Annotated in this window: 55 protein-coding genes (1 of these 55 running past the window's edge); 44 read left to right on the top strand and 11 right to left on the bottom strand. The window is 60.4% G+C overall.

Going from position 1 to position 56,573, the window contains the following annotated elements; genetic code table 11:
• Nucleotides 1-1,337: the 3' portion of a glycosyltransferase family 39 protein gene (locus ACR1XV_RS19570; protein ID WP_480534452.1), read on the top strand. Its footprint begins 172 nt before the window's first position; 1,337 of the gene's 1,509 nt are visible here — the last part of the coding sequence; its start codon lies beyond the left edge, outside the window; its stop codon occupies nt 1,335-1,337.
• 66 nt (nt 1,338-1,403) lie between these two features.
• Here the strand turns inward: ACR1XV_RS19570 and ACR1XV_RS19565 are convergent, their stop codons facing one another.
• Both ACR1XV_RS19565 and ACR1XV_RS19560 read right to left on the bottom strand, forming a co-directional pair.
• Entirely contained in the window at nt 1,404-2,642 is a 1,239-nt protein-coding gene (locus ACR1XV_RS19565) for an acetate/propionate family kinase (RefSeq protein WP_480534450.1), read from the bottom strand.
• A gap of 102 nt (nt 2,643-2,744) precedes the next feature.
• Nucleotides 2,745-3,656 (bottom strand): DUF7973 family transport facilitator, encoded by a 912-nt coding sequence (locus ACR1XV_RS19560; protein ID WP_480534448.1) that lies wholly within the window; start codon nt 3,654-3,656, stop codon nt 2,745-2,747.
• A gap of 839 nt (nt 3,657-4,495) precedes the next feature.
• Between ACR1XV_RS19560 and ACR1XV_RS19555 the strand changes: the two genes are divergently transcribed.
• From ACR1XV_RS19555 to ACR1XV_RS19450, 22 genes are all read left to right on the top strand, one after another.
• Entirely contained in the window at nt 4,496-7,033 is a 2,538-nt protein-coding gene (locus ACR1XV_RS19555) for a glycyl radical protein (protein WP_480534446.1), read from the top strand.
• A gap of 99 nt (nt 7,034-7,132) precedes the next feature.
• Nucleotides 7,133-8,257 (top strand): 1-propanol dehydrogenase PduQ, encoded by a 1,125-nt coding sequence (locus tag ACR1XV_RS19550; protein WP_480534444.1) that lies wholly within the window; start codon nt 7,133-7,135, stop codon nt 8,255-8,257.
• 82 nt (nt 8,258-8,339) lie between these two features.
• Nucleotides 8,340-8,633 (top strand): propanediol utilization microcompartment protein PduA, encoded by a 294-nt coding sequence (gene pduA, locus ACR1XV_RS19545; RefSeq protein ID WP_480534442.1) that lies wholly within the window; start codon nt 8,340-8,342, stop codon nt 8,631-8,633.
• 28 nt (nt 8,634-8,661) lie between these two features.
• Nucleotides 8,662-9,486, top strand: a complete 825-nt coding sequence (pduB, locus tag ACR1XV_RS19540; RefSeq protein WP_480534440.1) for a propanediol utilization microcompartment protein PduB — start codon at nt 8,662-8,664, stop codon at nt 9,484-9,486.
• A 23-nt stretch (nt 9,487-9,509) separates the two neighbouring features.
• Complete coding sequence (locus ACR1XV_RS19535; protein ID WP_480534438.1) at nt 9,510-10,112, top strand: BMC domain-containing protein; 603 nt, start codon at nt 9,510-9,512, stop codon at nt 10,110-10,112.
• A 129-nt stretch (nt 10,113-10,241) separates the two neighbouring features.
• Complete coding sequence (locus ACR1XV_RS19530) at nt 10,242-10,919, top strand: phosphate propanoyltransferase (RefSeq protein ID WP_480534436.1); 678 nt, start codon at nt 10,242-10,244, stop codon at nt 10,917-10,919.
• 20 nt (nt 10,920-10,939) lie between these two features.
• Nucleotides 10,940-11,782, top strand: a complete 843-nt coding sequence (eutJ, locus tag ACR1XV_RS19525) for an ethanolamine utilization protein EutJ (protein ID WP_480534434.1) — start codon at nt 10,940-10,942, stop codon at nt 11,780-11,782.
• Nucleotides 11,779-12,573, top strand: coding sequence for a hypothetical protein (locus ACR1XV_RS19520; RefSeq protein WP_480534432.1), 795 nt, complete (start codon nt 11,779-11,781; stop codon nt 12,571-12,573). Before eutJ ends, ACR1XV_RS19520 begins: the two co-directional genes overlap by 4 nt.
• A gap of 10 nt (nt 12,574-12,583) precedes the next feature.
• The gene (locus tag ACR1XV_RS19515) at nt 12,584-12,850 is read left to right on the top strand and encodes a EutN/CcmL family microcompartment protein (protein ID WP_480534430.1); all 267 of its coding nucleotides are present in this window, start codon (nt 12,584-12,586) and stop codon (nt 12,848-12,850) included.
• A 17-nt stretch (nt 12,851-12,867) separates the two neighbouring features.
• Nucleotides 12,868-13,365 carry a GlcG/HbpS family heme-binding protein gene (locus ACR1XV_RS19510; protein WP_480534428.1) on the top strand — a complete coding sequence of 166 codons (498 nt, stop codon included), beginning with the start codon at nt 12,868-12,870 and terminating at the stop codon, nt 13,363-13,365.
• Nucleotides 13,366-13,370: 5 nt separating this feature from the next.
• Nucleotides 13,371-15,023, top strand: a complete 1,653-nt coding sequence (locus ACR1XV_RS19505; RefSeq protein ID WP_480534426.1) for an aldehyde dehydrogenase family protein — start codon at nt 13,371-13,373, stop codon at nt 15,021-15,023.
• Nucleotides 15,024-15,054: 31 nt separating this feature from the next.
• A complete protein-coding gene (locus ACR1XV_RS19500; protein WP_480534424.1) occupies nt 15,055-15,357 on the top strand; it encodes a BMC domain-containing protein in 303 nt (100 codons plus the stop codon).
• A gap of 31 nt (nt 15,358-15,388) precedes the next feature.
• Nucleotides 15,389-16,306, top strand: a complete 918-nt coding sequence (locus ACR1XV_RS19495; RefSeq protein ID WP_480534422.1) for a glycyl-radical enzyme activating protein — start codon at nt 15,389-15,391, stop codon at nt 16,304-16,306.
• 27 nt (nt 16,307-16,333) lie between these two features.
• The gene (gene metK, locus ACR1XV_RS19490) at nt 16,334-17,479 is read left to right on the top strand and encodes a methionine adenosyltransferase (RefSeq protein ID WP_480534420.1); all 1,146 of its coding nucleotides are present in this window, start codon (nt 16,334-16,336) and stop codon (nt 17,477-17,479) included.
• Nucleotides 17,431-18,810 (top strand): sensor histidine kinase, encoded by a 1,380-nt coding sequence (locus ACR1XV_RS19485; protein ID WP_480534418.1) that lies wholly within the window; start codon nt 17,431-17,433, stop codon nt 18,808-18,810. The genes metK and ACR1XV_RS19485 overlap by 49 nt, the downstream gene beginning before the upstream one ends.
• A 42-nt stretch (nt 18,811-18,852) precedes the next feature.
• Entirely contained in the window at nt 18,853-19,923 is a 1,071-nt protein-coding gene (locus tag ACR1XV_RS19480) for a helix-turn-helix domain-containing protein (RefSeq protein ID WP_480534416.1), read from the top strand.
• A gap of 148 nt (nt 19,924-20,071) precedes the next feature.
• The gene (locus ACR1XV_RS19475; protein ID WP_480534414.1) at nt 20,072-20,821 is read left to right on the top strand and encodes a FadR/GntR family transcriptional regulator; all 750 of its coding nucleotides are present in this window, start codon (nt 20,072-20,074) and stop codon (nt 20,819-20,821) included.
• Nucleotides 20,814-21,965, top strand: a complete 1,152-nt coding sequence (locus ACR1XV_RS19470; protein WP_480534412.1) for an aminotransferase class I/II-fold pyridoxal phosphate-dependent enzyme — start codon at nt 20,814-20,816, stop codon at nt 21,963-21,965. Before ACR1XV_RS19475 ends, ACR1XV_RS19470 begins: the two co-directional genes overlap by 8 nt.
• A 40-nt stretch (nt 21,966-22,005) precedes the next feature.
• Nucleotides 22,006-23,265, top strand: coding sequence for an ABC transporter substrate-binding protein (locus ACR1XV_RS19465; protein ID WP_480534410.1), 1,260 nt, complete (start codon nt 22,006-22,008; stop codon nt 23,263-23,265).
• The gene (locus tag ACR1XV_RS19460; protein ID WP_480534408.1) at nt 23,262-24,197 is read left to right on the top strand and encodes a carbohydrate ABC transporter permease; all 936 of its coding nucleotides are present in this window, start codon (nt 23,262-23,264) and stop codon (nt 24,195-24,197) included. Before ACR1XV_RS19465 ends, ACR1XV_RS19460 begins: the two co-directional genes overlap by 4 nt.
• Nucleotides 24,197-25,036, top strand: a complete 840-nt coding sequence (locus ACR1XV_RS19455; RefSeq protein ID WP_480534405.1) for a carbohydrate ABC transporter permease — start codon at nt 24,197-24,199, stop codon at nt 25,034-25,036. The genes ACR1XV_RS19460 and ACR1XV_RS19455 overlap by 1 nt, the downstream gene beginning before the upstream one ends.
• Before the next feature lie 9 nt (nt 25,037-25,045).
• Nucleotides 25,046-26,110 (top strand): ABC transporter ATP-binding protein, encoded by a 1,065-nt coding sequence (locus ACR1XV_RS19450; protein ID WP_480534403.1) that lies wholly within the window; start codon nt 25,046-25,048, stop codon nt 26,108-26,110.
• A 72-nt stretch (nt 26,111-26,182) separates the two neighbouring features.
• Here the strand turns inward: ACR1XV_RS19450 and ACR1XV_RS19445 are convergent, their stop codons facing one another.
• The 7 genes from ACR1XV_RS19445 to ACR1XV_RS19415 form a co-directional block, all read right to left on the bottom strand.
• Complete coding sequence (locus ACR1XV_RS19445; RefSeq protein WP_480534401.1) at nt 26,183-26,611, bottom strand: RbsD/FucU family protein; 429 nt, start codon at nt 26,609-26,611, stop codon at nt 26,183-26,185.
• Between the two features lie 33 nt (nt 26,612-26,644).
• Nucleotides 26,645-27,457 carry an IclR family transcriptional regulator gene (locus ACR1XV_RS19440; protein ID WP_480534399.1) on the bottom strand — a complete coding sequence of 271 codons (813 nt, stop codon included), beginning with the start codon at nt 27,455-27,457 and terminating at the stop codon, nt 26,645-26,647.
• Nucleotides 27,458-27,569: 112 nt separating this feature from the next.
• Complete coding sequence (locus ACR1XV_RS19435; RefSeq protein ID WP_480534397.1) at nt 27,570-28,526, bottom strand: substrate-binding domain-containing protein; 957 nt, start codon at nt 28,524-28,526, stop codon at nt 27,570-27,572.
• 84 nt (nt 28,527-28,610) lie between these two features.
• Entirely contained in the window at nt 28,611-29,897 is a 1,287-nt protein-coding gene (locus ACR1XV_RS19430) for an ABC transporter permease (protein WP_480534395.1), read from the bottom strand.
• A gap of 28 nt (nt 29,898-29,925) precedes the next feature.
• Complete coding sequence (locus ACR1XV_RS19425) at nt 29,926-31,476, bottom strand: sugar ABC transporter ATP-binding protein (RefSeq protein ID WP_480534393.1); 1,551 nt, start codon at nt 31,474-31,476, stop codon at nt 29,926-29,928.
• Between the two features lie 154 nt (nt 31,477-31,630).
• Nucleotides 31,631-33,355, bottom strand: a complete 1,725-nt coding sequence (locus ACR1XV_RS19420; RefSeq protein WP_480534391.1) for a phosphoenolpyruvate hydrolase family protein — start codon at nt 33,353-33,355, stop codon at nt 31,631-31,633.
• Nucleotides 33,352-33,993, bottom strand: coding sequence for a phosphoenolpyruvate hydrolase family protein (locus tag ACR1XV_RS19415; RefSeq protein ID WP_170717542.1), 642 nt, complete (start codon nt 33,991-33,993; stop codon nt 33,352-33,354). The genes ACR1XV_RS19420 and ACR1XV_RS19415 overlap by 4 nt, the downstream gene beginning before the upstream one ends.
• Nucleotides 33,994-34,182: 189 nt before the next feature.
• Here ACR1XV_RS19415 and ACR1XV_RS19410 point away from each other — a divergent pair, with 189 nt between their 5' ends.
• From ACR1XV_RS19410 to ACR1XV_RS19375, 8 genes are read left to right on the top strand one after another with little or no spacing between them, the layout of a single operon-like run.
• Nucleotides 34,183-35,049 carry a branched-chain amino acid ABC transporter permease gene (locus ACR1XV_RS19410; protein WP_480534389.1) on the top strand — a complete coding sequence of 289 codons (867 nt, stop codon included), beginning with the start codon at nt 34,183-34,185 and terminating at the stop codon, nt 35,047-35,049.
• Nucleotides 35,046-36,014 carry a branched-chain amino acid ABC transporter permease gene (locus ACR1XV_RS19405; protein WP_480534387.1) on the top strand — a complete coding sequence of 323 codons (969 nt, stop codon included), beginning with the start codon at nt 35,046-35,048 and terminating at the stop codon, nt 36,012-36,014. Before ACR1XV_RS19410 ends, ACR1XV_RS19405 begins: the two co-directional genes overlap by 4 nt.
• A 27-nt stretch (nt 36,015-36,041) precedes the next feature.
• Nucleotides 36,042-37,280, top strand: a complete 1,239-nt coding sequence (locus tag ACR1XV_RS19400) for an ABC transporter substrate-binding protein (RefSeq protein WP_480534385.1) — start codon at nt 36,042-36,044, stop codon at nt 37,278-37,280.
• Complete coding sequence (locus tag ACR1XV_RS19395) at nt 37,271-38,044, top strand: ABC transporter ATP-binding protein (RefSeq protein ID WP_480534383.1); 774 nt, start codon at nt 37,271-37,273, stop codon at nt 38,042-38,044. The genes ACR1XV_RS19400 and ACR1XV_RS19395 overlap by 10 nt, the downstream gene beginning before the upstream one ends.
• A complete protein-coding gene (locus ACR1XV_RS19390; protein ID WP_480534381.1) occupies nt 38,034-38,750 on the top strand; it encodes an ABC transporter ATP-binding protein in 717 nt (238 codons plus the stop codon). Before ACR1XV_RS19395 ends, ACR1XV_RS19390 begins: the two co-directional genes overlap by 11 nt.
• Before the next feature lie 15 nt (nt 38,751-38,765).
• Nucleotides 38,766-39,974 (top strand): Tm-1-like ATP-binding domain-containing protein, encoded by a 1,209-nt coding sequence (locus ACR1XV_RS19385; protein ID WP_480534379.1) that lies wholly within the window; start codon nt 38,766-38,768, stop codon nt 39,972-39,974.
• A 1-nt stretch (nt 39,975) separates the two neighbouring features.
• Nucleotides 39,976-40,839 (top strand): phosphoenolpyruvate hydrolase family protein, encoded by an 864-nt coding sequence (locus tag ACR1XV_RS19380; RefSeq protein ID WP_480534377.1) that lies wholly within the window; start codon nt 39,976-39,978, stop codon nt 40,837-40,839.
• Nucleotides 40,836-41,282 (top strand): SRPBCC family protein, encoded by a 447-nt coding sequence (locus tag ACR1XV_RS19375; RefSeq protein WP_480534375.1) that lies wholly within the window; start codon nt 40,836-40,838, stop codon nt 41,280-41,282. The genes ACR1XV_RS19380 and ACR1XV_RS19375 overlap by 4 nt, the downstream gene beginning before the upstream one ends.
• Nucleotides 41,283-41,413: 131 nt before the next feature.
• Here ACR1XV_RS19375 and ACR1XV_RS19370 read toward each other — a convergent pair whose 3' ends face one another.
• Complete coding sequence (locus ACR1XV_RS19370; protein ID WP_480534373.1) at nt 41,414-42,271, bottom strand: amidohydrolase family protein; 858 nt, start codon at nt 42,269-42,271, stop codon at nt 41,414-41,416.
• 40 nt (nt 42,272-42,311) lie between these two features.
• Entirely contained in the window at nt 42,312-43,094 is a 783-nt protein-coding gene (locus ACR1XV_RS19365; protein WP_480534371.1) for an IclR family transcriptional regulator, read from the bottom strand.
• A gap of 158 nt (nt 43,095-43,252) precedes the next feature.
• On the opposite strand from ACR1XV_RS19365, the gene ACR1XV_RS19360 reads away from it, so the two are divergent.
• The 13 genes from ACR1XV_RS19360 to ACR1XV_RS19300 all read left to right on the top strand — a co-directional run bounded on the left by ACR1XV_RS19360 (nt 43,253) and on the right by ACR1XV_RS19300 (nt 55,761).
• Nucleotides 43,253-44,575: an extracellular solute-binding protein gene (locus tag ACR1XV_RS19360; protein WP_480534369.1), complete on the top strand. Its 1,323-nt coding sequence runs from the start codon at nt 43,253-43,255 to the stop codon at nt 44,573-44,575.
• 70 nt (nt 44,576-44,645) lie between these two features.
• A complete protein-coding gene (locus ACR1XV_RS19355) occupies nt 44,646-45,539 on the top strand; it encodes a carbohydrate ABC transporter permease (RefSeq protein ID WP_480534367.1) in 894 nt (297 codons plus the stop codon).
• 4 nt (nt 45,540-45,543) lie between these two features.
• Nucleotides 45,544-46,407 carry a carbohydrate ABC transporter permease gene (locus tag ACR1XV_RS19350; RefSeq protein ID WP_480534365.1) on the top strand — a complete coding sequence of 288 codons (864 nt, stop codon included), beginning with the start codon at nt 45,544-45,546 and terminating at the stop codon, nt 46,405-46,407.
• 4 nt (nt 46,408-46,411) lie between these two features.
• Complete coding sequence (locus ACR1XV_RS19345) at nt 46,412-47,506, top strand: ABC transporter ATP-binding protein (protein WP_480534363.1); 1,095 nt, start codon at nt 46,412-46,414, stop codon at nt 47,504-47,506.
• Between the two features lie 6 nt (nt 47,507-47,512).
• A complete protein-coding gene (locus ACR1XV_RS19340; RefSeq protein WP_480534361.1) occupies nt 47,513-48,622 on the top strand; it encodes a mandelate racemase/muconate lactonizing enzyme family protein in 1,110 nt (369 codons plus the stop codon).
• Entirely contained in the window at nt 48,622-48,951 is a 330-nt protein-coding gene (locus tag ACR1XV_RS19335) for an L-rhamnose mutarotase (RefSeq protein WP_480534359.1), read from the top strand. Before ACR1XV_RS19340 ends, ACR1XV_RS19335 begins: the two co-directional genes overlap by 1 nt.
• 7 nt (nt 48,952-48,958) lie before the next feature.
• Nucleotides 48,959-49,708: an SDR family oxidoreductase gene (locus ACR1XV_RS19330; RefSeq protein ID WP_480534357.1), complete on the top strand. Its 750-nt coding sequence runs from the start codon at nt 48,959-48,961 to the stop codon at nt 49,706-49,708.
• A 15-nt stretch (nt 49,709-49,723) separates the two neighbouring features.
• Complete coding sequence (locus ACR1XV_RS19325) at nt 49,724-50,569, top strand: fumarylacetoacetate hydrolase family protein (protein ID WP_480534355.1); 846 nt, start codon at nt 49,724-49,726, stop codon at nt 50,567-50,569.
• Complete coding sequence (locus ACR1XV_RS19320; RefSeq protein ID WP_480534353.1) at nt 50,566-51,855, top strand: L-fuconate dehydratase; 1,290 nt, start codon at nt 50,566-50,568, stop codon at nt 51,853-51,855. The genes ACR1XV_RS19325 and ACR1XV_RS19320 overlap by 4 nt, the downstream gene beginning before the upstream one ends.
• Nucleotides 51,856-51,925: 70 nt before the next feature.
• Nucleotides 51,926-52,900, top strand: a complete 975-nt coding sequence (locus ACR1XV_RS19315) for a sialic acid TRAP transporter substrate-binding protein SiaP (RefSeq protein ID WP_480534351.1) — start codon at nt 51,926-51,928, stop codon at nt 52,898-52,900.
• Between the two features lie 60 nt (nt 52,901-52,960).
• On the top strand, nt 52,961-53,497 hold the full coding sequence (locus ACR1XV_RS19310; protein ID WP_170437792.1) for a TRAP transporter small permease: 537 nt from the start codon (nt 52,961-52,963) through the stop codon (nt 53,495-53,497).
• Nucleotides 53,488-54,768 carry a TRAP transporter large permease gene (locus ACR1XV_RS19305; protein WP_480534349.1) on the top strand — a complete coding sequence of 427 codons (1,281 nt, stop codon included), beginning with the start codon at nt 53,488-53,490 and terminating at the stop codon, nt 54,766-54,768. Before ACR1XV_RS19310 ends, ACR1XV_RS19305 begins: the two co-directional genes overlap by 10 nt.
• A 27-nt stretch (nt 54,769-54,795) precedes the next feature.
• Nucleotides 54,796-55,761: an aldo/keto reductase gene (locus ACR1XV_RS19300; RefSeq protein WP_480534346.1), complete on the top strand. Its 966-nt coding sequence runs from the start codon at nt 54,796-54,798 to the stop codon at nt 55,759-55,761.
• Nucleotides 55,762-56,573 lie beyond the last annotated feature (812 nt).

Raw genomic sequence — 56,573 nt, 5'->3', positions numbered from 1 at the left:
GCGACCTTCTGACCCCATCGTTAGCGGCGGAGATGGTGGCGGGCGAACGCTGGTCAAAGCTGGGCTGGCCTACGCCCGATTCCCCAGACCCGGCCCGCTGGGGGCTGGAGGGGGTCAGCTATGAGGGCCATCAACCGGCATTGTTTTATTCCAGCTATGCGCTGATCTCGCGGGCCTTTTCGCTGCCAACGCATACAGACCGCCTGTTTTTGCTGAGGGCTGTATCCGTTGTTGTGTCAACGCTTTCGGTCGCGCTGCTGTTCATGACAATGGACCGGCTCTTTCCCCGAAACCGCTGGTTCGTAAGTTGTTCAACGGCGATCTTTGTTCTTGCACCGGGCCGGCTTGTGGCTGTGACACAGGTCAGCAATGATGTTTTTGCGGAATTCTTTGGGATGGCCGCTGTTTATGTATCGCTGACCCTGCTGCTGCGCGGCCTCAGCCCGGGACGGGTTGCGCTTGTCCAGCTGATACTGGGCGGGGCTGCGGCATCGAAGACGACAACGGTCCTTCTGCTTTTGCCCGTAGCCTTTGCTTTTCTGCATCACCGAAGGAACCCCCGCTTTCTGCATTACCTCGCCTTCGCTTGCGTCCTCGGGGTGCTGCTGCTTATTCCCACATTTCTTCATCTCGCCGCGACTTTTGCAGGTCATGAGTCAGAGCACAGCATGGCAACGCTCTCCCTCTTTGGTCGGTTTAATGGCAGTCTGATGGACTCTGGGCTTATCGCCACCGCCGGGTTGGTTCTTTCGGGGCAGTATACGTTCTATATGTTCGACCCGGGCGCTCTCAGGGCCGTTCTTTTTGCGCCGCCCTTCTGGATTGTGTCCGCGCTGATTGTCGCCGGGATCGTGCTGTGTTTCCGACCGGGCCAGCGAGCGGCGGCGGAAGAGACTGTGCTTGCAGATTTTCGGTGCGTTCTTGTCTTTACATTTGTGCTGGCCTTTGTAGGCCTTCAGGTTCTGGCGCACACGGGCGTGTTGCCACCGGCTGACGCACGCTTTCTGCTACCTTATCTCTGGGGACCTGTGACCGCAACGCTGGTCGCATTGGTGGCCTTTTCACCCAGTCGCGCGCTGCTGTGCCTGATCACGGCGCTGATCTTGGCACTGCAGGGCCTGTTCATGGTTGATGGCTATTTCTTCGAATTTTACCATCGGTCCGACTTTGCCGTGAAGCATGGCGGGTTTCTGTCTGCTCTCCGCGAGGCCAAGCCTGCGTGGGTGCTGGCTGTTCTTTACGTCAGTCTGATGGCAGGAATTCTTCTTGCTGTGACGGCCTGTTGGCTGCTGATCGGCTCGGCGCGACGGAGCCCGGGCGGGGGGGGGCGGGCTTAAGGCGCGGCGTGTTCTGGGCGCTCGCATGATGGGCGGCGAATCAGGATGCCCACCGCCCGGTCGGGTCTACTCCAGAACGGGCTGCGGCGCTTTGACCTCGTCCTTGCGGGGCATGTTTCCGGTCAGTTGCTTGACGTCATAGGCGATCATCTCTTCCTCGTCGGTAGGGACCACAAGGGTGGCTACGCGCGCATTCGGGGCGGTGATGTTGGGGATCTGGGGGCCTGCGATTTCGTTGACGCGTTCTTCGATCCGGATGCCCAGAATCTCGAGGCCGGCACAGATACGCGATCTGATCTCGGTGCTGTTTTCGCCGATCCCGGCGGTGAACACCAGCGCGTCCAGCTTGTTCATGGCCGCCGCATAGGCCCCGATGGTCTTGCGGCAGTTGTAGATGAACACCTCCAGCGCAAGCTGGCAGCGTTCATCCCCGCCCGAGGCGCGTTCGATGATGTCGCGCATGTCGTTGCTGACGCCGGACAGGCCCAGCAGGCCGCTGTTCTTGTAGCACAGCTTTTCGACCTCGGTCAGGGACATGCCCATCTTGTTGACCAGATGGAAGATGATGGCCGGGTCGAAATCGCCGGATCGGGTGCCCATGGGGATACCGCCGAAGGTTCCGAAGCCCAGGCTGGTGTCGACGGACCGGCCGCCTTGAACCGCGTTGATCGTCACCCCGTTGCCCAGGTGGCAGACCACCATCGACAGGTCCTCGATCTTGCGGCCCAGAATGTTCGAGGCGACGCGGCTGACATAGCGGCATGAGATGCCGTGAAAGCCGTACCGGCGGATGCCGTGTTCGGCGTAAAACTCGTGGGGCAGGGCATAGACATGCGCCTGCGCCGGGATGGTCTGGTGGAACGCGGTGTCAAAGACTACGACGTTGGGCGCCTCGGGGAACATCCGCTGGGCGGCCTCGATCCCGGCGACGCAGGCCGGGTTGTGCAGTGGTGCAAGCTCGATGCATTCCCGCAGCCTGGCCATGACCTTGTCGTCCACAAGGGTCGCTTTGACGAATTCCTGGCCGCCATGCACCATGCGGTGGCCGATTGCTGCGACTTCATCGCGCGATGAGATGGCGCCGATCTCGGGGTCCAGAAGGTTGCGCATCATCAGCTCGAAGGCGCCAGCCTGGTCTTGCACGGCTTCGGTGATGCCTGTTTTCTCGCCGCGCGCTTCGTGAACACACGAGGAGTCGGCAGTTCCGATACGTTCAATGATGCCCTTGGCGAGGACTTCTGAAAGATCGTCACGGAAGAGTTTGTATTTCTGGCTGGAACTGCCGCAATTGATGGTGAGTATCATTGTGTCTTCCTCGCAAAGAATAGAACCGACGTAGTCTCCTACGCCGGTTCCTTTGGCGGACGAGACCCGATGACAGGGTGTGTGACCGGGTCTTGTCAGGTGTCAGACCGGCATGGGGACGATGGCCCAGAGACCGATGGCGGTCATGAAGTTGAACACCAGCGTCGTAGTCGCAATGGTGCAGGCCGGGGGGTCGATATGGGTGTCGCCGTGGTCCAGGAAGGCGCGGGCAAAGAACTCGCCCAGGAAGGCGCAGAGCAGACCGGCCAGGGTGGCCCAGATGATGCTGCCTGAGGCCGCGGCCACGATCGCTGCGGGCAGCGTGATGTGGTGGGTCACGGGTGTCTGCACACCAAGGGTCAGGAACATTAGGCTGGATGCGGACAGGCCAAAGGCCAGCAGCGCGCCCGGCGCACCGTAGGTGACGCCCAGCCAACCGGCGATCAGACCGCCGCCCAGACCGATGACCAGCAGCTGACCTTTGTCAGACTGGAAGACCAGCCATTTGGTGGCGTCTGTGGGCTGGAAGAACTTGCGACCGGGATCGGCTTTGCCGAACAGGCCCGTGGTGCCCCAGATGAACCGCGCGATGATGCCCGAGATCACAACGGTGATGGCAGCATAGTCTGTCCACAGCAGGCCTTGGCCGAATTCGGGCACCATGGCCACGAAGTAGATCACGACATAGCCGACGATACCGAACAAGCCACCGACCAGCAGGACATCGGGGCTGTTGAGGCCCATGCCGGCTGTTACGATGTTACGGCCGCTGTCCAGCTTGCCTTTCTTGGCGGCATACGCTGCTGCGGCGACGCCCGAGGCGAAGCCACCGACGTGGGGCCCGAAGACGCCGAACGGAATGTTGAAGAAGTCCGTTGTGGCGGGGGCGATTGCAAGTTGGATACCGACACCAAACAGAGTCAGCAATCCGACGAATGTGAATGCGGGTAGCGCCCCGATTGCCGCACCAAAGATGCCGGCACCGAAAGCGGCGAGTAGTCCTAAAGCAGTCATTTTTCCCTCTCAGAGATTCTCTAGGCAAAGTCGGAAGCTGTCCGGCTTGCCACACCTCAGTTGCGCTTGCGCTCTGCCGCATGTAGGCCCGTTCAGAAACAACGTATCTGATCCCGGAAACCGTATCTCCGGGTTGGTGCTCCACGGCCGTTATGGCATCACAATGCGTCAGCGGCTGGGGTCCGAATGGGGGAGCGCTGCCCTATTAGAGTACCGATTTCGATCGCCGAGGGTCAACGAGACGGACTTGCCAACCAAGTGGTCAAATTTGTCATGGCCTGCATGCGGGGGCGGTTGGCGGACAAATCATGCGCAGGTTTCTGATATCTCTTGTTTTTCCGAAAACGCGGTTTTCGCCGCCAAAGGTTTTTATCGTTCGGCAATTTTAGAATGAAAATAACTCAACCATAAGGCGGCGCAAAATTGTCCTGAACGGGGCGCAAGAAATTACCCCTGTGGTGATGTTTTGCGCAGGCCTCGGGGGCAGGATTTTGTCTGCGGTCGAAAATATCATTTTGCAACAATGGGTTGCGGGCACGTTCCGGTGGTCCACAAGATTCTCCCTGTCTATGTCAAATGGCTCACATTGAGAAACGGGCGGTGAAGGGGCACTCTTAGGGCACCACGAAAGAGATTGTAGCCGAGTGCCGAGTGACCCTGTTCGGGAGAGACGCCAAAGGTCGTGCTCTTTGCCTCCTGGGCTCCGTTCAGACCGATTTTCCCGACGCTTCGGCGACATCCCCGGCCTAGCCGAGAAACCGCGAGCTGCGACACGCCTCGACCGAGGGTGCCGCCCTATGAACCTGACCTGAAAATGGCGTAATCGCCTGGAGGAAAACATGATAGAAAAGGGCTTTACACAGCCGACAGACCGCGTAAAGCGGCTGAAGGATCAGATCCTGAACGCCCGGCCGCATGTCGAGTCGGAACGTGCAGTTCTGGTCACAGAGGCATATAAAGAAACCGAAGGGCTTCCGGCGATCACCCGCAGGGCGAAAGTGGCTGAGAAGATCTTTAACGAACTGCCAGTCACCATCCGCGAAGATGAACTGATCGTCGGTGCCATCACCAAGAACCCGCGGTCGACAGAAATCTGCCCGGAATTCTCGTTTGACTGGGTCGAAGCAGAATTCGAAACCATGGCACACCGCGTGGCCGACCCTTTCGAAATTCCGAAGGAAACCGCCGCCGAACTGCACGAGGCCTTCAAGTACTGGCCCGGCCGGACGACCAGTGATCTGGCGTCGTCCTATATGTCGCAGGAAGCCAAGGACTGCATGGCCAACGGCGTGTTCACCGTGGGCAACTACTTCTACGGCGGTGTGGGCCACGTCTGCGTCGACTATGGCAAAATCCTTGACAAAGGCTTCCGCGGAGTGATCTCCGAAGCCGTCATGGCGCTGGAAACCATGGACCGCATGGACCCCAGCTATGTCAAGAAAGAGCAGTTCTACAACTCGATCATCATCACCTATAACGCCGCCATCAACTTTGCCCACCGCTATGCGGCCAGGGCAGAAGAACTGGCGCGCGCCGAATCCAACCCGACCCGCAAGGCCGAGTTGGAACAGATCGCACGCAACTGTACCCGCGTCCCCGAACACGGTGCCCGGACCTTCTGGGAAGCTTGTCAGGCAATGTGGTTCGTGCAGTGCATGCTGCAGATCGAATCCAGCGGCCACTCGATCTCGCCTGGCCGGTTCGACCAATACATGGATCCGTTCCTGCAGGCCGACAAAGACATCAGCCGCGAGTTCGCACAAGAACTGATCGACTGCATCTGGATCAAACTGAACGACGTCAACAAGACACGTGACGAAGTTTCGGCACAGGCCTTCGCCGGCTATGCCGTGTTCCAGAACCTCTGCGTCGGTGGTCAGACACCGGACGGCCTGGATGCGACCAACGAAGTTTCGTACATGTGTATGGACGCTGTTGCGCACGTTCGTCTGCCCGCTCCGTCGTTCTCGATCCGCGTCTGGCAGGGCACACCTGATGAGTTCCTGCACCGCTCGGCAGAAGTCGTGCGTCTGGGCCTGGGTGTACCGGCGGTCTACAACGACGAGGTCATCATCCCGTCGCTGCAAAACCGCGGTGTATCGCTGGAAGACGCCCGTGACTACGGCATCGTCGGCTGCGTTGAACCTCAGGCGATCCACAAGACCGAAGGTTGGCACGACGCCGCGTTCTTCAACGTTGCGAAGGTTCTGGAAATCACCATGAACCAGGGCAAAGTTGGCGATAAATCCCTGGGTCCGGTCACCAAGCCTATGACACAGTGGAAATCGGTCGACGACTTCTACGAAGCCTTCCAGGCCCAGATGGCCTATTTCGTGAAGTATCTGGTCGAAGCCGACAACTGTGTCGACCTTGCCCACGCCGAACGCTGCCCGCTGCCGTTCCTGTCGGCCATGGTGGACGACTGCATGGGCCGGGGTAAATCGGTTCAGGAAGGTGGCGCGATCTACAACTTCACCGGCCCGCAGGCCTTCGGTGTCGCAGACACCGGCGACTCGGTCTACGCGATGAAGAAGTTCGTCTTTGACGAAAACGAGATCACCATGGCCGAACTGAAAGAGGCCCTGGACTCGAACTTCGGCATGGCGATCGGTGAAAACGCACCTGCCGCAGCGACCGGCGATCTGACCGAAGAACAGGTCTATGAAGCGGTCCGCAAAGTGCTGAGCAACAGCGGTTCGACAGACGTCGCCACACTGAAGAACGAAGTGTACGAGACACTGTCGAAAAACGGCGGTGGCGTCAGCGATATGTCGCGGCACGCACAAATCCAGCGCAAGCTGGACACGGCACCTTGCTTTGGCAACGACATCGACGAAGTCGACCTAGTCGCACGGAAATGCGCACAGATCTATTGCCGCGAAGTCGAGAAATACACCAACCCGCGCGGCGGCCAGTTCCAGGCCGGGATCTACCCGGTATCGGCCAACGTGCTGTTCGGTAAGGACGTCGCGGCGCTGCCCGACGGCCGCCCGGCCAAAGCGCCGCTTGCCGATGGTGTGTCTCCGCGTCAGGGCAAGGACGTGAACGGGCCGACAGCTGCCGCGAACTCGGTGGCCAAGCTTGACCACTTCATCGCCTCGAACGGTACGCTGTATAACCAGAAGTTCCTGCCCTCAGCGCTGGCTGGCGATGCCGGGCTGCAGAACTTCGCCTCGCTGGTTCGCTCGTATTTCGATCACAAAGGGATGCACGTTCAGTTCAACGTGATTGACCGCGACACCCTGATCGAAGCGCAGAAGAACCCCGAAGCGCACAAGGACCTGGTTGTCCGCGTGGCGGGTTACAGCGCCCAGTTCGTCGTTCTCGCCAAAGAAGTGCAGGACGACATCATTAGCCGGACCGAGCAGGCCTTCTGATCTGACCAACCGGTCTCGCAGGGTTACGACCCTGCGGGACTACCCCCTCGGGGCTGCTGCGGCAGCTTACAGAATTCACCCAACCGAACAGGTTTGACGATGACCCGCTATCAAAGTTTCTTCCCCAAGACCGAGATCGTCTTTGGCCCGGGCTTGCTGGAGCGCCTGCAAGATTTCCGCGGCCTGCGGGTCGGCATCGTGACGGACGCTTTCATGGCGACCTCCGGTGCGCTGGACCGGGTTCGCGGTTTCCTTGAAGGCTGCGACCTGCGGGTCTTTGACGAAGCCGTGCCCGAATCCCCGCTGGATACGGTTGCCGCCGGTGCCCGCCTGTTCACAGACTTCCATCCGGATGCCATCATCGGTCTGGGCGGCGGTTCGCCCATCGACGCGGCCAAGGCCATTCTGGCCGTCCTGCGCGAGAAAGACGCGGGCCGCAAGATCCAGTTGATCGCCATCCCCACCACCAGCGGCACAGGTTCCGAAGTCACCGCCTTTTCGGTCGTGTCCGACCCGGCGCGCGGACGCAAGTTCCCGCTGATCTCGAACGATCTAGTGCCCGATCTGGCCCTGCTGGACCCCGAATTTGTCCGCTCGGCCCCCGCCAAAGTGACCGCCGACACCGGCATGGATGTCATCACCCACGCCATCGAGGCCGTCGTCTCGACCGGCGCCACCCATTTCAGCGATGCCTGCGCCGAGAAGTCGCTTGAGCTTGCTTTTGCCTACCTTGCCCGCGCCTATGACAATGGCGAGGACATGGAAGCCCGCGATGCCATGCACCAAAGCTCGTGCCTGGCGGGTCTTGCCTTTACCAATGCGGGTCTTGGCATCAATCACGGTCTGGCGCACGCGCTGGGGGCGAAATTGCATATGGTGCACGGTCGCACCAACGCCATGCTGTTGCCCTTTGTCATCGCGTGGAACGCAGAACACCCCGCGACCGCGCGGCGCTATGCCCGCATCGCTCGCCGGATCGGCCTGGATGTGCCCAGCCCGCGTGCCGGTGTCCGCGCGCTGACCCGCGCCATCGAAGGTCTGAACGCCCATTTCGGCATCCCGGCAACGCTGGCTGCGATGGGAACAGACCTGCACGAATTCAACCGCCTGAGATCAGAGATCGCGGCGGCCGCCCTGGCTGATGCCTGCACGGCCAGCAACCCACGAAGCCCGACCCGGGATGAGCTGGAAGCACTGCTTATCCGTCTGGCCGGACATGAGTGAGGGAGGATGTTGAAACGCAGGAAACACCAAGACGAACACCCAATTTACTGACAACCGGAACATCGTGAGCAAGGAGAATACGATGCAACAGGAAGCACTTGGAATGGTCGAAACCAAAGGTCTGGTCGGCGCAATCGAAGCTGCAGACGCAATGGTCAAATCTGCCAACGTAAACATGGTCGGGTACGAAAAAATCGGCTCGGGGCTGGTCACCGTGATGGTGCGTGGTGATGTCGGCGCGGTCAAAGCCGCAACCGATGCGGGCGCAGTCGCCGCTGAGAAAGTCGGCACCGTGGCATCCGTCCACGTCATCCCACGTCCCCACACCGAAGTCGAGCGCATTCTGCCGCACCCCGCAGCAGTTGCCGCCGAATAATCCCTGATCTGACAAAGGAGGATTCGTCATGAAAGACGATCTTGTCGAACAACTGATGGGGGATGTACTGCGCAAGATGGGTGGCGAATCCGCCACCCCCGCCACCCCCGAAGCTCCCAAAGCCGCCAAGGCTGAGGCTCCTGCACCCAAGGCAGTGCCCACATGCGCGCTGACCGAGTTCGTCGGCACCGGCATCGGCAACACCATCGGTATGGTGATCGCCAATGTCGACCCGCTGCTGCACGAGCAAATGGGCATCGATAAGAAATTCCGCTCGATCGGGATCATCGGTGCACGGACCGGCGCAGGCCCGCACATCTTTGCTGCTGACGAAGCCGTCAAGGCCACCAACAGCGAAGTCGTGCTGATCGAACTGGCACGCGACACCGAAGGTGGCGCAGGCCACGGCTGCTTGATCCTGTTCGGTGCTCAGGACGTCTCGGACGCCCGCCGCGCCGTCGAGGTCACGCTGAGCGAACTGGAACGCACTTTCGGCGACGTCTACGGCTCGGCCGCAGGCCACCTGGAATTCCAGTACACCGCCCGCGCCAGCTATGCGCTGAACAAAGCGTTCGGTGCACCGATCGGTCAGGCCTTCGGTATCACCGTTGGCGCGCCTGCCGCGATCGGCGTGATGATGGCCGATACTGCCGCAAAAGCCGCGACAGTGGAATCGGTGGGCTATGCCTCGCCGGCCAAAGGCACCAGCTTCTCCAACGAGGTGATCTTCACCTTCAGCGGAGACTCGGGCGCCGTGCGTCAGTCGATCCAGGCTGCACGCGACGTCGGCAAGCAGCTCTTGGGCACTCTGGATCCGGCTCCGCTGGCATCCGTGACCAAGCCCTACATTTGATCGCCTGAACAAGGAGAACCGTCATGCCACAGCAAAGCTTGGGATTGATCGAAACCATCGGACTGGTCGCTGCGGTCGAGGCTGCGGATGCCGCCGTCAAAGCGGCGAATGTCGAGCTCGTAGGCTACGAATTTGCCAAGGGTGCGGGCATGACGACCGTCAAGTTTCTTGGCGAGGTCGGAGCGGTGAAGGCGGCGGTGGCCGCTGGTGAAATGGCCGCGAGCCGGGTCAACCGGGTCGTCGCCACCAATATCATCGCCCGCCCCGGCCTGGGACTTGATGCACTTGTAGGAAGTGTCGACACCATTGGGCGGCCCGAGGAACCGGTAGAGGCAAAACCAAAGCCTGCGCCGAAACCCGAACCGGTCAAAGCGGCCCCGGTCGCTGAAAAGCCCAAGCCCGCACCGGCAAAACCGGCTCCGGCGGCTGCAAAGCCCGCGCCGAAGCCTGCTGTGGACGCAGCCACCAAGGCAGCGCCCGCGGCCCCGAAGAAATCCGTTGAAGTGACGCCGGCCAAAAAAACCGCACCGGCCAAGGCAGCGACGAGCACGTCCCCGATCAAGAAACCCGAGCACAGCGGGAAGACATCAACGCGCCAGGGCCGCAAGCCCGAACCGACGTCATAGTGAAACGGTGGCCGCCGCGGGCGCGATCCGCGGCGGCCCTTTCCCCAGACCGGCCCGGGCCGGTTGCCGGTTTCGGCCCAGTGGCCCTGATCGGATTTTCCCGGAAACAGATACACACAGGACAGTACGATGGCAGCTACAAACACCCTGATTGACCGGATCGTCACCGAGTTGCTCGAACAGGGGCACCTCGCCGCGTTGCAAGTTGTCCCCGGCGACGGCGCGGGCACCGATCCTGCCCTGGTCCCCGTCGGCGTTTCGAACCGGCACATCCACCTGTCCCGGCAGGATATGGACACGCTCTTTGGCCCCGGATCAGTTCTGACCCGTCGGAAGGCCTCGAAACAGCCGGGCCAATATGCCGCCGAGGAAACCGTGACCCTGCGCGGCCCCAAGGGCGAGCTGGGCCGTGTCCGCGTTCTTGGCCCGCTGCGCAAGGAAACGCAGGTCGAGATTTCAAAGGCTGATGGCTTTGTGCTTGGCATCCACCCGCCGATGCGCATGTCGGGCGAGACCAAGGGTTCGCCCGGGGTCGCGATCGTCGGCCCGCATGGCGTGGTCAAGCGTAAAAACGGCCTGATCATCGCTCAGCGCCACATCCATATGCCCCCCGCCGCCGCAGCCACGCTGGGTCTGGCCAACGGGGATGAGATTGACGTGCTGGTCGATGGCGAGCGCGGCGGTGTGCTGCACCACGTCGCTATCCGCGTCGCTGAAGCTTCTGAACTTGAGATGCATATCGACGTGGAAGAGGCAAACGGGCTTGGAATCAAAAACAATGACCTCGTTCGGATTGTGAACATCTAAGAGCGGGGCAGGAGGCGGAAATGCAGAGCACGGAGTTGACATTACGGGAATTCGCCGGGCTGATCCGGTTCCGGTCCGTTGCGCCCGCCGAGCAATGGGCCGACGGTCCGCTGAAGGTCGGTGTCGACCTTGGGACCGCGAACCTTGTTCTGGCTGTCGTTGATGGACAGAACCGCCCGGTGGCGGGTGTGACCCATCGGTCCAGTGTTGTCCGCGACGGCATCGTCGTCGACTATATGGGCGCCGTTCAGGCCGTTCGGAACATGAAAGAAGAGCTTGAGGAACGCATTGGTCGCCCGCTGACACGCGCGGCGGCGGCGATCCCTCCGGGCATCCACCCCGGCAGTTGCAAGGCGATCGGCAACGTTGTCGAGGCCGCCGATTTCGAACTGGCCGAGATCGTCGATGAGCCCACAGCGGCCGCACGGTTCCTGCAGTTGAAAGACGGTGCCGTCGTCGATATGGGCGGCGGAACCACCGGCATCAGCGTATTGCGCGACGGCGAAGTGATCGAGTCATTGGACGAGGCAACCGGCGGCACGCATATGACGCTGGTTCTGGCCGGTGCCCGCCGGATCACCTTTGCCGAGGCCGAGGCAGAAAAACTCGACTCGGATCACGAGCGCGACGTGTTTGCGCTGGTGCGGCCCGTGGTCGACAAGATGGCCTCAATCGTGAATGACGCGCTGGTCGGCTATCCTCAGATTTCGACGATCCACGTGGTCGGCGGGGCCTGCGCGTTCAGCGAGTTCGCGGGCGCCTTCGCCAACCAGACCGGCAAGCAGGTGGTCAAACCTGTCGAGCCGCTGCTGGTGACTCCGCTTGGCATCGCCATGTTCCCGGCAGAGGGAGAAGCGGCATGACCATCGGGCGGGACTTTTCGCATCTGTTCGAGAAAGCCCTTCGGGACGTTCTGTCGGACCGTATTGTCGAGCGTCTGCGCGCCCGCGAACGGTCGGCTCTGGTCCTGCTGTCGGGCACCGATCTTGGACTGCGGCCCGCGGTTGCCTCGTTGGCGCGCCTGTGCGCGACCGGCTGGCGGCTGGAAATCCGGCGCTCGGTCGACGGCGGCAGCCTGATCGACCCGGCCCAACTGAAAGAACTGGCAGGCGGTAACGAACTGGCTGCGCCTTCGGACGTCGCCTTGTCGCCCAAAGACATTGATGACTGCCTGCTGCGTAACAATCTCGTCCTGGTGCCAAACCTGAGCCTGCCTCTGGCGGCTCGGGTTTCGGGCGGGCTAACCGACAGCGCCCTGCCGGGCCTGCTGGCCGGTGCACTGGAACGGGGCAAGCGGACCATCGCGGCCCGCGACGGGTGCTGCCCGCAAAGCCGCGACCGCATCGCCCGCGGATGGTCGGGAACGCCGGCCTACAGCGCCATGCTGACCCGCCATCTTGAGAAGATGAGCGCGCTTGGCGTGGAACTGGTGTGGGCCTCGCAAATAGCCGCCGCCGTATCCGGGGCACCGAAACCGGTCGCGCCTGCGCCCGTATCCGTGACTGCGCCAAGACCCACCGAACGTCATGTGTTTGGCTGGGGCGAGGCCAAGGCCGTTTCGGGTGGATCGTTGCATCTGGCATCAGACGTATTGGTCACGCCGCTTGCGGCAGAAGAATTGCGGGCCCGCAACGTGCGGCTCATTCGAGAGTGAGGAACAGGATATGCATCTGGCACGCGCAATAGGAACGGTGGTTTCCACCAGCAAGGACCCCAGCCTTTCGGGATCGAAACTGCTGATCGTGGAACGCCTGAACCAACAACAGGAACCCAGCGGCGGCACCGAGATTGCCGTCGACACCGTCGGGGCAGGGCATGGCGAGATCGTCATCGTGTCCACCGGCAGCGCAGCGCGCATGGCCGGTCAGCTTGATGGTTCCGTATCGGACGCCACGATCGTCGGCATCGTCGACACCGTGGAGACCCACTGAGAACGGGGACGAGGGACATGCAAACCGCCGAGATCATCGACCGCCTGCTGACCACCGAACTGGCCGCACGTGAGCGTCCGACCGGTGACGTCACGCTGATCGAAGCGCAGGCCCTGGCCGAGCGCGCCGCGCGGCGGGCGGACGAGATCGGGGTGCCGGTCTGCATCTCGGTTGCAAACAGCGAAGGCACCCAGATCCTGTTTCACCGGATGGAGGGCAGCCTGCCCGCCAGCGCCGGTCTGGCCACCGACAAGGCCTGGACTGCCGCCGCCTTCCGCGTGGGCACCGATACGCTGGGCCAACTGGCGCAACCCGGTGCCATGCTGCCCGGTATCGAGACCAATCTGGCCGGGCATGTGGTCATCTTTGGCGGAGGCCTGCCCTTTGGCCGCACCGCCGCGCCCTGCGGGGCCATCGGCATCAGCGGCGGCACCGTCGCACAGGACATCGACATTGCACGCCACGCCTTGCGCGGGCGTTTCGAACAGACGGGCCCGGTCCCGAAAACGGAGTAAACATCATGAAAGACCTTGATATCGCCGCCACCGTGGACCAGGTGCTTGCCGGTTACGGAAATTCCGCTCCCGAGATCCCCGAGCTTGAGGCCACAGTGGTTGCAGAGCTGCTGAACGATCAGCACCCGGGGGCTGACGAGCCTATGTCTCCGGCTTATGTGCCGGGATCCAAACGCTGCTGCTGGCAGCGGGCCAAGCCCAAGGTCGACGCCACCGATGCGATGGTTTCGGGCGTTCTGGCCAAGGCGCTCAGCGACAAGCTGGACGACGATGACCTGCCGTCCGCGGAAAGCACCGCCAGCGATTTCGAAGCGATCTCGCAAATCGGGTTCACCGCGCCGGGAGACGGTGTGTTCGAAACCATGGACGCCGCAATCGACGCCGCGCATCTGGCGCAGCGGCAATACCGTCTGTGTTCGATGGAAGCGCGCCGCAAATTCGTGGATGGCATCCGCGAGGTGGTGTTGGAACCCGCGATCCTGAACCGTCTGGCCTGCATGGCCGCCGAGGAAACCGGCATGGGCAACGCTGCCCACAAGCTGATCAAGAACCGTCTGGCCGCCGAAAAAACTCCGGGCATCGAAGACCTGACCACCGATGCGCAGAGCGGTGACGGCGGGCTGACCATCGTTGAATACTCGCCCTATGGCGTGATCGGTGCGATCACTCCGACCACGAACCCCACCGAGACGATCATCAGCAACGGGATCGGGATGCTGGCGTCTGGCAACGCCGTTGTCTTCAGCGTGCACCCGCGGGCTGCCAAGGTGTCGCTGTTGCTGATCAAGCTGCTGAACCGCAAGCTGGCCGCGCTGGGGGCGCCGGAAAACCTGATCGTCACGGTTCAGAAACCGTCGATCGAGGCGACCAAGGCCATGATGAACCACCCCGACGTTCGTATGCTGGTGGCCACCGGCGGCCCGGGCATCGTGAATATGGTCATGTCCTCCGGCAAGAAGGCCATTGGCGCTGGCGCGGGCAACCCGCCCGTCGTGGTGGACGAGACCGCCGATCTGGACAAGGCGGCGCAGGACATCGTCAACGGCGCGAGCTTTGACAACAACCTGCCCTGCATCGCCGAGAAAGAGCTGATCGTCGTGGATCAGGTCGCCGACGCGCTGGTTGCACGGATGCAGACCTGCGGCGCGCTGCTGATCTCGGACCCGACGGTTATCGCCAAGCTGGAACAACGCGTGCTGAACGACAAGGGCGGCCCGGCCACCGATTGCGTCGGCAAAAGCGCCCGGCATCTGCTGGCCGAAGTTGGCCTGACCGTTGGCGACGACATCAAGCTGATCCTGATCGAAGCGCAGAAAGACCATCCCTTCGTGCAGGAAGAATTGATGATGCCGATCCTGCCGGTCGTGCGCGCCGCCTGCGTGGACGAGGCGATCGACCTGGCCGTCGAGCTTGAACATGGCAACCGCCACACGGCGATGATGCACTCGACCAACGTGCGCAAGCTGACGCGGATGGCCAAGCTGATCCAGACCACGATCTTTGTCAAAAACGGCCCCTCATACGCGGGCATCGGTGTCGGGGGCGAAGGCTACAACACCTTCACCATCGCTGGCCCGACCGGCGAGGGCCTGACCTCGGCCAGATCCTTTGCGCGCAAACGCCGCTGCGTGATGGTCGAGGCGCTGAACGTGCGCTGAGCGAATAGAAACCCCCAGTGGGAGACCCGTCATGAACACTCGGATTATTAATGCCCCCGACAGCGGTGTGCTGGACATGCTTCAGCGCCGCGTCGCCCCCAATTCACGCAAATGGGTGCAAGAGCATCCGATCTCTGCCATCGGCATGATCCAAACCTCGGTCCCGGATCTGTTTTACTATGCCGATCTGGCGCAGAAATCGGCGGATGTGCTGCCCGTCGAACTGTACGGCACATGCCCCCAGACCACCACAACGCTTGCCATCCTGGGCGAGACCTCGGCGGTCCGCTCGGCCATGGAGGCCATCGAAGCGGTGCCGCCGACCGGTTTCTGACGCCAGCGGCCCATCAGTAAGGACAAGAAAAATGAGCGAGATAGATCTTGAGTGCGAAGGCACGGTCTTTGACATCCAGCGATACTCCCTGCACGACGGGCCCGGTGTCCGCACAATCGTTTTTCTCAAGGGCTGTCCGCTGCGGTGCAAATGGTGTTCCAACCCCGAATCGCAGGCGGTTGAACCGCAGCTGATGTATCGGGATGCAAGCTGCATCAAATGCGGCGCATGCATTCCGGTTTGCCCGGTGCAGGCGCTGTCGCGTGCCAATCCCGGCTTTGTCGACCGCGACCGCTGCACCAATTGCAGCAAATGCACCGAGGTTTGCCCGACCGACGCGCTGACCATGTCCGGCCGCAAGATGACCGTCGAGCAGGTGATGAAAGAGCTGCGCAAGGACGCGACGCAATATCGCCGCTCGGGCGGCGGCGTGACCCTGTCGGGCGGCGAGCCGCTGATGCAGCATGTATTTGCGCGCGAACTGCTCAAGGCCTGCCAGTCGCAGGGCTGGGATACCGCGATGGAAACCACGGGCTTCACCACCCCCGAGATTGTCGCCGATGTCATCCCGCATGTCGATCACGTGCTGCTTGACCTCAAATCCATCGACCCCGAGGTGCATGTGGCAAACACCGGCGTCGACAACCGCATCATCCTTGAAAACGCGCTGCGGATTTCGGCCATCACCGACACTGTCGTGCGCGTTCCGGTGATCCCCGGCGTCAACGACACTGTCCGCGCGATCGCGGCCGTCGGCACCTTTGCCGGGTATATGTCCAATGTCGATACGGTGCATCTGCTGCCCTATCACAGCTATGGCGAGAACAAATACGCCCTGCTGGGCCGCCGCTATCCCATGGACGGCGTGCCGGACATGAAACCGGCGGATGTCGCGCCTCTGGTACAGGTGATCGAGAACAAGGGGCTGACCTGCGTTGTAGGCGGGTAGGTCCGACAATCCGGGCAGGAGGGCAAAATGGCTGTTTTCACCAGTGCTGAATCGGTGACCGAGGGTCATCCGGACAAAGTGTGCGATCAGATTTCCGACGCGATCCTGGACGCTTATCTTGCCCAGGACCCCGCGGCGCGTGTCGCGGTCGAGGCGCTGGCCTCGGGCAATACGCTGCACATCGCAGGCGAGGTCACAAGCCGCGCCGAGGTCGAGATCGTGCAGGTCGTGCGCGATGTGCTGCGCCGGATCGGTTACACAGACCCCGAGCTTGGCTTTGACGACAAGAACTGCTTCATCCTGACCGATCTGCAGGCCCAGTCCCCCGACATCGCGCGGGGCGTCGGCCAGAAACAGGCGCTGGGGGCGGGGGATCAGGGCGTGTTCTACGGCTACGCCTGCAACGAGACGCCGACGCTGATGCCCGCGGCCATCCACTATGCCCATCGCATAACCGAAGCCCTGGCTGCGGCGCGGCATTCGGGCTTGCTGCCGTGGCTGCGGCCCGATGGCAAGGCGCAGCTTACGTTCCGCAACGACGCGGATGGCCGCCCGGCCGAAATCACCAGCCTTGTGCTGTCGACCCAGCACCACCCCGACGTGCCTTACGAAGAGATACTCAAAGGCCTGATCGAGCATGTGCTGGTGCCGGTTCTGGGCCCGTGGCTGCGGGGGAATACCCCGGTCCTGATCAACCCCACCGGGCGTTTTGTACGCGGTGGCCCGGCGGCGGATACGGGGCTGACCGGGCGCAAGATCATGGTCGATACCTATGGCGGCATCGGGCGGCATGGGGGCGGCGCGTTTTCGGGCAAGGACCCGACCAAAGTGGACCGCACGGCTGCTTACATGGCGCGCTATATCGCCAAGAATGTGGTGGCCGCGGGCCTCGCGACGCGGTGCGAGGTTTCGCTCGCATTTGCGATAGGTCAATTCATGCCGGAAATGATTGCGGTAGATATACCTGACGATAGCGGCGTGGATACGGGTGTTCTGTGCCAGGCGATACGGGATGTTTTCCCCCTGTCAGTCACGGGGATGATTGACACATTGGACCTGCAGCGACCGATCTTTGCCAAAACCGCAACCTACGGCCATTTCGGACGTGGATCGGAGGAGTTTCCATGGGAGCGGACGGATCGGACCTCGGACTTGCTGAGCGTCTGCCGCTGACCCCGGGGGTGCCGGCTGATCCGGTGCCCGAAGACGGTAATATGAAACGTTCTGACGACGACATGCTGAGCCCACAGGTCCGGCGGCGCAAGCTGGCCGAACTGATGAGCGTCGAAGCCTTGCAGAAGATTCAGGATCACTTCAGCAAGGCCGTCGGCGTGGCCATGGTGATGGTCGATCCCGAAGGAAAGCCGGTTACCCAGCCCAGCGGCTTCAGCTCGTTTTGCCAGATGATCCGGCAGCACCCTAAGTGGCGTGACCGCTGCTTCCATTGCGATGCGGTGGGTGGCCGAACCGCCCTGTCGACCGGTGAACCTTCGATCTACAAGTGCCACGCCGGACTGGTCGATTTCTCGGCACCGATCTCGATTCGCGGCGAATATCTGGGTGCGGCGATCTGTGGGCAGGTCGCCCTTGCCCCGGGGGAGCGGGTCCCGGACATGATGGATCTGTCCGAACTTTTCCCGACCGAAGAAGCCTGGCGCGAAGATGAAGCGTTGTCAGAGCTGTTTGGCCAGATCGGCGAAATCACCTATGAGCGTCTGCGCTCGGCGGCCTATTCGCTATATTACTTCGCGTCATATATCGTTGAAGAAAGCTTTAACAAAAGCATCTCGGAAGAGCTTTATACCAACAATCTGCGCTTGATGGAGGAATCCAAGCGCCGTGCTGAACTGGAAAGTTCGCTGCGTGAGGCGGAATTGCAGGCGCTGTCCTATCAAGTGAATCCGCATTTTCTGTTCAACGTCCTCAACACCATCGGGCGGCAGGCACTGATCGAAGGCGCGGACGAGACGCAAAGCACCGTTTTGGCCTTTGCGGACATGATGCGTTACATCCTGCGCAAAAGCGGCTCGCCCTTTGTGCCGCTGGGCACCGAACTGGACCATGTGCAGAATTACCTGTATCTTCTGACCGTGCGTCTGGGTGACCGCTTTACCTATTCTTTCGAATGCCCCGATGAAGTCAAAAACGTCGCCTGCCCCTTCATGGTACTGCAGCCGATTGTCGAGAATTGCATCAACTATGCGATCGAACCCAAGGAAAGCGGCGGCCTGATCGAGATTTCGGTCGTCTCGGACGATACCAATGTCATCGTCGACATCTGTGATAATGGCGATGGCATCACGCATGAACGAAAGATGCAGGCCCTTGCTGGCAACGCGGGCGAGGGCAACCGCCGCAGCATCGGCATCAGCAATATCGATGGCCGTTTGCGGCACTATTACGGCGAAGAACACGGGCTGGAAATTGTAAGCCCGCACCACAAGGGACGCGGGACACTGGTTCGCCTGCGGTTGCCCATCGACTTTGACCAGAGCACCATTTGACACCAGCCGGGCCGCTACAGGACCCGCGAGGAGACGCGGAAGATGTTCGATATCGTGATTGTTGAAGACGAGCAGCTTGAGCGCATGGCGCTGCAGCGCATTGTTGATCAGAACATAGACAATGCCCGCGTTGTCGGCGTTGCCCGCAACGGTGCCGAGGCCGTTGAGTTGATCGAAACCACGCCAATCGATTTGATGCTGGTCGATATCAAGATCCCGCGCCCCAATGGCCTTGAACTGATCCAGATGATCCGGGGCAAGGGGTTGAATACGAAGATCATTATTCTGACCGCCTATGATCATTTCGACATCATGAAAGAGGCGATTCACCTGAAGGCCGACAATTTCCTGCTCAAGCCCATCCGCACGCAGGACCTGCTGCGCGCCGTATCTGAGTGCCTCGAACAGGCCACCCCGGCTCCAGTCAAATCCGACGAGACGATTGCCGGCCGGATCGCAGGTCTGGTGGACCAGGACGACTATCGCGGATGCCTCGATCTGGCCCGCGAAAGCCTGCGGGACCTGTTCACCCAAGAAGGGGTCGTCCTGCGCCGCGGCGCGCGGGAATATGTCGATGCGCTGCTTGCCCTGCTTGAGGCACGAGAGCTTGAGGTCTCTTCCGGGCTAGAAAAGTGCCTGGCGCAGTTCGATGCGAAATCCGTCGATGCGAACAGCCATTTCCAGGTGCAGGAGCTGACCTATCGCATCGTCGATGTCCTGTTCGAAGTTACCGACGACCGTGGCGCGCGCGGATCGGACCATATCGAGCATGTGCTGAACTACATCCAGCGCAACCTCCACCGTTTTGTCTCGCTCGAGGATGCCGCCGATTTCGCCCGTATCAGCCCCTTTTACCTCAGCCGCCTGTTCCACAAAGAAACGGGCACGACCTTCGTCGCCTATGTCAAGGACCGACGGATCGAGCAGGCCAAAGAGCTTCTGATCCGCAGCAAACTGCCAATCGGCAATGTTGCACTGGATCTGTCATTCAGCGATGCGAACTATTTCTGCAAGGCCTTCAAGAAAGAGGTTGGCATTTCACCGTCTGAATACCGTCGGCGAAACGGCGGCGAGGTTTCACAGCGGCAGCTACCGGCTGCTTCGGTGTATTGACGCCACGAGGTCCGTTTGGCTGGTGGGGCATTTATATATTTGAAATTAATATAATTTATCGAATGATATAATGTCGGACAAAATACTTGTTTTTGTCCGACATTATATGCAACGCTGACCGTAGTCTTGGAATCGGAGCCAGCGATCAGTGCCACAGACCCCCGGCCTCTCTCAACCAGAGAAACCGCTTAGTGCCGGTTTGCAGAAACTGCCGCGGGGCAGCACCAGCAAGGATGTCATCGATGCCCTCTCGACGATGATCGAGGCGAACGGGCTGACCATCGGGGACAAACTGCCGACCGAAGTTGAGATTGCACAACAGCTGGGCATTAGCCGCGCCAAGGTGCGCGAGGCGCTGACCTCGTGGCAGAACATGGGCATCGTGGTGCGCAACAAGAAGGCCGGCACCCGGCTGGCGGCTGAGGTTGCGTCGAATTCGATCCATCTGCCCGTTTCGGTCAAACTTGAAGCCGAGAGCCTGCTGCGGACCCACGCCGTACGGCGTCCCCTTGAGATCGAAACCGTCCGGCTTGCCGCGCACCATGCGGACCAGCAGCAAAAACGCATCATCATGGCCCGCGCGATGGAGCTGATGGCCTCTTATGAGGCTGGCGAAGACTGGCGCGGTGCAGACCGCAGGTTTCATGACACTCTGCACGAGGCATCGGGCAATCCTTTGTTCCGGCAGTTGATCCTGCAAATCCAGCAAGGGTTCAACGAGGTTTACGAAGCACCTTTCGGGCAACCTCATCTAGGCCAAAGCAGTATTCCCCTGCACCTGCCCCTGGCCGAGGCAGTGATCGCCGGAAACGCCGAAGAGGGTGCCCGGCTAATGGGAGAAATCCTCGCGCTGGTCGAGGATGAAATCCGCCAAGTGATGGAGCAGCAAGATGTCTGATCCCCGCGATCTTGCCACCCTGCTGGCCGCCGTGTCCGATGACGGGCAGGGGGCCGTGACACCACCCATCGTACAGACCTCGCTTTTCACCTTCGACAATTACAAAGCGTTCGAGGACCGCATGGCCGGGCTGTCGGACACCGCGCTTTATACCCGCGTACAGAACCCGACCGTTGCTGCCTTTGAAACGCTGATGGCGCAGGCCGAGGGCGGTGAGGCCGCCGTAGGGTTCGCCTCGGGCATGGCGGCGATTTCCTCGACTCTGCTGGGTTTTGTCAAACCCGGGGACCGGATCGCCTGCGTCGAGCATGTCTATCCCGACACCTACCGGTTCATGGAACGAGTGTTGCGGCCCTTTGGGGTGCAGATCGACTACTACCCCGTGGATCGGTTCGAGGACGATCCCGATCTGCTGAAGGATATCACGCTCGCCTATCTGGAAAGCCCCAGCTCGGTCATCTTTACCCCGATGGATCTACGCCGCGTTGCCGCGCATGCCGCGCGGCATGGAGTGCTGACCATGATCGATAACTCCTGGGCCAGTCCTGTGTTTCAAAACCCGATCTCTTTGGGGATCGATATCGTCATCCACTCAGCCTCGAAATATATCTCGGGGCACTCGGACACGGTTGCGGGCATTGTTGTTTCCTCCCTGGACAATATCGCCCGCATCCGTGATCTGACCCTGCCGCTGCTGGGGGCCAAACTGGCCCCGTTTGAGGCGTTTTTGCTGACCCGGGGCTTGCGAACCCTGACCGCGCGGATGCGCCAGCATGAGGCGACCGCGAACACCTTTGTCGACCGGCTGTCAGCCTTGCCGCAGGTCACCGCCATTCACTCACCCGGGGCCAATACCGTGCCCGGCCTGAAAGGGCGCTCGGGCCTGATGTCTCTGGAATTCGACGACAGCGTCGATATCCCGGCCTTTGCTGACGCGCTTTCGATCTTTCGGCTTGGTGTCAGCTGGGGTGGGTATGAAAGCCTGATCCTGCCTGCGCGCGTTGGGCTGGCACAGGCGGGGGAACAAAACTCAATGCAGAAATTCGGCGTCTCGCCGAACCTTGTACGCCTCAGCCTCGGGCTGGAGGACGTCGAAGACCTTTGGGCAGATTTCGAGCACGCGCTTTCAAAAAGCACCGCTTAAGCGGGCATTCACAACAGATGTTTATGGAGGAAGACAAAGAATGAAACGCATACTGACAGGGCTAACTCTGGCAGCCACCCTGATGGGGTCGGCAGCCTATGCCGAGACCAAGCTGAAGCTGGTCGAGGTGATCACCAGCCCCGAACGGACCGAAGTTCTGCAAGGCCTCGTTGACAATTTCGAAGCTGCAAACGAAGGCGTCACGGTTGAGATCGTGTCATTGCCCTGGGGCAGCGCGTTTGAAAAGCTGGCCACAATGGTTGCGGGTGGCGACATCCCCGACGTGGTGGAAATGCCCGACACATGGCAGGCGCTTTATGCCGGATCGGACCAGTTGGTCAGCCTCAAGGATTATGTGGCCGATTGGGAACATGGCGGCACGCTGACCGACAAGACAGTAGCAATGGGGTCGCAGGCCGGGGACCTTTATATGATCCCTTACGGCTTCTACCTGCGGGCCATGTTCTACAACAAGAAACTGCTGGCCGAGGCGGGTGTCGACAGTCCTCCGGGCACGATGGAGGAGTTCATGGCAGCCTCGGCTGCGGTGTCCGAGCTTGACGGCAAATACGGTTACTGCCTGCGCGGCGGACCGGGCGGAACAAACGGCTGGATCATGTTCAGCGCGGTGATGAACGGCACCAATGAGTTCTTCACTGAAGACGGTAAAAGCCGCATCAACGAACCGGGCTCGGTCGAGGGTCTGCAGTTCATGATCGATATGTACCAAAAGGGCTATGCCCCCAAAGACAGCGTCAGCTGGGGCTTTAATGAGATCGTCGCCGGGTTCTATTCCGGCACCTGCGCCTTCCTCGATCAGGACCCTGACGCTTTGATCGCGATTGCCGAACGGATGCCTGCCGAAGATTTCGCAGTCATTCCAATGCCCGTCGGCCCCTCGGGCAAGGCCTTCCCGACCATCGGGTTCGCAGGCTGGTCCGTGTTCAAGGCCACCGAGCATGAGAAAGAAGCGTTTGATCTGGTCGCGGCCCTGTCCTCACCCGATGCCAACGCCACATGGGCCAAGCGCGTCGGTGTGATTCCGATCCACAAAGGCGCGGATCAGGATCCCCACTTCAAAACCGAGCAGTTCAAAGGCTGGTTCGAGGAATTGAACGGCGCGCAGTACGAGCCCACCACCATGCCCACCTATCTGGAGCAATGGGGTTACTTCGCCAGCACCGTTCTGCTGGAATCCTCTCAGGAAGCCTTGCTGGGTCAACGCGCCGCACAGGACGTCGCGGATGAGTGGGCCGAGATGCTGACCGACGAGTATGCGAAGTGGAAAGCCGGTCAATGACCGCGCGTCTGCAAAAAACTGTTGTGCCCGGGAAAGCCCGGGCGCGACGCTCGCTCTACCTGCAATATCTGGTCGAGCCGTTTTTCTACCTATCCCCGGCGCTGATCCTGATCGGAGCCGTTATGATGGTGCCGCTGATCATCGGCATTTCCTATTCGTTTCAATCCATCGAACTGTTGAACCCCTTCAAGACCGGCTGGGTCGGGTTCGAGAACTATCTTGACCTCTGGGGGGATCGTAAGTTCTGGATTGCCCTCGAAAACACGTTTTTCTGGACGTTCTGGTCCATCACCTTTCAGTTCCTTCTGGGCCTGGGTCTGGCCCTGCTGCTGAACACAGACTTCTTCGGCAAACGCCTGTTTCAGGCTTTGGTCTTTCTGCCCTGGGCTGTACCTACCTTCCTGTCGGCGCTGACATGGGCCTGGTTGTTCAACCCGGTGATCGGCCCGTTGCCGCACTGGCTGGCCGCCTTGGGCGTGTTGTCGGAACCGTTCAACATCCTCGGCGATCCGAACCTTGCCATGTGGGGACCGATCACGGCGAATATCTGGTTCGGGGTGCCCTTCTTCGCCATCACTCTGCTGGCCGCGCTGCAATCTATCCCGTCCGAACTCTATGAGGCGGCCGAGATTGACGGCGCTTCGCCTTGGCAGATTTTCACCAAGATCACCCTTCCGTTTCTGGCCCCGATGATCGCCATCACGGTGATGCTGCGCACCATCTGGATCGCCAATTTCGCCGATCTGATCTTTGTCATGACGGGCGGAGGCCCCGCCAATTCGACGCAAATCCTGTCGACCTACATCTTCACCACCGCCTTCCGAAAGCTGGATTTCGGTTACGCCTCGACCATCGCCGTGGCACTGTTGTTCATCCTGCTGATCTATGCCGTGATCCTGCTCTGGCTGCGCAAAAAGCTGGTTAAGATCTGATGTCCGCCATACGTCGCAACCCGGCCCTGATCGTCGGAAAATACGCTGCCCTTGCGTTCTACCTGCTCTTTGCATTGTTCCCGCTCTATTGGCTGGTCAAGATCGCGATCACACCGGATGCGCTGATCTTCTCCGAAGGCACACGCATGTTCCCAAGTGCGGCGACCTTCGAGAACTTTACGACCGTTCTGTTCCAGACCGATTTCTTGGCCTATTTCCGCAATTCTCTGATCGTCTCGCTGGGTACGGCCTTTGTCACTACACTGATCGCCGCAGGCGCAGGCTACGCGTTCTCGCGCTTTGTGTTTGCGGGCAAACGGATCATCATCGCGGTGATGCTGATCACCCAGATGTTCCCGCTGCTGATGATCATCGCACCGATCTACAAGATCGTCGCTGATCTGGGCCTGCTCAATTCGCTGACCAGCCTGATCATCGTCTACACTGCCTTCAACATTCCCTTCGCCACCTTCCTGATGCAGTCCTTCTTTGACGGCATCCCGACCGATCTTGAGGACGCGGCGATGATGGATGGCTGTTCGCGCTTTCAGGCGCTGCGACTGGTGGTGTTCCCGCTGACCTTGCCGGGGCTAGGCGCGACGCTGGGCTTTGTCTTCACCGCTGCATGGTCAGAACTGCTGTTCGCGCTCATGCTGATCTCGAAGAACGACGCGATGACCTTCCCGGTGGGGCTGCTGACCTTCGTGTCCAAATTCTCGGTCGATTGGGGGCAGATGATGGCCGCAGGCGTGCTGGCGCTGATCCCCAGCTGTTTGTTCTTCATCTTCATTCAACGCTATCTCGTGCAGGGGCTCACCTCTGGCGCGGTCAAGGGGTAGGAGGCTGCAATGGCACGGATCGAACTGCGCGACGTCAGCAAGAATTACGGCTCGGTACAAGTTCTGCGCGACATCAATCTGGATATTCAGGATGGCGAGTTCGTGGTGCTTGTCGGGCCATCGGGCTGCGGCAAATCAACTTTGCTGCGCATGATCGCGGGGCTTGAGCCGATCACGGGCGGTGATTTCCTGATCGACGGGGACCGCATGAACGACGTGCGCCCGCGCGACCGGGATATCGCGATGGTGTTTCAGTCTTATGCGCTCTACCCGCATATGGATGTGGCGCGGAACATGGGGTTTTCGATGGAAATCCGCCGTGATCCGAAAGAAGAGCGCACATCGAAGGTGGCACAGGCGGCCGAGACCCTCGGCTTGAAACACTTGACGGATCGCCTGCCCAAGGCCCTGTCCGGTGGTCAGCGGCAACGCGTAGCTATGGGTCGTGCCATCGTGCGTCAGCCGCGTGCGTTCCTGTTCGACGAACCGCTTTCAAATCTTGATGCTGCGTTGCGGGTCGAAATGCGTCTGGAAATTGCACATCTGCATCAACGGCTGGGCGCTACGATGGTCTATGTCACCCATGATCAAGTCGAGGCGCTGACATTGGCCGATCGGATTGTCGTACTGAACGGCGGTGTGGTGCAACAGGTCGGCAGCCCGCTAGAGCTTTATGAGCGCCCAGCGAACAAGTTTGTCGCGCAGTTTATCGGGTCACCGACGATGAACGTGGTTCCGATTTCCCAAACTGAAACAGGTGTGATGATGCAGGGTGGTATCGAGCTTGAGCTGCCATGCCCAGATGCGCTGACGGGTGTAACTGAACTGGGCATCCGGCCTGAACATCTGGACGTCGTGGCCCCTGGTGCGGGCGACATTGATGTCGTCGCGGATGTGGTCGAGCATTTGGGTTCGGACACCAATATCTATGTGAACGCGATGGGAATTGGGCCCCTGATGGTCCGCAAGCACGGCAACATTCCCGCCAAACCCGGTGATTTGCTCGGGTTGAGCATCATGCGCGACAACATCCATATCTTCGATGGCAATGGCGCGTCTCTGAGCAATCCCTGAAGCGCAGCAAAACGAGCGATCAAGAGCTGCAGTTGATCGGGCCTATGGCTTCGTCTCGGACTAAGCCGAGCGTCAGGCAATCACGCCTTTCTTCAGGATGATGTTACCATAGAGCCGGCGTTCCCCGGTCTGGACAATGGCATAGGCGGTGCTGGCGCGGTCATAGAAGGCAAATCGTTCAAGCCCTTGCAACTGAACCGGCTGGTCCGTGCCCGTGTTGATGATGTTTTGAAAATCGGCGACAGCCTCTGGCACGGCGTCGCTATCTCCGACCACCTGCATGGTCAGCGCCGGGTCAGGCACGAAGCTGTCCAGCGGCATAACGGACAGGATTGCCCTGAGCATCTGGCTGGCGGTCGAACCGTCGGCGCGAATGCAGGGCGGCCCCGAGCTTTCGCCAGGAAAATTCGCATCGACGATGGCGATGTCATCCCCGTGCCCCATCGCGCGCAAGGTATAGAGCAGTTCAGGCGACAGGATCGGATCGATATTGAGCAACATAGCTGGCCTCCGGCGCTTGTTGGGATCGTGATTTCAGATCGATTGATACCACGGTGTGCGCGGTAGGGGCATATGTGTCGCAATGCTCTCTTGCAATTGCAGGGCCGTGGTGCGCAGAGCGTTGATCACAAGCTCGCGCCGATTGTCGATCAGGACATTCGCCAGATGTGGGATGGTCAGCGCGGCAATCACCATCTTTCCGGGGGCATGACAAATGGGGGCCGATATTTCGTTGATCGCCTGACTTTCCGGGCTTCCAAGCGAGATATAGCCTTGCTGCGCACACTCCGTGGCGCGGTCCGAGAATGCCTGAAGGTCGCTCTCGCTCTGCTTGGGGGCAATTGTCCCCAGCAGTTTGATCCGATCCGCTTCGGCATCCAGTTCGGACAGAAAACAGGCCCCGACCGAGGTCGCAAAAACCGGGGTTCTGTATCCCACCTGTACGGTCACGCCGTAGTTTTGCGATGACGAGACGCTGTTGATGACGATCAGATCACCTGTGTCGCTGGGCACCCAGAGGTGGTTGGACAGCTCGGTTTCTTCCGCAAGGCGCTCCATATAGGGGCCTGCCAATTCGGCAAGCTTGCTGTTATCGGTTCTTTCGCCGCCCAGCAGGGCGAGTTTACCGGTCAGTTTATAAAGATCGCCGTCCTGCCGTTCGATGTAGCCGCGTTCTTCCAGCACGATCATCATGCGGAAGATTTCGTTTTTGGACCGGCCGATCCCGCTGGCCAGCTGCGACAGGCTGGGGGTGACATCCGACAGAGACAGAAACTCCAGAATATCCAGACCCTTCTCAAGTGCAGGGGCCGAGTATTTCTGTAGTTTGGTCTTGGTTTCGGACATTCACTGAACCTTTGCTGACCGTTGTCTTAAGAAAAAGCAGCAGGGGCGCAAGCCCCTGTCTGCTCTGCCGGCGCTTCAACGGGAGAGGAAGGAAAGCCGGCGGGGAGAAGCATTACAGCCCGTTCTTCTTAAGGATCTCGCCTGCATTCTCCGGTGTGATCGCCTCGGTGCCCAGAACCACCGATTTCTCGACCTCTTCCCCTTTGAGGTGCTTCAGCGCCTGACGCAGCCCTTCGGCCCCCGGCGTGGGATAGAGGAAGGTCGCGGCCAGTTCACCATTGGCAACCCAGGTCACACCTTCGCCCGGCAAACCATCGACACCGATAAAGATGATGTCATCCGCGCGGCCTGCATCTTTGGCCGCCAGATAGGCGCCATAGGCCATCGGGTCGTTGTGGCCATAGACCATGGTGATGTCTTCATAGTTGCGCAGGGCAGTCGACATGATGTCATAAGCCTGATCCTGCTTCCAGTCGCCCGACTGCTTGTCCAGCAGGAAGGTCACGCCTTCTTCGCCTTCAAAGGCGGCGTGGAATGGGTCAGACCGATCAAAGGTCGCCTGTACGCCAAGCCCGCCATAGATCTCGACGATATTGCCTTTGGCGTTGCCTTTGCCGCCCAGCAGTTCCAGCGCGTATTCACCGGCGGCCTCGCCGATCAGCACGTTGTCACCGCCGACCCACTGCACGAACTTGTCGGTGTCCACGTTGCGGTCCAGAACAAAGACCGGAATGCCTGCATCGGTGGCTTGTTCAACCACACCGGTCAGACCGGCGGATTCCTTGGGCGAGATCAGGATGGCATCGACCTCCTGACGGATAAAGTTCTCGACATCCGCGACCTGCTTGTCGGTGCGGTCATTGGCGTCCGAGATCAGCAGTTCGACATTGTCGTGCAGGTCGGCCTCGGCGCGCAGGTCCTTGTTGAACTGAACCCGCCACGGCTCGACCGTTGTTACCTGAGAAAAGCCGATCACATATTTGTCTTCGGCCCATGCCGCGCTGGCCGTCAAAGCCATCGACATGGCGGTGGCCGTCAGCAGGCCCTTGCCAAATGTTCTTCTTTTCATAGTTTACTCCTTAGTCATGATGCGGGTTTTTTCGAATTCCCGCGTTCTGATTGCGCTCTGACCTTGGTCCGCCAAGATTTAAGGTCAGAGCCTCCTCCCTCTGCCCAGGCGTTCTTTTGCCATGACAAAGATCTCTTCAAATCGCCCTTCCTGAAGCAGGACGGCGACTACAATGATAATGCCCTTGAGGATCAACTGCGTGTTGCTGTCGATGTTGTTGAGTTGCAGGATGTTGCTGAGAAAGCCGAAAATCAGCACGCCCACAAACGTCCCCATGATCGCGCCACGCCCACCCATCAGGCTGGTGCCGCCGATGACCACGGCTGCGATGGCGTCGAGTTCCAGCCCCAACCCCGCATCGGGTTTGCCCTGCCGGAACTGGGCAACATACAGCACCCCGGCAAGCGCCGAGAGACCCCCGGCCAGCGCATAGGTGATGATCTTGTTGCGGCCCACATTGATGCCCGCCAGACGCGCGGCCTCTTCATTGCCGCCGATGGCCATCAGGTAGCTGCCGAAGGTGGTGAAGCGGGTGATCAGAAAGAACAGCAGCAGCACGGCGAGGAAAAACAGGCCCGGCACCGGCAGGACACCCCATAGCAGCTCGCGCAGAACTTCGAAGTTCTCGGTTGCGTTCGAACCAGTATAGACCGGGTAGACGGCGGTATCCTGCCCCGCAATGACGCGGGCCAGACCCAGCGCTCCGACCATCATGGCGAGCGTCACGATGAAAGGCTGCAACCGGCCATAGACGATCAGCGCACCGTTCACCGTGCCCATGACAGCGCCGATACAAGGCACGACGATCAGCACCGCCAGCACGCCGAATTTCGGCATCACCTGACCGGCCAGCCAGACCATGACGCCAATGGCGATTGCCGCCGCAACCAGACGGCTCAGCACCCGTGAGGGCGCGCTGTTGGTTGCCGCCGTTTCCGAGGTTCGGTTCAGGTTGCTTTGCACGAAATAGATCAGCGCCGCGATGCAGACGAACAGCACCACACCCGTTGCGGGTACACCAAAATAACTGGCCGCCGTCCAGCCTTCCTGCGTCAGCAGCATGGCGCAGATCACGGTACCCAACGCCATGACAGACCCTACGGACAGATCGATCCCGGCGATGAAAATCACCATCGTCATCCCCACCGCCACGATCCCAGTCACTGAGACCTGGCGCAGGATATCCGTCAGGTTGCCCAGCGACAGAAAGATATTGTTGCCTTTGGACGACAGCGGTGAAGTCAGTGCCCCGAACAGGATCAGCGCGAAAAGCCCCCAATAAAGCTTGGTCTTGTTCAAAAGCCGCATGAACATCGCGGTGCCGGGATGTTCCTGTTTCACTGTCTGGCTGTTGGGTTCCATAACGGTCATATCTTTTCTCTTACTGGGGTCGCGGCGGTCAGCGGAACTGCATCGCCAGGGCCTTGATCGAATCCACGGTCATTTCTTTGCGCGACAGTTCTCCGGCCAACTGCCCTTCACACAGCACGATCATGCGGTCGCAGACCGCCATGAATTCCGACAGTTCCGAGCTGGCAAACAGGACCGAGATGCCCTGATCCGCCAGCCGTCCGACCAGATCGTAAATCTCGTCCTTGGCACCGATATCGATGCCGCGTGTGGGTTCATCCAGCAACAGAACGCGCGGTTGGGTCGCCAGCCATTTGCCTAGAACCACCTTTTGCTGATTGCCGCCGCTCAGATTGCCGACGGCGTGCTCGGGCCCGGTGGCCGCCACCTTCAGCGTTTCGATGGCTTTCAGCGCCTGCTTGCGCTGTTCGGCCTCGGAATAGCGACCAAACCGCGACTGCAGAGGCATCAGCGGCAGGGCGACATTCGAGGCGATTGACCGATCCAGGATCAGCCCGTTGCCCTTACGGTCCTCGGTAATCAGCGCCAGCCCGTTGCGCACCCCATCCTGTGGTCTGACCGGGCGCAGGGGGTTGCCTTCCAGGGTGATGTCACCCCGATAGGATTCGCCGCGCGCCCCGAAAAGCGTCTCAAGAAGCTCGGTGCGGCCAGCGCCCAACAGGCCGCCGACGCCCAGCACCTCTCCGCGTTTCAGATCGAACGAGACATCATCCAGCACCTTGCGATGACCCGCCCAGGCCGACAGGTTTTCGACCTGCAACACGACCTCATCGGTGGCAGGTGTCTGGCGGTCAACCGCGTTGATCTCGACCGTGCGCCCTACCATCATACGGATCAGTTCCGCAGGTGTGGTCTCGGACGCCAGCCGGGTGCCGATCAGGTTGCCATCGCGCAGAACCGTCACCCGGTCCGAGATTTCGAACACCTCATCCATCCGGTGCGAGATATAGACGACCGCGACGCCTTGAAGGGCCAGATCACGGACGACCTCCATGAGAATATCCGCCTCTGCCTGCGACAGGGCCGAGGTCGGCTCATCCATAATCAGCAGCCGCGCATTCATCAGCAAGGCGCGGGCGATCTCGACAAGCTGTTGCTCGCCTACACGCAGATCCTTGACCGGGGTGTCGATATCCAGCGTGAAGCCGAACCGCGACAGAGCCTGCCGTGCCTTCTGCCGCAACGCTTTGCGGTCGATGAAGGTGCCGAATTTTCGCGGCTCATGCCCCAGCAGAACATTTTCGGCCACCGTCATTTCGGGGATCAGGCTCAGTTCCTGATGCATGATGACAATGCCATGCTTTTCCGCATCGCGCGGCGCGTCGAATGCGACCGTTTCACCGTCGATCTGGAAGGTGCCGAATGTCGGTTTCTGCACGCCGCTGATGATCTTGACCAGCGTGCTTTTGCCCGCGCCGTTTTCCCCCATCAGCGTGTGAATTTCACCGCCATCAAAGGTCAGGTCCACATCGCGCAGCACTGAAATGCCTGAAAATGACATGCCGATACCGTTCAGAGACAGCGTGATCTGGCTTTCCGTTCCGCGCTGCGCGCGCAATGCCGATTGCACTTTCGTCATCACAGCGCCTCCCTTCGCCGCTCTTAACGAGTCGTTTGAAACCGTTTCATATACGAAACCATGCGTGCTGGTGAAGCGTCAAGGATTTTTTTCGCGGCACATTTAGGCCACCATTTCTGGCGTGCGCGCGGGCAGCTTTGGACCCCAAAAGGGCTCAGGCCTGAAGGTCGAACTTCTTGATTTTGTTGTAAAGCGTGCGCGTGGTCATGCCCAATTCCTCGGCGGTTTGCGCGCGGCGGAATCCGTTTCGTGCCAGCGCCTCGGCAATCCAGTCGCGTTCGGAAACGGCGACTCGTGCAGGCGTTTCATCCATCTGCGCCTTCGGAACGCCTGCTGGTTTTCGGCGCAGAAAGTCGATCGCCTTGAGGTCGATCGTCGCTCCGCCCGACCTGCGTACCGCGCGTTGGACGGCGTGGTGCAACTCTCGCACATTCCCGGGCCAGTCGTGTTCCAGCATCAGCCGTAACGCAGCGTTCGAGAACTTCGGCGGCTCGCCACTGACCTGTTGGCCAAGGTACATGGCAAGTTCTGGGATATCGTCAACGCGGTCGCGTAACGGGGGCAGCGTGATTTCATGGCCGGAAATCCGGTAATACAAATCCTGTCGAAACGTTTCCCGCTCGATCTGGCCAAGCAGATCCTGCGTTGTGGTCGAGATGATCCGGGCATCCGCGCGCCGGAGCGTATGATCTCCGATACGCTGCACGGTTTTTTCATCGGTGAATTTCAGAATCTTGCCCTGATGCCCGGGCTGCAGTGCGGTGATTTCGTCAAAGATGATGGTGCTGCCCGACGCCTGTTCCAACGCGCCGCGCTGAGTGCCCGTGCCGCCAAATGCACCGGGCGCTCTGCCCAGCAAATGCACGCCGCCTTCCTCACCGCCCAGGGCCGGGCAATCCACGACCACGGGTTGCCGCCGGGCACTAGGCCCCGCTTCGTGCAGCCTAAGGGCTGCGCGGCTTTTGCCCGTCCCGGTCTCTCCGATCAGCAGGACGGGGATGTCTTCATAGGCCAGATCATCAAGTTCTTCGCGGATCATCTGCATGGCATAAGACGAGCCCACCAGATCATTTACGGTGTTCGAGGGGACCTGCTTTATGCGCGTCAGGCTGGGGATCGCGGTAAAGCCCTTGGTGACTTCGTTAAGGGTTTGCTCGACCGGCAGCCGGTCAAGCGTCGAACCCGCAACAAACCCCTGCACACCACAGATACGGGTTATGGCCAGCGCCTCTTCGGGCGAGGTGATGGGGCCACCGTGGCACAGTTTGTCGACCGAGGCCGGTACGCCGTCGAGAACCCGCTCGATCTGCGCCGCTGCGGTTTCCAGTGTCAGGTGCGTGCTCACGCCCGTCGCGCCGCTGGTAAAGCCCACGTTTACACAGATGGCCGTCGCACCTGCATCGACCATCCTGCGGGCCTGCGCGTTGGTGTGGACATAGACGAAGGTGCCCAGACCGGCCGCCGCCGCCTCCTGCACCAGCGCGATTTCGCGGTCGAACCCCAACCCCTCGCGCTCCATCAATGCGCCCAGCCGTCCGTCGATCAGCGTGGTTGACGGGAAATTGCAGACGCCTGAGAAGCCAAGCCTTTTGGTTCTTTGCACCAGATCGCCGATGTCCAGATCGGGATCACTAACCGAGAACCCCGCGTAGATCGGCGCAGAACAACGGCCCAGCATCTCGCGTTCGGCAAATTCGATGACCCAGTCATTGGCGGCCCGGACCGGCAGAAAGCTGGTCAGGGACGAGGCACCCTGCACCCGGAAACGCCCCGCGTTCAACGCCAGCAGGTAATCGGCCCCGGCCTTGTCTGCCGCCTTTGCCGTCAGGCCCGAGCCAACAACCGCAGCAAACAGAAAGTTCTTTTCGCGATTTGTCATGCCGTGCCCTCGCACCAGATCAGACCATCCACATCAAGCGTGCTGAGCGGAACCATGCGTTCGTGCCATGCCGAGGTATAGGCAAACACGCTGACCTGCTCGGCCTCGTCCCGGATCGTCTCAATCACCCTTTGCAATGAGCCTAAAACAAGTGCGCCGCTGTCAGGGCTGCCCACATCCAGCAGGCCGGGGTGCAAGGCAAGCTGGTCGAGCCCGGCCTTTACTGCGGCGCGGGCCTGCGCGAGCGAGATAAAGAAAGCCAGCGTCTGAAACCCGGCGGCTTTGGCGCGGGCCAGAAACGCGTATTCGAACTCAGGCGAGGCCGGGATCGTCGACATCGACTGGCGCAAACTGCCATCCAGCAGGATCGAAGAGGGCCAGTTCACCACACCGCGATACCCTTTCTCGTAAAGTTGCGAGAGCATGGTCGCCTCGGATCCGAACGGATCGCTGGCTAATATGGCCGCCCAGTCGCCCTGTTTTGGCGTTTCACGGAGCACGCGGTTGTGGTCAAGCCGGGGCATCACAAAGGCCAAATCTGCCTGTGAAACACTCAGACCGCCTAAAGCAGGGCAGTAGATGCGGTCGATCTGGTCCGGGTCGGTGGCGGGCGTGCCAGTCAGTGTCAGGTTTTGCATGACTCTGTATAGGAAGAGTTTTCCGTATTTGAGAAGCTAATTCTCGTTTTTTCTTACTACCCTAAATGTCGATGAGCGCTCGAAGGCAATAAGCGCTTGCAAAATAACGACATTTTTCTTCACCGGAAATGAACCCAATGCTGTGCCGATTTCTGAAATTCGGACATTGTCGTCTCAACGGGAGGAATCATGACCTTATTTCTGATCGTCACCCTGAACGGGCTGACGCTTGCAGCGCTCTACTTTTTGGCAGCCAGCGGCTTCAGCCTGATCTTTGGGCTGATGCGCACGGTGAACATGGCCCATGGGGCATTGCTGCTACTGGGTGGTTATGTCGGTTACAGCATCGTCGATGTTACCGGCTCATGGGGTCTGGGCGTCCTGGGCGGTGGATTGGCGGCGGCTTTGGCCGGTGCCATCGTGCAGGCCGGCATTCTGGGCTGGATGCAGGGGGATGAGCTGCGCCAGACGCTTGCCTCGATTGCGATCTCGATCATCATGGCCGATCTGATGCTGTGGTATTGGGGCGGGCTGACCTATCAGGTCGAGCTGCCCGATGCCTTGGCCGGAGGGCAACGCCTGCCCGTTCTGGGCGTGGGGTACGCCAATATCCGTCTGGCGTTGATGGGTTTTGCGCTGGTGGTCGGAATTGGCCTGTGGTTCCTGATCCAACGGACGCGGTTTGGCGCGGTGATCCGGGCGGGTGTGGACGATCAAGACATGCTGCGGGCCTTGGGCTATCCGATCAACCGCATCTTTGTTCTTGTCTTTGCCCTGGGCGGCATGCTGGCCGGAATGGCCGGGGTCGTCGCCGCCAGCGCGCTGTCGATTGCGCCGGGGACGGATCTGCAGTTCCTGCTGTCCTCGCTGGTGGTGGTGATCGTCGGCGGCATGGGTTCGATCGGAGGGGCCGCCTTGGGCGCGCTGTTGGTTGGTCTGGCCGAGCAATACGGGCTGGCCTATGCGCCCACCTACGGCGTCGTGTTCACCTTTGCGATCATGGTGCTGGTGCTGGCGGTGCGGCCGCAGGGTCTGCTGGGAAAGGCCGAGCTATGAAACAGGCGCTGATCCTAATCCCTCTGCTGATACTGCCTTTCGTACTGAACGACTTCTGGCTGACGCAGGTGGCCACGCGGTCGCTGATCCTTGGCATCATGGCGCTGAGCCTCAGCTTTCTGGCCACCTATCTGGGCGTTGTCTCGTTCGCGCAGGCAACCATGGCCGGGATTGCGGGATATACCATCGCGTTTTTTGGCCCCAATACGGTGGGCATCGGGGTTCCGCTGCCGTTCTGGGTCTCGATCCCGCTGGCGCTGATCCTTGCGACCGTTTCGGGCGCTCTGGTCGGCCTGATCGCGCGCCGGTCGCGCGGGATCTACGCGATCATGATCACGCTGGCGATTGGGGTGGCGTTCTTCTACTTCACCCGCCAGAACTACACCTTCTTCAACGGCTGGACCGGCTTTTCCGGCGTCCGCGCGCCTGAAATTGCAGGCCTCAGCCTGCGTGATCCGCTGCCCTTGTACCTGTTGTCTCTGGGCGTGGCCGCATTGGCGCTGGCGCTGGTCAGTGGCTTTGTCCGCTCACCGCTGGGCCTGACCATTCAGGCCGTCCGAGATGCGCCGGGGCGTGTGCTCGCGCTGGGGATTTCCGTCACTACGCCTATCGTTGCCGCCTTTGCCTTTTCAGGCCTGCTGGCTGGGGCCGGCGGCATCCTGAACGTCTGGTATCAGGAACGTATCTCATCCTTCTCGGTCGGGCTTGGGCCGATCATCGACATCCTCATCATCTCGGTCATCGGCGGGTTGCGCCATCCCGGCGGAGCGTTCGTTGGCGCTGTCGTCTTCGTCCTGCTGGACACCTTCGCCGTCGACCTGATCGACCGTGAGCGGTTCAACACGCTGATCGGGGTTGTGCTGCTGCTGATTGTGATCGTGGCCCCGGGCGGGCTGCAACAGATGGCAAGCGACTGGATGGCGCGGCTGCGCCGTCCTGAAATCAAAGAAAAATCAACTGTCTGAGCAAACTCATAGGGAGGAACCTTAAAAATGAATAAGCTCAAAATGGCTGCATCCGCACTGGCGCTTAGCGTAATGGCGGTGCCTGCATCTGCCGAAGACGTCAAGATCGGCGTGATCTCGATCCTCGAAGGCGCTTTTGCCGCGTTGGGTCAAGACGGAATTCGCGGCGCTGAACTGGCGGTTCTGGAAACCGGTGGCGAGGTTGATGGCAACAAGATCGAAGTCATCACCATGTCGTCCGACGCCAGCCCCGACAGCGCCGTGAATGCAGCGCGCAAGCTGATCGAACAGGACGGCGTGGACATCATCGTCGGCCCGCTGTCGGGCTCCGAAGGTCTGGCGCTGCGCGATTTGTCGAAATCCTATCCGGCCGTGACCTTCATCAATGGTTCGTCGGCGGCACAGGATACAACGCTGCGTGACAGTTCCGAGAACTTCTATCGCTTCGGCGGCGACGGCGCGCAATGGCTGGTTGGCGTGGGCGACTATGCCTATAACGAAATGGGCTATAAGTCCGTGGCGGTCATCGCCGAGGATTACTCATTCCCCTACACGCAGGTTCTTGGCTTCATGTCGGAATTCTGCGCCGCAGGCGGCACCGTGCCCGAGAAGTTCTGGACCCCGATTGGCAACAAGGACTACTCCTCGGTCGTTTACTCGATCCCGCAGGATGTTGACGCGCTGTTCGTGGCGCTGGGTGGTGCGGATGCCGTTAACTTCCTGACTCAGTACAGTCAGGCGGGTGGCGACAAGCCGATCATCGGCGGCACCATCACGATTGACCAGTCGATCCTCGATAGCAAAGGTCCGTTCAAAAAGCTGCTGGTGGGTGCGCCTGCGGGTACGCCGACGGTCAGCGATTATGATGGTGAGGAATGGAAAGCGTTCTCGGCCAGCTATACCGAAGCCTTCCCCGATGGTTTCTCGGCGCCTTCGATCTTTGCCCATCACTATTACATGGGCACCAAGGCCGCGCTGCTGGCGCTGGACGAGGTTGATGGAGACCTGTCCGACGATCAGGCGGCCTATCGCGCGGTTCTGAACGATCTGACTTTCGTGACCCCGACTGGCGGCACCATGCGTCTGGACAAGAACCGCAATGGTATCGTCGACAACTTCGTCACCGAAGTGTTCGAACGCGAAGACGGCACGCTGGGCAACCGCGTGGTTAAGGTCGTGCGCGATATCGACCAGCTGCTGGGACAGGACGAAGACGTGTTCCTGGCCTCGGGGCCGGTTAGCCGGGACAACCCTTCGTGCCCGTAAGCCACTCACATAACACCGCCAATGCCCTGGAGGTCCGGGGCATTGGCAAACGCTTTGGCGGGTTCTGGGCGGTGCAGGATATCGACCTGACCATCCGCCCCGGCGAGCGGCGCGCGATCCTCGGGCCAAACGGTGCGGGCAAAACCAGCCTGTTCAACGTGTTGACCGGGGATACCAGCGCCACGACCGGCCAGATCACCCTGTTTGGCGACAGCGTGACGCGCGAGCCGATCAACAAGAGAATTCAACGCGGGCTGCGCCGGACCTATCAGCACGCCCACCTGTTCAACGGCCTGACCGTGCGCGACACGCTGTTTCTGGCTGTGGCCGGGGTGCGCGGCGGCTGGCGGCAGGTGCTGCCCTTGCGGACCGGCGATGACCGGCTGGCCGAGGCCGAACGACTGGCCGAAGTGGCTGGCGTGACCGATGTGCTGGACCGCGAAACCTCGGAACTCAGCCACGGGCAGCGGCGGCAGCTTGAGATCGGAATTGCGCTGGCCGAGAATCCGAAGATCTTGTTGCTGGACGAACCGGCAGCTGGGCTTTCGCCCGCCGAGCGCCCGAAACTCAGCGCGCTTCTGATGTCTTTGCCCAAGGACGTGACTGTTGTGCTGATCGAGCATGATATGGATATCGCCCTGCAGACCTCCGAGAGCGTTTCGGTCCTTTATAACGGGCGGATGCTGGCCGAGGGCTCACCCGACGACATCATGCGCAACGAAGACGTGCATCGCGTCTATATCGGGGGCGCTCATGGCCACTGATTTGCTGGATATTCGCGCGCTGGACCTGCGCTATGGCTCCAGCCATGTGTTGCACGGCGTCGACCTGACCGTTGGCAGCCGCCCGCTGGGCATTCTGGGCCGCAACGGCATGGGCAAGACCAGCCTGTGTAATGCCATCATGGGCCTGCACCCGCATTCGGCGGGAGAAATCCGGTTTGACGGCGTAGACATGACCGGCCTGCCGCCCGAAAAACGCGCGCAGATGGGGATCGGCTATGTGCCGCAGGGACGGCGGGTGTTCCGGTCTCTGACCGTCGAGGAACATCTGAAGATCGTCGAACGCAAGGGCGGCGCGTGGTCTATTGACCGCGTGTATGAAACCTTTCCGCGTCTAAAGGAACGTCGCCGCAACCTGGGCAACCGCCTGTCGGGCGGGGAACAGCAGATGCTGGCGATTGGCCGGGCCTTGCTGCTGAACCCGCGCCTGATGGTGCTGGACGAACCGACCGAGGGGCTGGCCCCGGCCATTGTCTCGGACGTGATCGACCTGATCGAATTGATCGCAGGCGAAGGCATCGCGGTGCTGCTCGTTGAACAGAACATGCACGCGGCGCTGGCCGCCGTGCAGGACGTGGCCATCATGGTCGGCGGAGAAGTTGTCGAGCGGATGACGGCAGAGGCCCTTGAAAACGATACGGCGATGCAAAAGCGCCATCTGGGGCTGGAACCCGGGCAGTCGGGCTAACGGGAGGGAGAGAGGATGACAAAAAGAGCTTACGTGATCGGCACCGCCGACACCAAAGGGCCGGAACTGCGCTATGTGCGCGATCTGATCGATGCGGCGGGGATGGAAACCGTGCTGGTCAATGTCGGCACCAAAGGCGGCGAGGCGGGCGTGGATGTAACAGCCGCCAGCGTCGCCGCCTGCCATCCCGACGGCCCGGCCTCGGTGTTTGTGAACGACAGGGGGCAGGCTGTGACCGAGATGTCGCGGGCGCTAACCGCCTTTGTGCTGGGCCGTGACGATCTTGGCGGCATCATCGGGCTGGGCGGTTCGGGCGGTTCGGGGATCATCGCACCCGCGATGCAAGCCTTGCCGATCGGGGTGCCCAAGGTGCTGGTCTCGACCTTGGCCTCGGGCGATGTCTCGGCCTATGTCGGCGCGTCGGATGTGAATATGTTCCACCCGGTGACGGATGTATCCGGCCTGAACCGCGTGTCGCGCAAACTGCTTGGCAATGCAGCCCATGCGCTGGCGGGCATGATGGCCAATGAGGTGCCAGAGGCCGTCGATGATCGCCCCGCGCTGGTTCTGTCGATGTTCGGTGTCACCACCCCTGCCGTTCAGGCCATCACCGAGGGGCTGGCCGATGACTATGATTGCCTTGTCTTCCACGCCACCGGCAGCGGCGGACGCTCGATGGAGCAACTGGTCGATCAGGGCGACGTGGCCGGGGTGCTCGATATCACCACGACCGAAATCTGCGACCTGATCGTGGGCGGTTTCCTCAGCGCAGGTGAAGAACGGCTCGACAGTATCGCGCGCAGCAAAATGCCTTATGTGGGCTCGTGCGGCGCGCTGGACATGGCGAATTTCTGGGCGCCTGAGTCGGTGCCCGGGCAGTTCAAAGGCCGCAATTTCTATCACCACAACGCGCAGGTTACGCTGATGCGCTCGACGCCCGAGGAATGCGCCCAGATCGGCACGTGGATCGGCAACAAGCTGAACGTCTGCGACGGGCCGGTGCGCTTCCTGCTGCCCCTGCGTGGTGTCTCGGCGCTGGATATCGAAGGCGGGGCTTTCCACGATCCGGCAGCCAACGAGGCGCTGTTCCAGGCGCTGCGCGACACGGTGGTCCAGACCCCCGAGCGGCAACTGGTCGAGCTGGACCTGCATATCAATGATCCCGCCTTTGCCGAGGCCGCGATCAGCAATTTCAACGAAATCTATGTAAAGAAGGATACCTGAGATGGCAGTCACGGGACGCGCAGAAATCCTTGGCCGCCTGCGGGCCAAAATCGCAGCAGACAAGGTGATCGTCGGCGGCGGAGCAGGCACCGGCTTGTCCGCCAAATGCGAAGAGGCCGGCGGCATCGACCTGATCGTCATTTACAATTCAGGCCGCTATCGCATGGCAGGCCGCGGGTCGCTGGCGGGGTATATGTCTTATGGCAACGCCAACGAGATCGTCGTCGATATGGGGCGCGAAGTGCTGCCCGTTGTCAAAAATGTGCCGGTTCTGGCCGGGGTGAACGCCACGGACCCGTTCTGTATCATGGACAAGTTTCTGGACGATCTGGCCGCGATGGGCTTTGCCGGGGTTCAGAACTTTCCCACCGTGGGCATCATCGACGGCCGCTTCCGGCGTGAGCTTGAGGCAACCGGCATGTCCTATGACATGGAGGTCGAGATGATCGCCAAGGCCCGCGAACGCGACCTGCTGACCACGCCCTACGTGTTCAGCGCCGACAATGCCGCGGAAATGGCCAAGGCAGGTGCGGATGTCATCGTGGCGCATTTCGGACTGACCACTGGCGGTTCAATCGGGGCCGGGGACAGCGCGCCCGATATCGCAGAATGCGCGCGGCTCTATGATGAATGGGCAGCAGCGGCACGGGCCTATCGTGATGACCTGATCTTTATCTGCCATGGCGGTCCGCTGGCAGAACCTGAGGACGCGCAGAAATTCCTTGACCTCTGCCCCGATTGCCATGGTTTCTATGGTGCCTCATCCATGGAGCGTCTGCCCACTGAAAGGGCGATCACAGCTCAGACCGCCGAGTTCTGCAAACTGCGCCGCGGCGCACGCGTTACAGAAGGAGTGTCCCAATGATCAGAGCCTATTCCTCTACCATCATCGCGGTTCCGGTCGATCAGGTCTGGGCGCGCGTACGCGACTTCAATGGGCTGCCCAACTGGCATCCGGCCGCCACAGATAGCCGAATTGAAGACGGGCACGCCAATGGTCAGGTCGGATGTGTACGCAATTTCGCTCTGACTGACGGCTCAGGCCGCATCCGCGAGACTTTGCTGTCCTTGTCCCAAACGGACAGGGAGCTGTCTTATGACATGCTGCCGAACGGCCCTTTACCGTTCGTCAACTATGTCGCAAGAATGAAATTCTCTCCGATCACCGACCGCAATGAAACCTTTGCCGAATGGTGGGCCGAGTTCGAGGCCGGGGATGGGCAAACGGATCATTGGCACAAGTTCGTCGAGAATGACGTGTTCCTGGGGGGCTTCAGCGCATTGGAGGCAAGCTTCTCTGCCGGCTAAATCTGACGGAATTCGCAAGAATAGGCTGTGAAACTCTTCACGGCCGAGTCCGAGCGGCTGGCACGTCGATGGTCGGGCATTGTGAACTGATCTCAGGCGCAGTCATCCTGCGCCGCGATAGCTGTCGTGCGCTATCTCACTTCTTGTAGCCTTGGATAGGCGCGACGGGGGGCTTCGGCCAACATCACATTCCAGTCCAGCACATCCGAGGCGTCCGCATATTGGCGCATCATACCGATCCAGTGATCGTAGTCCGAGGCCAGATTGAGAACAGGCCAATCGCTGCCGAACAATACGCGATCCGGCCCGAATGCACCTAACACATGGTCGAGATAGGGTTTGATATGCTCTAGGTCCGCGCCTGCCGGCGCCTCGGTCAGAAGACCGGAGAGTTTGCAGAAGGTATTGGAGTGCGCAGCGATCGTTGTGATATTTTGTGCCCAGTCCTCAAAACGGCCCTGAGCGAACTCAGGTTTCGCGCAATGATCGACCACGACCCGAAGATCGGGATAGCGGCCCAGAAACGTGTCGAGCACGGGCAGGTGCTTTTGCAGAACCAGCGCATCAAAGGTCAGGTTGTTTTCAGCCACCGCGGCTAACCCGTCTTCGAGTTTTGGATCTAGCATCCAGTGATCGTCCGCAATGTCCTGAATCATCGGCCGAAGGCCCAGAAATTTCGGCGATGCGGCCAACCTCTGCACCACTTCAGCCGCGTCCGCAGCTTCGAGGTCCACCCACCCAACGACGCCGACAATCCAGTGATGGGTTTGCGCCAGATCCAGCAGAAACTCGGTCTCAGCGACGTTGTCATCTGCCTGAACGACAATGGTGCCGGTGATCCCAGTGTTTTGCAGAAGTGGCTGCAGATGCTCGGGCTCGTAGTCGCGATAGAGCACGGGCAGGTCTTCGGGCATCCAAGCATAGCCCCCACGCGACAGGCGCCAGAAATGCTGATGGGTGTCAATCATCGGTTTTGCGTTCTGATCCATGATGTATCCCCTTTAGTCTAAGCAGTTGCTCCGCGCGCCATCAGGCCTGCGACCTGCCCGTGTAGAAATCGGTCAATTCGTCGGCCAGCGATTTGTAGAGCAGATGCACGTCTTCAATTCCGGGAACGTCCAGTTGATCGATCCTTTCCAGGAAGGGGCAGTTCACGACGCTGACGGCTTGTCCCTCGTGGTCGAGCACCGGATAGGCGAGGTTTGTTACCCCAACTGCGGTGGCCGATGGCATCCGTTCATAACCCCACTCGCGGATGCGGGAGACATGCTCTCTGAATTCGACCGGGTCCAGTTCTGGCTCGCCCTGTGCGAGCCGGTGCTTGTCCAGCAGCTCATCAAGTGCTGCGTCGCTACGGAACGCCGCCAGTACGCGCCCTGTGCCTGTATTTCCAAGGCCAATTACGGTCCCGACGCGCAATGCCAGACCCCAGTTCCCGGGCGAGGCGATTGAGGCGACCACAACAATGTCTCCGTTGCTTTCCATGCCCATATGGCAGGACTGCCAGGCCTTGCGCGTAACGGCCCGCATTTTGGGCGGCGCCATTTCAAGCAATCGTTCGACCGGCGGGTATCGTTGCGAGATCGCAAACATTTTCAAACTGAGCGAGTAAAGATCGTCATCCGACGACCGGATGACGTATCCGCGTCGCACCAATGTGGACAGCATCCGGTAAATCTCGCTTTGGGAACGATCGAGCGCGCGGGCAATGTCGCCCTGGGCCAGCCCGTCTGCGTGCTGAGAAAGCAGTTCGATAATGTCCAACCCCTTCTCCAGGGCAGGGGCGCGATATTTCTCAGAAGCTGCCGACACGTATTCCTCCCACGTCGCGTTTTAGGACGACTGCCTGCGAAAGTGACTTGAATATATGGTAAATGTCAATGTTGATTTATTTGTGAATAAATGTTTTAAATACGAATACAGGCGATGCAGGAGAGTCGCCAAAAGCTAAATCTAGGGAGAAGCACGTGATGAAATCGTCCAGAACAATCAGCGGGTTGCTTGCCAGCTGCGCCGTCATGGCCGCAGGCGCAGCATACGCCGAATCAGACTGGGGATCGTTCCCCGGTGCTGTTGTCGAAGCCAAGCTGATCGGTGGTCAGCAGTACGAGGGCCTGTATGGCCGCATCGCTGAGTGGGAAGAAGCCACAGGCGCCAAGGTCGATATCATCTCGAAGAAAAGCCACTTTGAGATCGACAAAGAGATCAAGTCGGACATGGCTGCGGGCACGACGTCCTGGTGTGTGGGATCGAACCACTCGTCCTTTGCGCCGCAGTACGAAGGTCTCTATGTCGACCTGAACGGATTGGTCCCGGCAGAAACGGTTGCTGAATTCGTGCCAGGCAACATTGGCGCGTCGACCGTGAATGGCGAGCTTCTGATGCTGCCGCGCGCGCAGTTTGACGTCTCGGTTCTGTATTATCTCAAGTCGAACTATGAAGATGCCGAAAAGGCGGCAGCTTTTAAAGCGGAATACGGTTATGATCTGGCCGTTCCCGAAACGTGGGAGCAGGTGAAAGATCAGGCGATCTTCTTCGCAGATCCGCCGAACTTCTATGGCACACAATATGCAGGCAAAGACGAGGCCATCGTTGGTCGGTTCTATGAAATGGTTGTGGCCGAGGGCGGCAACTATCTGGATGAAAACAAGAAACCCATCTTCAACTCGGACGCGGGCCAGCGCGCATTGCAGTGGTTCGTTGACCTCTATGAGGCGCAAGCGGTTCCGGCAGGCACCACATCCTATGTTTGGGATGATCTGGGTCAGGGCTTTGCCAGCGGCACGGTCGCGCTGAACCTGGATTGGCCGGGCTGGGCCGGGTTCTTCAACGATCCTGAATCCTCAAAGGCTGCGGGCAATGTTGGTGTTGCGATCCAGCCGATGGGGTCGGTCACACGCACCGGCTGGTCGGGCCATCACGGTTTCTCGGTCACAAATGACTGCGAAAACAAAGAGGCCGCCGTCTCGCTTGTAAAATTCCTGACCAGCGAAGACAGCCAGCTGGCTGAATCCGCCGGTGGTTCGCTGCCGACCCGCAGCGCCGTCTGGGAAGCCAACGTGGCCGCAGCGCAAGCCGGTGACGATCCGTTCCGCGCCGAAGCTCTGGCTGCCTTTGCCGCCGGTGCCGAATACGCATTCGCGGTTCCGCCGATCCCGGAATGGGGTGAGACCACCAATATCGTCTTCCCCGAACTGCAAGCTGCCATCGTCGGTGACAAATCCGTCGAGGACGCGCTGAATGACGCCGCCGAGGCGGTGGACGAGCTGATGCGCGAGTCCGGTTACTACTAAGGGCTCCTCCGGCCCAAGCGGGGGTGGCTGACACCCCCGCACCCTTCTACTCAATCCAAGGAAAGACGTTATGCGCCGCCGCTTACCGGAGTGGTTTGTCCTTCTGTTGCCTGCTTTCATCATCATGGCAGCCGTTGTTCTGATCCCGCTCCTCTTCTCGCTGTATTCCAGCTTTACCCCCTACAAGCTGACGCGCCCGTCGTCGCTGTGGCGCTGGATTGGCACGGCGAACTACGAAAAAATCCTTGGAGACTGGAAGTTCTGGTCCGCCTTTGGCCGTACCGTTCTGTTCCTGACCATCGCGCTGAACCTGGAACTGCTGCTGGGGCTGGGCATCGCATTGATGATGAACAAGGTCACATGGGGTCAGCGCACCCTGCGCACGATCCTGATGTTCCCGATGATGTTCTCGCCCATTCTTGTGGGTTTTCAGTTCAAGTTCATCTTCAACGACAACATTGGGCTGGTGAACAATGTTCTGCAATCGCTGGGCTTCACCGATGCCGCGCTGCCATGGCTGGTGGATGGCAAGCTGGCGATGTTCTCGATCATCTTCGCCGAGGTCTGGATGAGCACATCCGTCTTCGCGATCCTGATCCTCGCGGGCCTCTTCGCGATGCCCCGTGACCCGCTTGAGGCTGCCAAGGTCGATGGTTGCACCGCATGGCAGACCTTCCGCCATATCACGCTGCCCTTCCTGATGCCGTTCATCTATATCGCAATGACCATCCGCTCGCTGGACGTGGCACGGGCCTATGACATCGTGCAGATCATGACCGGTGGTGGCCCCGCGCGCCGGACCGAGCTGCTGTGGACGCTGATGAGCCGCACGGGCTATGTCGACGCTCGCATGGGGCTGGCCAATGCGATGGGCTATGTCTCGATACTGCTGTCGATTGCCTTCACCATTTACTTCTTCCGCAAACTCAGCGCCGCGCGCGCCGAGCTGGGCATGGGGGGCTAAGCGCATGGACCGCAATCAATCCTACCGCAACCAGCGCCGCGTGATGAAAGTGCTGCATCTGACCGGCCTGTTTCTGGTGATGTCCGTGATTTGTATTCCCGGCCTGTGGATCGTGCTGAACTCGTTCCGTCCGACGGTTGAGATCATGGCAAAACCGCCGATCTGGACGCCGACCTTCACGCTGGACCACTACCGCGCCATGTTCGGTGGCGCGGGCGAGGGTGGCGTGCCGGTGTTCCAATACTTCCGCAACTCGCTGATCGTCTCGGTCACCTCGACCGCGATTGCCATCCTGATCGGGATGGGCGGCGGTTACGCCTTTGCGCGCTATCGATTCAAATTCAAGAACGGCTATTTCGTCGGCCTGATGCTGTTCCGCGCTGTGCCCGGTGTGGCCCTGTCGCTGCCGCTGTTCATCGTCTTTGCCCGTGCGGGCCTGATCGACACCCATTTCGGCCTGATCCTTGTCTATGTGGCAATGAACGTGCCTTTCACCATCTGGCTGACCGATGGCTTCTTCCGCCAGATCCCCAAGGAACTGCACGAGGCGGCGGAAATCGACGGCTGCACCCGCTGGCAGGCCTTCTGGCGGGTCGAGTTCCCGGTGGCGCGCTCGGGCGTGGCCTCGGCGGCGATCTTCGCCTTCCTGACCTCGTGGAACGAATTCGCGCTGGCCTCGCAGCTGACCCGCTCGGTGGGGTCCAAGACGATGCCTGTGGGTCTGCTGGATTTCACCGCTGAATTCACCATCAACTGGGGCGGTATGTGCGCATTGGCCGTGCTGATGATCCTGCCCGCCCTGATCCTGACCTTTATCGTGCAGAAGCACCTGATCGCCGGCCTGACCTTTGGCGGCGTGAAAGGATAACAAAATGACCGAAGTGACACTCAACAACGTCGTCAAACGCTATGGCAAGCATCAAGCCGTGCATGGCATCAATCTGGACATCCATGACGGTGAATTCCTGGTGCTGGTCGGCCCCTCGGGCTGTGGAAAATCCACCACGCTGCGCATGATCGCGGGGCTCGAGGATATCTCGGATGGCGAGATTTCCATCGGCAGCCGGGTGGTCAACGACCTGCCCCCGCGCGAGCGCAACATCTCGATGGTGTTCCAGAACTACGCGCTTTATCCGCATATGACGGTACGCGAAAATCTGGGCTTCACGCTGCAGATTGCAAAGCGCCCCGAGGCCGAGATCACCAAGGCCGTGACCGAAGCCGCCGCAATCCTTGGGCTCGACGAGTTGATGGACCGCAAACCGGCAGAACTGTCCGGTGGTCAGCGCCAGCGCGTCGCCATGGGCCGCGCCATCGTGCGCCACCCGGATGTGTTCCTGTTTGACGAGCCGCTGTCGAACCTCGACGCCAAGCTGCGCACGCAGATGCGGGTCGAGATCAAGAAGCTGCACCAGCGCGTCGGCAACACTATCGTCTACGTGACCCACGATCAGGTCGAGGCGATGACGCTGGCCGACCGCATCGTGCTGATGCGTGACGGTCATATCGTTCAGGTCGGCACCCCGCTTGAGCTGTTCAACACGCCGGTCAACACCTTCGCGGCGACCTTTATCGGTTCACCTCCGATGAACCTTGTGGATGGCGTCGTCACCGACGCGGGAACCATCGTTCTGAAGGATGCGGTCACGGTGCCCGTCCCGGCCTCGGCGCGCGATCATGTGCGTGCGGGGCAGGCGGTACAATTCGGCTTCCGCGCCGACAATCTGATGCCGGTCGGCCATGCGGTCGAGGAAAAAGGCGATTTGGTCGATCTGGAACTACCCGTCGCATTGGAAGAACCTCTGGGCACCGAAACCCTGCTGTTTGCCGATTTGGCGGGGGTCGAGGTTCAGGCCAAGATGTTCAACCCGCGCCCGGTGCATCCGGGTGAAACGCTGCCGTTCCACCTTGTTCTCGACAAGTGCCACGTCTTCGACGCGGGCACCGGCGAGGCTCTGAGGGGGTAAGCTGCCGTGGCCACGATCACTCATATCGAACTGCGCATGATCGACCTGATCCCCAAGGTCAAACGCGTCGATGCGATCCAGTCCTTTGTCAGTCAGGAAACGCCCATCGTGACCGTGACCGACAGTGACGGGGCGCAGGGTACGGGCTACTGCTATACCATCGGCACCGGTGGCCCGTCGGTGATGGCGCTGCTTGAGAAAACGCTGGCGCCCGCGCTGATCGGGCGCGATGCGGACCGGATCGAAGGCATCTGGCGCGATCTACTGTTCCTGACCCATGCGACAGCGGTGGGGGCGATTACGTCGCTGGCATTGGCTGCGATTGATACCGCTCTGTGGGATTTGCGTTGCCGTAAACAGGGGCTACCGCTGTGGAAAGCCGCGGGCGGTACGCGGGACCGCATCCCGCTTTATTCGACCGAGGGCGGCTGGCTGCATCTTGAGACACAGGCCTTGGTCGACGACGCGCTGGCGATGCAGGCGCAGGGGTTCCGGGGCTCGAAGATCAAGATCGGCCGCGACCATCTGAGCGAAGATGCCGCCCGTCTGGCTGCTGTGCGCGAGGCGGTCGGGCCGGGCTATGAAATCCTGACCGATGGCAATCAGGGCTTTAACCTGTCCGAGGCGATCCGCCGGGCGCAGGTTTTGGAAGACTACAATATCGGCTGGTTCGAGGAGCCTCTGCCCGCCGATGACGTCGCAGGCCATGCCGAGCTGTCGCGCCGGACCTCGGTGCCGATTGCCGTCGGCGAAAGCATGTATTCGCTGAGCCAGTTCAAGGACTATCTGCAAGCGGGCGCCGCCAGCATCGTGCAGGTCGACGTCGCGCGGATCGGGGGCATTACCCCGTGGCTGAAGGTGGCGCATCTGGCCGAGGCATTTAACGTCATGGTCTGCCCGCATTTCCTGATGGAACTGCACCTGCCGCTGGTCTGCGCGGTGCCCAATGCGAAATGGCTGGAATACATCCCGCAGCTTGACAGTGTGACCACGGACGCGATGCGCATCGAGGATGGGTTTGCCATTCCGTCAGATGTGCCCGGGCTGGGTATCGCGTGGGACTGGCAGGCTATTGCGGCCCAGTCCTCGCCCATTGAGATCAGGGAGGGCTCATAATGCAACGTATGGGCATGGTAATCGGGGTGAAACCCGAAAAGCTGGATGAATACAAGCGTCTGCACGCTGCCGTCTGGCCGGATGTGTTGGCTCAGATCGCCCAAAGCAATATCCGCAACTACACGATTTTTTTGCGTGAACCCGAGAACCTGCTGTTTGGGTATTGGGAGTATCACGGCACCGATTTCGAAGGGGACATGGCCCGCATGGCGCAAGACCCCCGAACGCAGGAATGGTGGAGTTTCACCGACCCTTGCCAAAACCCGCTGCCCAGCCGCGCCGAAGGCGAAAAATGGGCACCCATGATTGAAGTATTCCACACGGATTGAGGACGACATGACCAAAGCACAGGGCCGTCTGGCCGGAAAGAAAGCGCTGATTACCGCCGCAGGGCAGGGCATTGGCCGCGCCAGCGTCGAGAAATACGTGGCCGAAGGCGCGCAGGTGATTGCTTGCGATATCAACGATGCAACGCTTGCAGAACTGGCCTCAATCGATGGCGTGACAGCTCTGAAGCTGGACGTCACCGATGCAGACGCTGTGGCCGAGGTGGTCGCGACCGCCGGAGCGCTGGACGTGCTGTTCAACTGCGCAGGTTTCGTTGGGGCCGGTTCGATCCTTGAATGCGACGATGACCAGTGGGACTTCAGCTTTGATCTGAACGTCAAGGCGATGTACCGGCTGGCCAAGCTGGTTCTGCCCGGCATGCTGGAAAATGGCGGCGGCTCGATCATCAATATGTCCTCCGTCGCTTCGTCGATGAAAGGCGTGCCGAACCGGTTCTCGTATTGTGCATCCAAAGCGGCCGTGATCGGCCTGACCAAATCCATCGCCGCTGACTTCATCACGCAGGGCATCCGCTGCAACGCAATCTGCCCCGGTACCGTCGACAGCCCCAGCCTGCACGACCGCCTGCGCGCCACTGGCGACTATGAACAGGCGATGAAAGACTTCATCGCGCGCCAGCCCATGGGCCGCATCGGCCACGCGGATGAGATTGCCGCCCTGGCCGTCTATCTGGCCAGCGATGAAACCGCATTCACCACCGGACAGACCTTCGCCATCGATGGCGGCTGGACCGTTTGATCAGGGAGATTTGAGATGAAACTGCTGCGTTACGGTCCGGTTGGACAAGAAAAACCCGGCCTGATGGATGAAAACGGTGCGATCCGCGATCTGTCCGGCAAAGTCAGCGACATCGCGGGTGACGCGCTGTCGGATGCCGGGCTTGATGCCCTGCGCGCGTTGGATGTGAATGCGCTGCCGGTGGTCGACGGCGCGCCGCGTATCGGCGCATGCGTCGGGCAAGTGGGCAAGTTCATTTGCATCGGCCTGAACTATGCCGACCACGCCGCTGAATCCGGCATGGCGTTGCCCGAAGAACCTGTGATCTTCTTCAAGGCGACCTCGGCGATCATCGGCCCCGATGACACCGTGGAAATCCCGCGCAACTCGGTCAAGACCGACTGGGAGGTCGAGCTGGGCGTGGTGATCGGCAAGCATACCAAATACGTCTCCGTCGAGGACGCGCTGGACCACGTCGCGGGCTACTGCGTGATCAATGACCTCAGCGAACGCGACTTTCAGCTGCACCGCTCGGGCCAGTGGGTCAAGGGCAAGTCTGCCGACACATTCGGCCCCATCGGCCCCTGGCTGGTGACGCGCGACGAGGTGCCGGACCCGCAGAACCTGCCGATGTATCTTGAGGTCAATGGCCACCGCTATCAGGACGGCTCGACCAAGACGATGCATTTCGATGTGGCGACCGTGATCTCGCACCTGTCGCAGTTCATGTCGCTGCAGCCCGGCGATGTGATCTCGACCGGGACGCCTCCCGGCGTGGGCATGGGGCAAAACCCGCAAACCTATCTGAAGCCCGGCGACACCATGGAGCTGGGGATCGAAGGGCTGGGCGTCCAGCGTCAAACCGTGGAGGCAAGCAAATGACCCGTATCACTGGCATTCGCACTGAAGACTTGCGCTTTCCGACCTCTGACAGCCTTGATGGCTCGGACGCGATGAACCCCGATCCGGATTATTCCGCCGCCTATGTGGTGCTGGAAACCGATGGCGCGCATGAGGGCCACGGCCTGACCTTCACCATCGGTCGTGGCAACGAGATCTGCGTGGCAGCGATTGAGGCGCTTGGCGCGCTGGTCACCGGGTTGGAACTGGACTGGATCACCGAGGATATGGGCCGGTTCTGGCGTCATATCACCGGCGACAGCCAGCTGCGCTGGATTGGCCCCGACAAGGGCGCAATCCATCTGGCCACCGGCGCGGTCGTGAACGCCGCGTGGGATCTGTGGGCCAAAGAGGCGGGCAAGCCCGTCTGGCAACTGGTCGGTGAGATGAGCCCCGAAGAGATCGTGCGCCTGATCGATTTCCGTTACCTGACCGACGCGATCACGCCGGACGAGGCGCTGGCGCTGCTGCGCGCCGCCGAGCCCGGCAAGCAGGACCGTGTCGCAAAGCTGAAGGCCGAGGGCTATCCCTGCTACACCACCTCGGCGGGCTGGCTGGGCTATTCCGACGACAAGCTGCGTCGCCTGTGCCGCGAGGCCAAGGAGGCGGGGTTCACCCACACCAAGTTCAAGGTGGGCCGCGATCTGGACGATGACATCCGCCGCCTGACCATTGCGCGTGAAGTGCTGGGCGAAGACATGAATATCATGATCGACGCCAATCAGGTGTGGGAGGTTGATCAGGCCGTGGATTGGGTCAAGGCCCTGTCCTTTGCGCGGCCCTTCTTCATCGAAGAACCCACCAGCCCCGACGACGTGTTCGGCCACAAGGCGATCCGCGACGGTGTCGCTCCGGTCAAGGTGGCCACCGGCGAGATGTGCCAGAACCGGATCATCTTCAAGCAGTTCATCAAGGAAGGCGCGATCGACATCGTTCAGATCGACAGCTGCCGGATGGGCGGATTGAATGAGGTGCTGGCGGTCATGTTGATGGCGGCGAAATACAACCTGCCGGTCTGGCCCCATGCCGGGGGCGTGGGCCTGTGCGAATACGTTCAGCATATGTCGATGATCGACTACGTCGCGATCTCGGGCGAGAAGGACAGCAAACGGATCGAGTTCGTGGACCATCTGCACGAGCATTTCCTTGACCCCTGCATCGTCAAGAACGGAGCCTACATGGCTCCCGAAAAACCGGGTTTCTCGATCGAGATGAAGCCCGACAGCATCAGAGATTTCCGGTTCCTGCCTAAACTGGCAGCGGAATAAACCCCCGCCGTCTGACCATAAAGGCAATAACAGTCGGGCGGCTTATCACCCAACCTGGAGGAAAGACAAAATGTTGAACTTTGGTAAAACGGCCTTTGGGGCCGCGTGTATCGTTGCGCTTGGCGCTACGGCTGGTCTGGCACAGGAAACCCTGCGCTTCGGCCATGTGTATGAGGCCTCGACCCCCTATCACGCTGCTGCTGTGAAGGCCGCTGAGCTGCTCGAGGAAAAGACCGACGGTCGCTACAAGATGGAGGTGTTCCCGGCCTCGCAGCTGGGCAAAGAGGCCGCGCTGAACGAGGCGCTGTCGCTGGGCACGGTCGATGCGATCTATACCGGCGTTGCGTTCCTGGGTCAGTCCTATGGCCCGATCAGCATCTCGGATTATCCGTTCACCATGCGGTCGTATGACCACTGGAAAGCCTACGTGAACTCGGACCTGTTCGATGAGATGGCCAATGAATACAAGAACATCTCAGGCAACACGATTGCGACCATGACCTATTATGGCGCGCGTCACGTCACCTCGAACAAGCCGATCCTTGAACCCGGCGACATGGAAGGTCTGAAGATCCGCACGCCGAACGCGCCTGCTTATCAGATGTTCCCCGAAGCAACCGGCGCGAACCCGACACCCATGGCCTTTGCCGAAGTCTATCTGGCCCTGCAACAAGGTGTCGTGGACGCGCAGGAAAACCCGCTGCCGACCATCCAGTTCAAGAAGTTCTATGAGGTGCAGTCGAACATCAACCTGACCGGCCACATCACCAACTCGCTGGCCGTCGTGGTCTCGCCCGTAACGCTGGCCAAGATGGGCGACGATGGACAGGCTTTGATTGATGCGCTGGCCGAAGCCGCATCGGCCACGTCGGACGAAATCGTGCAGTCCGAGGCCGAACTGGCCGATTGGTTCCGCGCGCAGGGCGTGAACGTGAACGAAGTGGATCGTGCGCCCTTCATGGCAGCGGTTGCACCTTTGCTGAGCGGTGACACCGTTCCGTGGGATGCTGAGACCTTCGAACGTCTGCAAGCGATCCAGGAATAATATCCTGCGCCGGACCCGGCGTCGTTCCGGGTCCGGCCTTTATGCACGAGGAATGTCCCGATGTCCGACGCCCCGCCCGAAATAGACTTTGACGCCCTTGCCGCCGAAGATGACGCGCATTTTCGGAACTATCGCATCACCGTGGCCGATTATGGCCTGCTGGCGCTGTTCGGTTTGCTGTTCGGAGTGGTCTTCCTGCAGTTCTTCACCCGCTATGTGCTGAACGATTCCATCGCCTGGACCGAAGAAGCGGCGCGGTATCTGCTGATCCTTCTGGGTTTTGCCGGTGCGATCCGGTGTCAGGCGGTCGGCAGCCATATCGTGTTGGAATTCGTCGATAAATACTATGGCCGCCTGCTCAGCTGGGTGCATGTCTTTGCACTGGTTGCGACCTTCGTTCTGTTCGCCGTCATCATCTGGTCGGCGTGGGAGTTGATCCAGCGCACCTCGTTCCAGCAAATGGTCTCTTTGCCATTCCCGAAATACTACCTGCACACCGCGGTGATGATACTGGCGGTCGGGAATCTGGGGGTTGTCACCTATCAGATCGTCGCGCGGGTGAAGCAGCTTAAAGAAGGCGTCGACAAATGGGCCTGATCATTCTTTTCGTATCCCTGTTCGGCCTGATGCTGATGCGCGTGCCGATCGCGTTTTCGCTGGCACTGTCGTCTTTCGCCTACATCCTCTATTCCGGGCTGCCGCCGGTGCTGTTGATGCACAACATGGTCAACGGCATGGACAGCTTCCCGCTGCTGGCGATCCCCTTCTTCATTCTGGCCGGGGCGCTGATGAACTCGGCCGGGATCACCGCGCGCATCTTCGGCTTTGCCCGCGCCATTGTCGGTTGGATGCATGGCGGTCTGGGCCATGTGAACGTCGGCGCAAGCATCATCTTTGCCGGTATGTCGGGTGCGGCCGTCGCGGACGCGGGCGGCCTTGGCGCCATCGAGATCAAGGCCATGCGCGAAGCAGGCTATGACGACGACTTCAGCGTCGGCGTCACGGCGGCCTCGTCGACCATCGGGCCTATCATCCCGCCCTCGCTGCCTTTGGTGATCTTTGGCGTCATGGCCTCGGTTTCGATCGGCAAGCTGTTTGTCGCCGGTATCGTGCCGGGCCTTCTGATGGCGCTGTCGCTGTCGATTATGATATGGTGGATGTCGCGCACGCGGAACTATCCGCGCGACGTGAACTTCAGCCCGTCGGTCATCGCCACACGCTTCAAAGCAGCTTTCCTGCCGCTGATGACCCCGGTCATCATCGTGGGCGGCATCGTCTCGGGGGCCTTCACCCCGACCGAAGCCGCCATCGGGGCCGCAGCCTATGCGCTGATCCTCGGCACTTTGGTCTATCGTACGCTGACGGTTCGGAAACTGGCGGTAATCTCGCTGGAAACCATCGAGACAACGGCGGCGATCATGATGATCGTGGGGGCGGCCTCGGTCTTTGCCTGGATACTGACCGCCAATCAGGTTGCCGCACATTTCGCTGAATTCGTGCTGTCCTTCACCGACAGTAAGGCCGTCGTCTTGCTGCTGATCATGGCCGTGGTCCTTATCGTTGGCCTGTTCATGGAGACCATCGCCGCGATCTCGATCCTTGTGCCGGTGCTGATGCCGGTGGCCGCGCAATTTGGTATCGACCCGGTGCATCTCGGGATCATCGTCATCCTGAACCTGATGCTGGGCTTGCTGACGCCTCCGGTTGGGATGGTTCTGTTCGTCCTGTCGCGGGTGTCGAAGGTGCCATTCGAACAATGTGTTCGCGCGACCCTACCGTTCCTTGTTCCCTTGCTGGGCGTCCTTCTGCTGTTGACTTTCGTCCCTTCGCTGGTCCTGTGGTTGCCGAACCTGCTTTATGGATCGTAGGATGCGGGCCGTTTTTTGGAGTCAAAGATGAAAACCAACCAAATCGGTAACACCGACCTGAAAGTGACTGAACTGTCCTTTGGTTGCGCCAGCATTGGCAACCTCTACCGTGAAGCCTCGGACGCGGATGTGCAAGATGTCCTGAACACCGCGTGGGAGGCCGGAATTCGGTATTTCGACACGGCGCCGCATTATGGACGCGGCCTGTCGGAACAGCGTTTGGGCCAGTTCCTGTCGGGCAAGCCTCGGTCGGACTATGTGATCTCGACCAAGGTTGGCCGGGTGCTGTCCCCGGGGCAAGCGATGGCCGAGGCGGACGGGTTCGTAAACCCGCTGCCCAATGACGTGCGTTATGACTATTCGGGCGACGGGATCGAGGCCTCGCTGGAAAGCAGTCTGGAGCGACTGCAGACCACCATGGCGGATATCGTATTTGTGCATGACATCGGCACTTATACCCATGGTGCCGACAACGCAGCCCAGATGGAGGCGTTTCTGGGCAGCGGGTACGACCGGTTGTTGAAGCTGAAGGAACAAGGCCGCATCCGCGCGTTTGGTCTGGGGGTGAACGAAAACGAGATCTGCCTTGATGTCATGAACCATGGCCCGATTGACGTCATCCTGCTTGCAGGCCGCCTGACGTTGCTGGACCGTTCCGCCGAAGAGGCCCTGACCGCGCAATGCCACGCGCAAGGTACCAGCCTGGTGCTCGGAGGCGTGCTGAACTCAGGCATCCTTGCTACTGGCCCCGTGGAAGGCGCGACCTATGACTATCAGCCAGCCTCGCCCGAAATACTGGACCGTGTCCGGGTACTGCAGGACAAGGCCGAAGGGCTTGGCCTGCCGCTGGCGACGGCTGCCTTGCACTTTGCGAAATCGCATCAGCTGACGTCATCTGTTCTAATCGGCACGTCAAAGGCAACAAGCCTGACGCGCAACATCGATGCAATGGCGCAGACAACCCCGGATGAGTTCCACACGGTCTTCCGGTAGGAGCCATCGAAGTCTCTCTGGCACTTGCCCAATTTAGCTGAGGGTCTCGGAGCCAATCAGAGCTGTAGCCGCGATTCCCGGGCTACCAGTCCAATTTGTATCCCGCTCAGCAGCGTCTCTGCGCGCTGCTATCACGCGATCGACCTTGAGACTGCGGTCGTCATTCAGGCGGCAACAGCTCGGGATCAAGCACCCAAAATCTGCCAAGCATAGGTCGTTCAATTCACATCAAGGCTGCAGCAGATCCTGAAAGTAGTCGAGATTGCTCTCGGAGATCACTGATTTTCCGAGAGCTGTCGGGGTAGACAGGAAGAAACCGGATTGCATATGGCGCGGCTCTACTTTGATCAGGTTAAGGCTTATGGCTGGCTCTGAGGATTTTGGGCACTTGCGTGCAATTGCAGACATCTGCTTACCAAATTCCGCAACATGAGAGGTTTAACAGCGGGCCGGATGGAGCATATAGCGGGGCGAAAAGCGCTTGCAGTCGAGCGCAAGATCAGGGAGCATTCCGCTTAGTTATGGTTTCACCTATTGAAAAGCATAAGGTTACAGGACCTTTGTCTCATATCCATAAGTCACGGAGTCAGATTCTGAAACGATGTTCAATCATTCCGCCCGTAACCCGTATGAATCGTTTAGAAAAACGATCTGGTGAGGCGATCAGAGTTGTCACGTTCGGTTTTAGAATGTCTGAGTACCTTTCATAACATCCCGGAGCCCGCCCCATGAACCGAGAGCACCAAATTCTGCAACGCGCCATTGAGGACCGGCTTCTGGACAGCGAAACCACCGTGTTGGGCTTCATGGAC

The sequence above is a fragment of the Ruegeria sp. AD2(2025) genome, assembly GCF_056542385.1.
The sequence above is the reverse complement of the archived record's forward strand: the minus strand, read 5'-3'. Positions and strand labels throughout refer to the sequence as shown.

Bases quoted from the DNA above. Each gene is read 5' to 3' on its own strand.
- ACR1XV_RS19565 (WP_480534450.1), bottom strand. From the start codon at position 2,642: ATGATACTCACCATCAATTGCGGCAGTTCCAGCCAGAAATACAAACTC.
- ACR1XV_RS19560 (WP_480534448.1), bottom strand. From the start codon at position 3,656: ATGACTGCTTTAGGACTACTCGCCGCTTTCGGTGCCGGCATCTTTGGT.
- ACR1XV_RS19555 (WP_480534446.1), top strand. From the start codon at position 4,496: ATGATAGAAAAGGGCTTTACACAGCCGACAGACCGCGTAAAGCGGCTG.
- ACR1XV_RS19550 (WP_480534444.1), top strand. From the start codon at position 7,133: ATGACCCGCTATCAAAGTTTCTTCCCCAAGACCGAGATCGTCTTTGGC.
- pduA (WP_480534442.1), top strand. From the start codon at position 8,340: ATGCAACAGGAAGCACTTGGAATGGTCGAAACCAAAGGTCTGGTCGGC.
- pduB (WP_480534440.1), top strand. From the start codon at position 8,662: ATGAAAGACGATCTTGTCGAACAACTGATGGGGGATGTACTGCGCAAG.
- ACR1XV_RS19535 (WP_480534438.1), top strand. From the start codon at position 9,510: ATGCCACAGCAAAGCTTGGGATTGATCGAAACCATCGGACTGGTCGCT.
- ACR1XV_RS19530 (WP_480534436.1), top strand. From the start codon at position 10,242: ATGGCAGCTACAAACACCCTGATTGACCGGATCGTCACCGAGTTGCTC.
- eutJ (WP_480534434.1), top strand. From the start codon at position 10,940: ATGCAGAGCACGGAGTTGACATTACGGGAATTCGCCGGGCTGATCCGG.
- ACR1XV_RS19520 (WP_480534432.1), top strand. From the start codon at position 11,779: ATGACCATCGGGCGGGACTTTTCGCATCTGTTCGAGAAAGCCCTTCGG.
- ACR1XV_RS19515 (WP_480534430.1), top strand. From the start codon at position 12,584: ATGCATCTGGCACGCGCAATAGGAACGGTGGTTTCCACCAGCAAGGAC.
- ACR1XV_RS19510 (WP_480534428.1), top strand. From the start codon at position 12,868: ATGCAAACCGCCGAGATCATCGACCGCCTGCTGACCACCGAACTGGCC.
- ACR1XV_RS19505 (WP_480534426.1), top strand. From the start codon at position 13,371: ATGAAAGACCTTGATATCGCCGCCACCGTGGACCAGGTGCTTGCCGGT.
- ACR1XV_RS19500 (WP_480534424.1), top strand. From the start codon at position 15,055: ATGAACACTCGGATTATTAATGCCCCCGACAGCGGTGTGCTGGACATG.
- ACR1XV_RS19495 (WP_480534422.1), top strand. From the start codon at position 15,389: ATGAGCGAGATAGATCTTGAGTGCGAAGGCACGGTCTTTGACATCCAG.
- metK (WP_480534420.1), top strand. From the start codon at position 16,334: ATGGCTGTTTTCACCAGTGCTGAATCGGTGACCGAGGGTCATCCGGAC.
- ACR1XV_RS19485 (WP_480534418.1), top strand. From the start codon at position 17,431: ATGGGAGCGGACGGATCGGACCTCGGACTTGCTGAGCGTCTGCCGCTG.
- ACR1XV_RS19480 (WP_480534416.1), top strand. From the start codon at position 18,853: ATGTTCGATATCGTGATTGTTGAAGACGAGCAGCTTGAGCGCATGGCG.
- ACR1XV_RS19470 (WP_480534412.1), top strand. From the start codon at position 20,814: ATGTCTGATCCCCGCGATCTTGCCACCCTGCTGGCCGCCGTGTCCGAT.
- ACR1XV_RS19465 (WP_480534410.1), top strand. From the start codon at position 22,006: ATGAAACGCATACTGACAGGGCTAACTCTGGCAGCCACCCTGATGGGG.
- ACR1XV_RS19460 (WP_480534408.1), top strand. From the start codon at position 23,262: ATGACCGCGCGTCTGCAAAAAACTGTTGTGCCCGGGAAAGCCCGGGCG.
- ACR1XV_RS19455 (WP_480534405.1), top strand. From the start codon at position 24,197: ATGTCCGCCATACGTCGCAACCCGGCCCTGATCGTCGGAAAATACGCT.
- ACR1XV_RS19450 (WP_480534403.1), top strand. From the start codon at position 25,046: ATGGCACGGATCGAACTGCGCGACGTCAGCAAGAATTACGGCTCGGTA.
- ACR1XV_RS19445 (WP_480534401.1), bottom strand. From the start codon at position 26,611: ATGTTGCTCAATATCGATCCGATCCTGTCGCCTGAACTGCTCTATACC.
- ACR1XV_RS19440 (WP_480534399.1), bottom strand. From the start codon at position 27,457: ATGTCCGAAACCAAGACCAAACTACAGAAATACTCGGCCCCTGCACTT.
- ACR1XV_RS19435 (WP_480534397.1), bottom strand. From the start codon at position 28,526: ATGAAAAGAAGAACATTTGGCAAGGGCCTGCTGACGGCCACCGCCATG.
- ACR1XV_RS19430 (WP_480534395.1), bottom strand. From the start codon at position 29,897: ATGACCGTTATGGAACCCAACAGCCAGACAGTGAAACAGGAACATCCC.
- ACR1XV_RS19425 (WP_480534393.1), bottom strand. From the start codon at position 31,476: ATGACGAAAGTGCAATCGGCATTGCGCGCGCAGCGCGGAACGGAAAGC.
- ACR1XV_RS19420 (WP_480534391.1), bottom strand. From the start codon at position 33,355: ATGACAAATCGCGAAAAGAACTTTCTGTTTGCTGCGGTTGTTGGCTCG.
- ACR1XV_RS19415 (WP_170717542.1), bottom strand. From the start codon at position 33,993: ATGCAAAACCTGACACTGACTGGCACGCCCGCCACCGACCCGGACCAG.
- ACR1XV_RS19410 (WP_480534389.1), top strand. From the start codon at position 34,183: ATGACCTTATTTCTGATCGTCACCCTGAACGGGCTGACGCTTGCAGCG.
- ACR1XV_RS19405 (WP_480534387.1), top strand. From the start codon at position 35,046: ATGAAACAGGCGCTGATCCTAATCCCTCTGCTGATACTGCCTTTCGTA.
- ACR1XV_RS19400 (WP_480534385.1), top strand. From the start codon at position 36,042: ATGAATAAGCTCAAAATGGCTGCATCCGCACTGGCGCTTAGCGTAATG.
- ACR1XV_RS19390 (WP_480534381.1), top strand. From the start codon at position 38,034: ATGGCCACTGATTTGCTGGATATTCGCGCGCTGGACCTGCGCTATGGC.
- ACR1XV_RS19385 (WP_480534379.1), top strand. From the start codon at position 38,766: ATGACAAAAAGAGCTTACGTGATCGGCACCGCCGACACCAAAGGGCCG.
- ACR1XV_RS19380 (WP_480534377.1), top strand. From the start codon at position 39,976: ATGGCAGTCACGGGACGCGCAGAAATCCTTGGCCGCCTGCGGGCCAAA.
- ACR1XV_RS19375 (WP_480534375.1), top strand. From the start codon at position 40,836: ATGATCAGAGCCTATTCCTCTACCATCATCGCGGTTCCGGTCGATCAG.
- ACR1XV_RS19370 (WP_480534373.1), bottom strand. From the start codon at position 42,271: ATGGATCAGAACGCAAAACCGATGATTGACACCCATCAGCATTTCTGG.
- ACR1XV_RS19360 (WP_480534369.1), top strand. From the start codon at position 43,253: ATGAAATCGTCCAGAACAATCAGCGGGTTGCTTGCCAGCTGCGCCGTC.
- ACR1XV_RS19355 (WP_480534367.1), top strand. From the start codon at position 44,646: ATGCGCCGCCGCTTACCGGAGTGGTTTGTCCTTCTGTTGCCTGCTTTC.
- ACR1XV_RS19350 (WP_480534365.1), top strand. From the start codon at position 45,544: ATGGACCGCAATCAATCCTACCGCAACCAGCGCCGCGTGATGAAAGTG.
- ACR1XV_RS19345 (WP_480534363.1), top strand. From the start codon at position 46,412: ATGACCGAAGTGACACTCAACAACGTCGTCAAACGCTATGGCAAGCAT.
- ACR1XV_RS19335 (WP_480534359.1), top strand. From the start codon at position 48,622: ATGCAACGTATGGGCATGGTAATCGGGGTGAAACCCGAAAAGCTGGAT.
- ACR1XV_RS19330 (WP_480534357.1), top strand. From the start codon at position 48,959: ATGACCAAAGCACAGGGCCGTCTGGCCGGAAAGAAAGCGCTGATTACC.
- ACR1XV_RS19325 (WP_480534355.1), top strand. From the start codon at position 49,724: ATGAAACTGCTGCGTTACGGTCCGGTTGGACAAGAAAAACCCGGCCTG.
- ACR1XV_RS19320 (WP_480534353.1), top strand. From the start codon at position 50,566: ATGACCCGTATCACTGGCATTCGCACTGAAGACTTGCGCTTTCCGACC.
- ACR1XV_RS19315 (WP_480534351.1), top strand. From the start codon at position 51,926: ATGTTGAACTTTGGTAAAACGGCCTTTGGGGCCGCGTGTATCGTTGCG.
- ACR1XV_RS19310 (WP_170437792.1), top strand. From the start codon at position 52,961: ATGTCCGACGCCCCGCCCGAAATAGACTTTGACGCCCTTGCCGCCGAA.
- ACR1XV_RS19305 (WP_480534349.1), top strand. From the start codon at position 53,488: ATGGGCCTGATCATTCTTTTCGTATCCCTGTTCGGCCTGATGCTGATG.
- ACR1XV_RS19300 (WP_480534346.1), top strand. From the start codon at position 54,796: ATGAAAACCAACCAAATCGGTAACACCGACCTGAAAGTGACTGAACTG.